Origin of the sequence: Serratia sp. M24T3 (genome assembly GCF_000257645.1) — a bacterium.
Classification (GTDB): domain Bacteria; phylum Pseudomonadota; class Gammaproteobacteria; order Enterobacterales; family Enterobacteriaceae; genus Rouxiella.
The window spans coordinates 170388-227834 of the sequence record NZ_AJHJ01000005.1; the positions used below are offsets into that span (position 1 = coordinate 170388).

At 49.6% G+C, this 57447-nt stretch carries 53 protein-coding genes, 1 tRNA gene and 3 pseudogenes (2 of these 57 running past the window's edge); 25 read left to right on the forward strand and 32 right to left on the reverse strand.

The window, feature by feature from the left end; genetic code table 11:
* The 3 genes from pdxH to pdxY form a co-directional block, all read left to right on the forward strand.
* On the forward strand, positions 1-239 hold the final stretch of the coding sequence (pdxH, locus tag SPM24T3_RS06565) for a pyridoxamine 5'-phosphate oxidase (RefSeq protein ID WP_009635940.1). The gene continues 439 nt to the left of window position 1, outside the view; 239 of the gene's 678 nt are visible here — the last part of the coding sequence; its start codon lies beyond the left edge, outside the window; the stop codon is at positions 237-239.
* A gap of 153 nt (positions 240-392) precedes the next feature.
* On the forward strand, positions 393-1667 hold the full coding sequence (gene tyrS, locus SPM24T3_RS06570; protein WP_009635941.1) for a tyrosine--tRNA ligase: 1275 nt from the start codon (positions 393-395) through the stop codon (positions 1665-1667).
* Between the two features lie 98 nt (positions 1668-1765).
* Positions 1766-2626 carry a pyridoxal kinase PdxY gene (pdxY, locus tag SPM24T3_RS06575; protein ID WP_009635942.1) on the forward strand — a complete coding sequence of 287 codons (861 nt, stop codon included), beginning with the start codon at positions 1766-1768 and terminating at the stop codon, positions 2624-2626.
* Positions 2627-2720: 94 nt separating this feature from the next.
* On the opposite strand, the gene gstA is transcribed toward pdxY, so the two are convergent.
* The 12 genes from gstA to pspF form a co-directional block, all read right to left on the reverse strand.
* Positions 2721-3326: a glutathione transferase GstA gene (gene gstA, locus SPM24T3_RS06580; RefSeq protein ID WP_009635943.1), complete on the reverse strand. Its 606-nt coding sequence runs from the start codon at positions 3324-3326 to the stop codon at positions 2721-2723.
* Between the two features lie 96 nt (positions 3327-3422).
* Entirely contained in the window at positions 3423-4289 is an 867-nt protein-coding gene (gene dapA / locus SPM24T3_RS06585) for a 4-hydroxy-tetrahydrodipicolinate synthase (RefSeq protein WP_009635944.1), read from the reverse strand.
* A 261-nt stretch (positions 4290-4550) separates the two neighbouring features.
* Positions 4551-4847, reverse strand: coding sequence for a hypothetical protein (locus SPM24T3_RS06590; protein ID WP_009635945.1), 297 nt, complete (start codon positions 4845-4847; stop codon positions 4551-4553).
* A gap of 331 nt (positions 4848-5178) precedes the next feature.
* The gene (fabV, locus tag SPM24T3_RS06595; protein ID WP_009635946.1) at positions 5179-6378 is read right to left on the reverse strand and encodes an enoyl-ACP reductase FabV; all 1200 of its coding nucleotides are present in this window, start codon (positions 6376-6378) and stop codon (positions 5179-5181) included.
* Positions 6379-6620: 242 nt separating this feature from the next.
* Positions 6621-8141 (reverse strand): dipeptide/tripeptide permease DtpA, encoded by a 1521-nt coding sequence (gene dtpA / locus SPM24T3_RS06600; protein ID WP_037377763.1) that lies wholly within the window; start codon positions 8139-8141, stop codon positions 6621-6623.
* A 560-nt stretch (positions 8142-8701) separates the two neighbouring features.
* On the reverse strand, positions 8702-9880 hold the full coding sequence (locus SPM24T3_RS06605) for a peroxidase-related enzyme (RefSeq protein ID WP_009635948.1): 1179 nt from the start codon (positions 9878-9880) through the stop codon (positions 8702-8704).
* Positions 9881-10073: 193 nt separating this feature from the next.
* Positions 10074-10886, reverse strand: coding sequence for a putrescine export ABC transporter ATP-binding protein SapF (sapF, locus tag SPM24T3_RS06610; RefSeq protein WP_009635949.1), 813 nt, complete (start codon positions 10884-10886; stop codon positions 10074-10076).
* Positions 10886-11878, reverse strand: coding sequence for a putrescine export ABC transporter ATP-binding protein SapD (gene sapD, locus SPM24T3_RS06615; RefSeq protein ID WP_009635950.1), 993 nt, complete (start codon positions 11876-11878; stop codon positions 10886-10888). The genes sapF and sapD overlap by 1 nt, the downstream gene beginning before the upstream one ends.
* Positions 11878-12768: a putrescine export ABC transporter permease SapC gene (gene sapC / locus SPM24T3_RS06620; protein ID WP_009635951.1), complete on the reverse strand. Its 891-nt coding sequence runs from the start codon at positions 12766-12768 to the stop codon at positions 11878-11880. The genes sapD and sapC overlap by 1 nt, the downstream gene beginning before the upstream one ends.
* Positions 12755-13720, reverse strand: a complete 966-nt coding sequence (sapB, locus tag SPM24T3_RS06625; RefSeq protein ID WP_009635952.1) for a putrescine export ABC transporter permease SapB — start codon at positions 13718-13720, stop codon at positions 12755-12757. The genes sapC and sapB overlap by 14 nt, the downstream gene beginning before the upstream one ends.
* Complete coding sequence (gene sapA, locus SPM24T3_RS06630; protein WP_009635953.1) at positions 13717-15453, reverse strand: ABC transporter substrate-binding protein SapA; 1737 nt, start codon at positions 15451-15453, stop codon at positions 13717-13719. The genes sapB and sapA overlap by 4 nt, the downstream gene beginning before the upstream one ends.
* A gap of 282 nt (positions 15454-15735) precedes the next feature.
* Complete coding sequence (pspF, locus tag SPM24T3_RS06635) at positions 15736-16758, reverse strand: phage shock protein operon transcriptional activator (RefSeq protein ID WP_009635954.1); 1023 nt, start codon at positions 16756-16758, stop codon at positions 15736-15738.
* Between the two features lie 223 nt (positions 16759-16981).
* On the opposite strand from pspF, the gene pspA reads away from it, so the two are divergent.
* The 6 genes from pspA to SPM24T3_RS06665 all read left to right on the forward strand — a co-directional run bounded on the left by pspA (position 16982) and on the right by SPM24T3_RS06665 (position 21139).
* A complete protein-coding gene (pspA, locus tag SPM24T3_RS06640; protein ID WP_009635955.1) occupies positions 16982-17653 on the forward strand; it encodes a phage shock protein PspA in 672 nt (223 codons plus the stop codon).
* A 73-nt stretch (positions 17654-17726) separates the two neighbouring features.
* A complete protein-coding gene (gene pspB, locus SPM24T3_RS06645) occupies positions 17727-17954 on the forward strand; it encodes an envelope stress response membrane protein PspB (protein WP_009635956.1) in 228 nt (75 codons plus the stop codon).
* Positions 17954-18313 carry an envelope stress response membrane protein PspC gene (gene pspC / locus SPM24T3_RS06650; protein ID WP_009635957.1) on the forward strand — a complete coding sequence of 120 codons (360 nt, stop codon included), beginning with the start codon at positions 17954-17956 and terminating at the stop codon, positions 18311-18313. The genes pspB and pspC overlap by 1 nt, the downstream gene beginning before the upstream one ends.
* Before the next feature lie 147 nt (positions 18314-18460).
* Positions 18461-18706 carry a phage shock protein PspD gene (locus SPM24T3_RS06655; RefSeq protein ID WP_009635958.1) on the forward strand — a complete coding sequence of 82 codons (246 nt, stop codon included), beginning with the start codon at positions 18461-18463 and terminating at the stop codon, positions 18704-18706.
* Complete coding sequence (locus SPM24T3_RS06660; RefSeq protein ID WP_009635959.1) at positions 18687-20084, forward strand: YcjX family protein; 1398 nt, start codon at positions 18687-18689, stop codon at positions 20082-20084. Before SPM24T3_RS06655 ends, SPM24T3_RS06660 begins: the two co-directional genes overlap by 20 nt.
* Positions 20081-21139 carry a YcjF family protein gene (locus tag SPM24T3_RS06665; protein ID WP_009635960.1) on the forward strand — a complete coding sequence of 353 codons (1059 nt, stop codon included), beginning with the start codon at positions 20081-20083 and terminating at the stop codon, positions 21137-21139. The genes SPM24T3_RS06660 and SPM24T3_RS06665 overlap by 4 nt, the downstream gene beginning before the upstream one ends.
* A 186-nt stretch (positions 21140-21325) precedes the next feature.
* Here the strand turns inward: SPM24T3_RS06665 and SPM24T3_RS06670 are convergent.
* The 3 genes from SPM24T3_RS06670 to SPM24T3_RS06680 all read right to left on the reverse strand — a co-directional run bounded on the left by SPM24T3_RS06670 (position 21326) and on the right by SPM24T3_RS06680 (position 23049).
* Positions 21326-21410 (reverse strand) — tRNA-Tyr (locus SPM24T3_RS06670).
* Positions 21411-21614: 204 nt separating this feature from the next.
* The gene (gene purU / locus SPM24T3_RS06675; protein WP_009635961.1) at positions 21615-22463 is read right to left on the reverse strand and encodes a formyltetrahydrofolate deformylase; all 849 of its coding nucleotides are present in this window, start codon (positions 22461-22463) and stop codon (positions 21615-21617) included.
* 121 nt (positions 22464-22584) lie between these two features.
* Entirely contained in the window at positions 22585-23049 is a 465-nt protein-coding gene (locus tag SPM24T3_RS06680; protein WP_009635962.1) for a YchJ family protein, read from the reverse strand.
* Positions 23050-23185: 136 nt separating this feature from the next.
* On the opposite strand from SPM24T3_RS06680, the gene rssA reads away from it, so the two are divergent.
* From rssA to SPM24T3_RS06700, 4 genes are all read left to right on the forward strand, one after another.
* A complete protein-coding gene (rssA, locus tag SPM24T3_RS06685; RefSeq protein WP_009635963.1) occupies positions 23186-24097 on the forward strand; it encodes a patatin-like phospholipase RssA in 912 nt (303 codons plus the stop codon).
* Positions 24098-24194: 97 nt separating this feature from the next.
* Positions 24195-25208, forward strand: a complete 1014-nt coding sequence (gene rssB / locus SPM24T3_RS06690; protein ID WP_009635964.1) for a two-component system response regulator RssB — start codon at positions 24195-24197, stop codon at positions 25206-25208.
* A 255-nt stretch (positions 25209-25463) separates the two neighbouring features.
* Positions 25464-26807, forward strand: coding sequence for a UDP-glucose/GDP-mannose dehydrogenase family protein (locus tag SPM24T3_RS06695; protein WP_009635965.1), 1344 nt, complete (start codon positions 25464-25466; stop codon positions 26805-26807).
* A gap of 9 nt (positions 26808-26816) precedes the next feature.
* Positions 26817-27824, forward strand: coding sequence for an NAD-dependent epimerase (locus SPM24T3_RS06700; RefSeq protein WP_009635966.1), 1008 nt, complete (start codon positions 26817-26819; stop codon positions 27822-27824).
* 210 nt (positions 27825-28034) lie between these two features.
* Here the strand turns inward: SPM24T3_RS06700 and hns are convergent, their stop codons facing one another.
* Positions 28035-28442 (reverse strand): histone-like nucleoid-structuring protein H-NS, encoded by a 408-nt coding sequence (hns, locus tag SPM24T3_RS06705; protein ID WP_009635967.1) that lies wholly within the window; start codon positions 28440-28442, stop codon positions 28035-28037.
* 648 nt (positions 28443-29090) lie between these two features.
* Here hns and SPM24T3_RS06710 point away from each other — a divergent pair.
* Entirely contained in the window at positions 29091-29669 is a 579-nt protein-coding gene (locus SPM24T3_RS06710) for a thymidine kinase (RefSeq protein ID WP_009635968.1), read from the forward strand.
* Between the two features lie 283 nt (positions 29670-29952).
* On the opposite strand, the pseudogene SPM24T3_RS06715 reads toward SPM24T3_RS06710, so the two are convergent.
* Positions 29953-30165 (reverse strand): annotated as a pseudogene (locus SPM24T3_RS06715) (IS4 family transposase); the annotation flags it as partial.
* 185 nt (positions 30166-30350) lie between these two features.
* Positions 30351-33053, reverse strand: a complete 2703-nt coding sequence (gene adhE / locus SPM24T3_RS06720) for a bifunctional acetaldehyde-CoA/alcohol dehydrogenase (protein WP_009635969.1) — start codon at positions 33051-33053, stop codon at positions 30351-30353.
* A gap of 542 nt (positions 33054-33595) precedes the next feature.
* Between adhE and SPM24T3_RS06725 the strand changes: the two genes are divergently transcribed.
* The 6 genes from SPM24T3_RS06725 (at position 33596) to oppF (ending at position 41008) form a co-directional block, all read left to right on the forward strand.
* Complete coding sequence (locus SPM24T3_RS06725) at positions 33596-34240, forward strand: YchE family NAAT transporter (RefSeq protein ID WP_037377771.1); 645 nt, start codon at positions 33596-33598, stop codon at positions 34238-34240.
* 1124 nt (positions 34241-35364) lie between these two features.
* Positions 35365-37011 carry an oligopeptide ABC transporter substrate-binding protein OppA gene (gene oppA / locus SPM24T3_RS06730; RefSeq protein WP_009635971.1) on the forward strand — a complete coding sequence of 549 codons (1647 nt, stop codon included), beginning with the start codon at positions 35365-35367 and terminating at the stop codon, positions 37009-37011.
* Between the two features lie 84 nt (positions 37012-37095).
* A complete protein-coding gene (gene oppB, locus SPM24T3_RS06735) occupies positions 37096-38016 on the forward strand; it encodes an oligopeptide ABC transporter permease OppB (RefSeq protein ID WP_009635972.1) in 921 nt (306 codons plus the stop codon).
* 18 nt (positions 38017-38034) lie between these two features.
* The gene (oppC, locus tag SPM24T3_RS06740; protein WP_009635973.1) at positions 38035-38943 is read left to right on the forward strand and encodes an oligopeptide ABC transporter permease OppC; all 909 of its coding nucleotides are present in this window, start codon (positions 38035-38037) and stop codon (positions 38941-38943) included.
* An 11-nt stretch (positions 38944-38954) separates the two neighbouring features.
* A complete protein-coding gene (locus SPM24T3_RS06745; protein ID WP_009635974.1) occupies positions 38955-39977 on the forward strand; it encodes an ABC transporter ATP-binding protein in 1023 nt (340 codons plus the stop codon).
* A complete protein-coding gene (oppF, locus tag SPM24T3_RS06750) occupies positions 39974-41008 on the forward strand; it encodes a murein tripeptide/oligopeptide ABC transporter ATP binding protein OppF (protein WP_009635975.1) in 1035 nt (344 codons plus the stop codon). The genes SPM24T3_RS06745 and oppF overlap by 4 nt, the downstream gene beginning before the upstream one ends.
* Positions 41009-41095: 87 nt before the next feature.
* Here the strand turns inward: oppF and SPM24T3_RS06755 are convergent, their stop codons facing one another.
* Together SPM24T3_RS06755 and cls are read right to left on the reverse strand one after the other, a co-directional pair.
* On the reverse strand, positions 41096-41419 hold the full coding sequence (locus SPM24T3_RS06755; protein ID WP_009635976.1) for an HI1450 family dsDNA-mimic protein: 324 nt from the start codon (positions 41417-41419) through the stop codon (positions 41096-41098).
* Between the two features lie 83 nt (positions 41420-41502).
* Positions 41503-42963, reverse strand: a complete 1461-nt coding sequence (gene cls / locus SPM24T3_RS06760; protein WP_009635977.1) for a cardiolipin synthase — start codon at positions 42961-42963, stop codon at positions 41503-41505.
* Positions 42964-43206: 243 nt separating this feature from the next.
* Between cls and SPM24T3_RS25290 the strand changes: the two genes are divergently transcribed.
* Positions 43207-43383 carry a YciY family protein gene (locus tag SPM24T3_RS25290; protein ID WP_086013218.1) on the forward strand — a complete coding sequence of 59 codons (177 nt, stop codon included), beginning with the start codon at positions 43207-43209 and terminating at the stop codon, positions 43381-43383.
* Between the two features lie 68 nt (positions 43384-43451).
* Here SPM24T3_RS25290 and SPM24T3_RS25850 read toward each other — a convergent pair whose 3' ends face one another.
* Together SPM24T3_RS25850 and SPM24T3_RS06765 are read right to left on the reverse strand one after the other, a co-directional pair.
* A complete protein-coding gene (locus SPM24T3_RS25850) occupies positions 43452-43616 on the reverse strand; it encodes a YnfU family zinc-binding protein (protein WP_009635978.1) in 165 nt (54 codons plus the stop codon).
* Between the two features lie 135 nt (positions 43617-43751).
* Positions 43752-44048, reverse strand: a complete 297-nt coding sequence (locus SPM24T3_RS06765; RefSeq protein WP_009635979.1) for a YciI family protein — start codon at positions 44046-44048, stop codon at positions 43752-43754.
* Between the two features lie 233 nt (positions 44049-44281).
* Here SPM24T3_RS06765 and SPM24T3_RS06770 point away from each other — a divergent pair, with 233 nt between their 5' ends.
* On the forward strand, positions 44282-45037 hold the full coding sequence (locus tag SPM24T3_RS06770) for an energy transducer TonB (RefSeq protein ID WP_037377821.1): 756 nt from the start codon (positions 44282-44284) through the stop codon (positions 45035-45037).
* 298 nt (positions 45038-45335) lie between these two features.
* Positions 45336-46361, forward strand: coding sequence for a hypothetical protein (locus SPM24T3_RS06775; RefSeq protein ID WP_009635981.1), 1026 nt, complete (start codon positions 45336-45338; stop codon positions 46359-46361).
* 135 nt (positions 46362-46496) lie between these two features.
* Here the strand turns inward: SPM24T3_RS06775 and yciA are convergent, their stop codons facing one another.
* The 3 genes and pseudogenes from yciA to SPM24T3_RS06790 form a co-directional block, all read right to left on the reverse strand.
* Positions 46497-46937: an acyl-CoA thioester hydrolase YciA gene (gene yciA, locus SPM24T3_RS06780; RefSeq protein WP_037377773.1), complete on the reverse strand. Its 441-nt coding sequence runs from the start codon at positions 46935-46937 to the stop codon at positions 46497-46499.
* A 138-nt stretch (positions 46938-47075) separates the two neighbouring features.
* Positions 47076-47623 (reverse strand): annotated as a pseudogene (locus SPM24T3_RS06785) (septation protein A).
* A 243-nt stretch (positions 47624-47866) separates the two neighbouring features.
* A complete protein-coding gene (locus SPM24T3_RS06790; protein WP_009635984.1) occupies positions 47867-48619 on the reverse strand; it encodes a YciC family protein in 753 nt (250 codons plus the stop codon).
* Between the two features lie 317 nt (positions 48620-48936).
* Here SPM24T3_RS06790 and SPM24T3_RS06795 point away from each other — a divergent pair, with 317 nt between their 5' ends.
* The gene (locus SPM24T3_RS06795) at positions 48937-49968 is read left to right on the forward strand and encodes a glycosyltransferase family 9 protein (RefSeq protein ID WP_009635985.1); all 1032 of its coding nucleotides are present in this window, start codon (positions 48937-48939) and stop codon (positions 49966-49968) included.
* A gap of 113 nt (positions 49969-50081) precedes the next feature.
* Here the strand turns inward: SPM24T3_RS06795 and SPM24T3_RS06800 are convergent, their stop codons facing one another.
* On the reverse strand, positions 50082-50447 hold the full coding sequence (locus SPM24T3_RS06800) for a YkgJ family cysteine cluster protein (protein WP_009635986.1): 366 nt from the start codon (positions 50445-50447) through the stop codon (positions 50082-50084).
* Positions 50448-50734: 287 nt separating this feature from the next.
* Between SPM24T3_RS06800 and ompW the strand changes: the two genes are divergently transcribed.
* Entirely contained in the window at positions 50735-51370 is a 636-nt protein-coding gene (gene ompW / locus SPM24T3_RS06805; protein ID WP_009635987.1) for an outer membrane protein OmpW, read from the forward strand.
* A gap of 83 nt (positions 51371-51453) precedes the next feature.
* On the opposite strand, the gene SPM24T3_RS06810 is transcribed toward ompW, so the two are convergent.
* From SPM24T3_RS06810 to SPM24T3_RS06840, 6 genes and pseudogenes are all read right to left on the reverse strand, one after another.
* The gene (locus tag SPM24T3_RS06810; protein WP_009635988.1) at positions 51454-51768 is read right to left on the reverse strand and encodes a BON domain-containing protein; all 315 of its coding nucleotides are present in this window, start codon (positions 51766-51768) and stop codon (positions 51454-51456) included.
* Positions 51769-52039: 271 nt separating this feature from the next.
* Positions 52040-52846 (reverse strand): tryptophan synthase subunit alpha, encoded by an 807-nt coding sequence (trpA, locus tag SPM24T3_RS06815; protein WP_009635989.1) that lies wholly within the window; start codon positions 52844-52846, stop codon positions 52040-52042.
* On the reverse strand, positions 52846-54036 hold the full coding sequence (trpB, locus tag SPM24T3_RS06820; RefSeq protein ID WP_009635990.1) for a tryptophan synthase subunit beta: 1191 nt from the start codon (positions 54034-54036) through the stop codon (positions 52846-52848). Before trpB ends, trpA begins: the two co-directional genes overlap by 1 nt.
* A 22-nt stretch (positions 54037-54058) precedes the next feature.
* Positions 54059-55423, reverse strand: coding sequence for a bifunctional indole-3-glycerol-phosphate synthase TrpC/phosphoribosylanthranilate isomerase TrpF (gene trpCF / locus SPM24T3_RS06825; protein ID WP_009635991.1), 1365 nt, complete (start codon positions 55421-55423; stop codon positions 54059-54061).
* Positions 55424-55426: 3 nt separating this feature from the next.
* Positions 55427-57030 (reverse strand): annotated as a pseudogene (gene trpD / locus SPM24T3_RS25855) (bifunctional anthranilate synthase glutamate amidotransferase component TrpG/anthranilate phosphoribosyltransferase TrpD).
* Between the two features lies 1 nt (position 57031).
* Positions 57032-57447: the end of an anthranilate synthase component 1 gene (locus tag SPM24T3_RS06840; protein ID WP_009635994.1), read on the reverse strand. Its footprint extends 1147 nt past the window's final position; the window shows 416 of its 1563 coding nt (coding positions 1148-1563); its start codon lies off the right edge, out of view; it ends in the stop codon at positions 57032-57034.

A 57447-nucleotide genomic window follows, 5' to 3' on the forward strand; every position in this document is an offset into this window, starting at 1 on the left:
CGCGTATTTCGGCGCGTGGCATACTTGAGAGCAAATTCCTCGAGCTAAAACAAAAATTCAGCCAGGGTGAAGTGCCGCTACCTAGTTTCTGGGGCGGTTTTCGCGTCAAATTTGATTCGGTCGAATTTTGGCAGGGCGGCGAGCATCGCCTGCACGACCGCTTTATCTACCAGCGTGAGACCTCTTCTGAAGACAATTCCACAACAACGGGTTGGAAAATCGACCGTCTGGCGCCGTAAGCCGCTAAAAGTTGTCTGAAAACCTAGCGCTTGCCTCGCGAGCGCTTTATTCTATGCAATCACCGATTTCGCAAGCGCGTTGACGAGGGTGTCGATGCGTTTTTTGCATGAACGATCCCGATAAACAATTTTCCAGAATTGATGGAGTTTTTGATGGCCAGCAGCAACTTGATTCAACAATTGCAGGAGCGGGGGCTAATTGCCCAGGTTACGGACGAAAAAGCGTTAGCAGAGCGACTGGCGCAAGGGCCAATTGCACTGTATTGCGGTTTCGATCCAACCGCCGATAGCCTGCACTTGGGCCATCTGGTGCCTTTGCTTTGCCTGAAACGCTTTCAATTGCACGGCCACAAGCCGGTTGCACTGGTGGGTGGCGCGACCGGTCTTATCGGCGATCCTAGCTTCAAGGCCGCAGAGCGCAAGCTGAACACCAGCGAAACTGTAAACGAGTGGGTCGAGAAAATCCGCACTCAGGTGTCTCCGTTCCTGGATTTCAACTGTGGCGAAAACAGCGCGATTACCGCCAACAACTACGACTGGTTTGGTGGCATGAATGTGCTGACTTTCCTGCGTGATATCGGCAAACACTTCTCTGTTAACCAGATGATTAACAAGGAAGCCGTCAAGCAGCGTCTGAATCGCGACGACAGCGGGATCTCTTTCACCGAGTTCTCTTATAACCTGCTGCAAGGTTACGATTTCTCTTCGCTGTACGACTTGCACAAGGTTGAACTGCAAATTGGTGGTTCTGACCAGTGGGGCAATATTACCTCGGGTATTGACCTGACCCGTCGTCTGCATCAGAAACAGGTGTTCGGTCTGACCGTGCCTCTGATCACCAAGGCAGACGGCACCAAGTTTGGAAAAACCGAAGGCGGCGCAGTGTGGCTGGATCCGAAAAAGACCAGTCCGTACAAGTTTTACCAGTTCTGGATCAACACCGCCGATGCTGACGTTTATCGCTTCCTGAAATTCTTCACCTTTATGAGCCTTGAAGATATCAACGCGCTGGAAGAAGAAGATAAAAACAGCGGTAAAGCTCCGCGCGCCCAATATGTGCTGGCCGAGCAAGTCACCGGCATGGTGCATGGCGAAGAAGGTTTGGCTGCTGCGCGTCGCATTACCGCCAGTCTGTTCTCGGGCGCACTCAGCGACATGACTGAAGCTGACTTCGCTCAACTGGCGCAAGACGGCATGCCAACCATCGAGTTAGAAGGCGAGGTTGACCTGCAACAGGCGCTGGTCAATGCTGAGTTAGAGCCCTCTCGCGGACGTGCGCGCACGGCTATCTCTTCCAACGCCGTGGTGGTAAACGGTGAAAAGCAGGCCGATCCTGAATACAAATTCAGCGATAGCGATCGCCTGTTTGGTCGCTACACGTTGCTGCGCCGTGGCAAGAAGAACTACTGCCTGGCAGTCTGGAAATAATCTCCCTTTGCCGGCCAGCGCTGTTTAGTGCAGCGCTCGCCGGTTTGATAACTTACCCGTTGCGCCATTTTGTTGATGACGTCGGCATCGGACCTCGCATGAAAAATATTCTCTCGATTCAATCCCACACCGTTTTTGGTCACGCAGGCAACAGCGCGGCAGAATTTCCGATGCGTCGTATGGGCGCAAACGTTTGGCCGCTGAATACTGTGCAGTTTTCCAACCACACGCAATACGGGCGCTGGACGGGTTGTGTAATGCCCGCCAGCCACTTGACTGATATTGCGCGCGGCATTGCTGAAATCGATCGTCTCAAGGATTGTGACGCGGTGCTAAGCGGCTATATTGGTTCGGCGGAGCAGGGCGAACATATTCTGCAAATCGTCAGTCAGGTGAAAGCTGCCAATCCCGATGCCTGGTATTTTTGCGATCCGGTAATGGGTCACCCTGAAAAAGGCTGTATCGTTGCACCGGGCGTGGCGGAGTTTCACTGCAAGCAGGCTTTGGTGAGCTGCGATATTATTGCACCTAACCTGCTGGAGCTTGAAATGCTGTCAGGCCGCACGGTGAGTAATGTTGAAGAGTCGGTAGCAGCGGCGCGCGAGCTCATTGCCAAAGGTCCAAAAGTGGTGCTGATTAAGCACTTGAGTCGCGCCGGTTATCAAAGCGATCGTTTTGAAATGCTGCTGGTGACTGCCCAGGATGCGTGGCACATTCATCGTCCGCTGGTGGATTTTGGCATACGTCAGCCAGTGGGCGTCGGGGATTTGACCAGCGGATTGCTGCTGGTGGATTTGCTGAAAGGCGAACAGCTGGATAAGGCGCTGGAGCACGTTACTGCGGCGGTTTACGAGGTGATGCTGGCGACTCATTCAATGGGTGAATATGAATTGCAGGTCGTGGCGGCACAGGATCAGATTGTTAAGCCTAATCATCATTTCCCGGCAGTTAAGCTGTAATCAAGCCTGATTTTACTGACTCCCCCGTAGCTCGGGGGAGTCAGTAATGTAGAACTTCGTTTGGCAGTGTGTTCTTTGTCCCGGCGACCAGAAACTATTTCAAACCTTCCGCAGTCAACGCCGCATCGACGGCCGGGCGCGCCGCAACTCGCTCAAAGTAACCGCTAAGCTCTTTATACTGACTCAAATCAAACTTCAGCACTTTTGCCCAGGTCAACATGGTAAATAGGTAAGCATCGGCGACACTGAATCGTTGACCGAGTAAAAATTGCTTATTTTTCAGAGAATCATCCAGATAAGAGAATTTTTTGCTCATCGCTTCACGTTGCAGGGCTTTGTATTCATCAGGGATTTTGGCGTTGAAAAGCGGACTCAATCCACGGTGCAGCTCGGTTGCAATATAGTTCAACCACTCCAGCGCCTCATAGCGCGCCAGCGAGCCCGGTTCAGGAAGCAGCTGGCGGTCAGGCTTTTGATCGGCGATGTACTGCACAATCACTGGGCCTTCTGTTAGCACTGTCCCATCGTCAAGCACCAGTGTCGGCACCTGTCCCTTGGGATTGAGCTGGTACAAACTCTCACCTTGTTCTGTTCTCTTGGTCACTAAATCGACTTTTGAGATGGTGAAATCCAGACCCGCTTCGCGCAAAACGATATGCGGGGAGAGTGAACAGGCTCCTGCTTTATAATAAAGTTTCATACAAACTCCAGCTAATACGTTGGCCCTTTCAGGCAATGGGCAGTGGGTTTTTAATGAAATTAACGTTAAAAAAGAGGCGACTGTTCACATTATAATCTATCTGCTGAATGTGTTGAGATAATCCTTAACAGCTTCTTCCACTTCAAGCGGTGCAGGCAGCAAGGGGGCGCGGACTTCATTTTTCATCATGCCATCGAGTGAAAGTGCATATTTAATCGCCGCCGGATTAGGTGCAGCAAACATCAGGCGAATGAGTGGCATCAACTGATAGAAATTTTTGCGCGCTGCGGCTAAATCCCCTTCTTCAACCTGTTTTACCAGCTCAACAAAACGATTAGGGAACAGATGGGCCGAGGCGGTGATTGCGCCGGTTCCACCCAGACATAGGGTAGTAAGAATTTGCCCGTCTTCGCCAGACATGACGTCAAGCTCTCCGTCGGCAATCAGCGCCAGACTCAGGTCGTTGCTGCCGCCGCAGTCTTTGACCGCAACAATACGCGGATGCTTGGCCAAACGGCGCAGGGTTTCCAATTCAAGATGAATTCCACTGCGGTAAGGCACGTTGTAAACCACGATAGGGACATTGGAATTATCAGCCAGCTCGGTAAACCAGACTTCAAGAGCGGCCTGGGAAGGGCGAATGTAGTAGGGTGCGGGCAGTAAAATACCGGCAATCGGCCGTTTGATGATGGCATTTTGCATCGCCAGCACGCTCGGCATATGGGTACCTGAAAGGCCCATCATCACTTTGTCGCCGGGAACCACTTTGAGCACGGCATCGAGCACCAGCAACTGTTCTTCTTTGCTCAGCATCGGTGCTTCACCCGTAGTGCCGCAAACGACGACGCCGCTAACGCCCTGTTTCATCACGTAATGACAGAGTTTAGAGAGGGCGGGGAAGTCAATTTCGCCCTGATTGAAAGGCGTGACAAGGGGAACCCAAATACCAGAAAATGTAGACATAATTAACACGCATGACCCAGTGGTCATCCAAAAAAAGTGTAGGGAGGCGTTAAAACCTGCTCATTATTAGCGTTGTTTCAGCTTGTAATCAGTCTGCTGTAAAAATCAGGCGGCGGCTAATGGAATGATTTAATAAGGCCGCGAGCATTATTGATGTGGCTAATGATGATGCTTTTAACGTCGTTTTTGGCGGCTTATTCTGGGTGTTGGCGGTTAGGGTGCAGATAAATGTTGTGCGCATTGCGTGTTGCGCAGCCAGGCTTAAGGCTGAGGCGGAGTAGGTGGTGTTGGCGGCGGTGAGGGTTTATCGTGCTTCTCGCGATATTCACGGCGATAGCCTCGCGATTTTCTCCGGCCATCAAGCCATAAATAGGTGCAAACGAGGCAAACAGCGCCGGAAAAAACCACGTTGCGCATGTCGCGGTCATAAAAATAAACCAGCACACAGTCTAACGCCGCAACAATGGCAAACCATTTATGCACGTGTGAAATTTTGCGCGTTTCCGCATTGAGGCGTTTTAACTGACGTCCTTCATCCAGGACTTTACGTTTTTCCATGCTGGCCTTCCTGGTGAACGAGAGTAATCAATTGAATATAACAAAACTGGCAAGCAAATACCGGGCCGCATTGAAAAACTTCCGCATTTTTTGTCAAAACCCCTTACAGAGAAGTTTCAAACAATTTCCGCTGGTCGATTAATCCGCTAGGTTATTGATGAGCCTTGCATTGTGCCAGTTGCTGACAGGGGGAAAATACCGATAGCCGTGAGCATAAGAAAGGCGGTAAAAACAGTGGGGGTTAATTGCAGTAAAGAATGAAAGGTAATAAAAAGGAGGAACATTGCGGTTCCCCCTTTTAAACATCAAACTTTTAGGCTAATTCAAACGATTAGACTAATTCGATCACGTCAAAGTTAGCTTCGGCGCTGACGTCGGCATCGTAATCAACGCCTTTCAGACCAAAACCAAACAGGCGCAGGAATTCGTCTTTGTAGCCCTGATAATCGGTCAGCTGATAGATGTTGTCATCAGTCAGCTGAGCCCAGATCACGCCGCAATTTTTCTGAACTTCGTCACGCAGTTCCCAGTCATCCAGGCGCAGACGGTTTTTGTCGTCAGTTTCTGGCACTGAGTCATTGTACAGTTTGGTAGCGAACAGACGTTGGATTTGCTCGATGGTGCCTTCGTGAATCCCTTGCTCTTTCATGATTTTAAAAGAGATAGCGATATAGAGCGGCATTACCGGAATAGCTGCAGAAGCCTGAGTCACCACAGATTTCAGAACGGCAACGTTGGCAGAACCGCCCTTGGCTTTAAGTTTCGCGTCGATAGCCTGAGCTGCGCGATCCAGGTCTTCTTTAGCTTTGCCCAGCGTGCCGTGCCAGTAGATTGGCCAGGTCAGCTCGGTACCAATGTAAGAGTAGGCAACAGACTTGGCGTTGTCGGCCAGCACGCCAGCGTCGGCGAGGGCGTTCATCCACAGTTCCCAGTCCTGGCCGCCCATGACTTGAATGGTATCGGCAATTTCTTGCTCATTGGCCGGCTCGACAACTGCGGTAACCAGCTTGTCTTTGTTGGTGTCCAATGCGGTGGATTCGTATGGGGCACCGATAGGTTTCAGCGCTGAACGTACCAGCTCACCTGATTCAGGCATTTTACGTACCGGCGAAGCCAGTGAATAAACTACCAGGTCGATTTGACCCAGGTCTTCTTTGATAAGTTTGATAACGGTATCGCGGCATTCATTGGAGAATGCATCACCGTTAATGCTTTTTGAATACAAGCCTTCTTCTTTTGCGGCTTTATCGAAAGCGGCAGAGTTGTACCAGCCGGCTGAACCTGTTTTGCTTTCGCTGCCCGGTTTTTCGAAGAATACCCCAATGGTGGCAGCATCTGCACCAAAAGCGGCATTAATTCTTGAGGCAAGCCCATAACCAGTGGAGGCACCAATGACCAGGACACGTTTTGGTCCGTCTTTCAGTTTGCCCTGCGCTTTCACGTATGCAATTTGCTCACGCACGTTGGCTTCGCAGCCGATTGGGTGAGTGGTCGTACAGATAAATCCACGAATTTTAGGTTTGATAATCATGACAAGGCTTATCTTGTTGGTTATTAATGGACGGTAATATTACCTTATTTTCTCGACAAGCTTAAGACTCTGGTTTTGTATCAGAGCAAAATGTCAGAATTTAATTGTAGCGGGGAGTGTGCGATGGGTAAGAACAGACTGAAAATTAAGCATTTACTAATAATAGTGCGGCCCTATGAGACCGCGCTATTCTGCCTTCCCGATAGCGTTTTTAGCGCAGCGGGAAGGCAGGCATTCGTCAATTACGACTGAGAAGACAGCACGCGTTCCGCAGGCTTTTTCTCATCGGTTGGGCGTTCCAGAGTCATGCGATTCAGTTTAGACGCGGTCAGCAGCATCAGAATGGCAATCACCCCGGTCGCGGCACCAATCTGCAAGAACACATGGCTATAGATAGCCAGAGAAGCGTGCGCATCGGTGATGTCGCCAGGCACGGCGGTCAGCACAGCCACTTTACCGGCAATGATCGCCGCCGCTGCCGTGGTCAGATACCATGAACCCATGATAAAGCCCATCAGGCGCTGTGGAACCAACTGTGCCACCATCGCCAGACCTAAGCCAGAAATCATCAGCTCGCCAATACTTTGCAGCGCATAGCTCAGCACCAGCCAGTTAACAGAAACGATACCCGCGTCGTTGGCGAAGCTTGCGCCCCACGGCAGAACCAGGAAAGCCAGTGAACACAGCACCATGCCAATCGCAAACTTGTGCGGCATCGGCATGCTTTTGCCCAACTTGGCATAGATAGCGGCCAGAATCGGGCTTGCCAGCATAATCCAGAACGGGTTCAGCGCCTGATACTGCTCAGGCTGGAAATCAATTCCCAGCAAGTGATTGTTAACGTTGTGAATGGCAAAGAAGTTCAGCGAGGTTGGCATCTGGCTGTACAGCACGAAAAAGACGATAGCTTCTAGCATCAGAATAAACGCGACGATCATTTTACGACGCGCCAGACCCTGCAACGAGAAAGTCTCTTTCGCGAAGATGCAGATAATACCGACAGAAACCACGGCCAGCGCCCAACGGGCGATCGACTGGTTATGCAGCAGGAAGCTGGAAATGGCCACCAGCGCGGCAACGCCGACCAGAACCATCAGCAGCTTGCCATAGTTCAGCGGTTTGAAGTCTGGCTTGGAACCGTGATTTTTAACCCAGCGGCGGCAGAAGATAAAGTTCACCAGAGTGATCAGCATGCCGACCACGCTCAGAGAGAACGCAACGCCCCAGCCGTATTTGGCGGCCAGATAAGGCGTAGCCAGCATTGAGAAGAACGAACCGATGTTTACAGACATGTAGTACATGGTAAACGCGCCATCGAGACGCGGGTCGTCTTTTTCATAGCAAGTTGAAAGCAAAGAGGATGGATTTGCCTTAAACAAGCCACTGCCGACGGCGATAGTCGCCATGCCCATGTAAACCCAGAAAATATCATGACCGGAATAGGCAACCTGAGCATAACCCAGCGCCAGTACGATAGCCCCAAGCACGATCACGCGTTTGGAACCCAGCACTTTATCGCCCAGCCAGCCGCCGATGGCGACAAAGCCATAGACCAGAGCACTAAAGGAAGAGAACAGGGTGATGGAGTCGGCTTCGCTCAGGCCAAGCATCTTGACCAGATAAACCGCCATGATCCCTTGCAGGCCGTAGTAACCAAATCGCTCCCATAATTCGATGGAGAAAATAAGGTAGAACGCGCGAGGCTGTTTGAAGGCGTTCATGCTGACGCTTTCATTGGTTGGTGTTGAGTTTGTTTTTGACACTAAGACCTCTGTTTAATTCTGCTTATCCAAGGACAAGTAGCACATAAGTCGCGCAATCGCGCTCTTTGCATAGTTATTAGGATGTATGACGGCAAGTAATGTTCACTATCTTTGAGTATCAGGCAAGCTTTTTGTCATATCCTGTTACAGTTATCCTTCGGTGCCTGATTAAACCTTAATCGAATTGTTATGCAGGATTAAAATTTATGTTTAATTAGATTGTTGAATTTATATCCTGATTAAATATCAATCGTTTATCGGTTGGTGATTCACCCTGTTATCTGCTTCATTATCGGAGTTATGAGGATGAATTATAGGAATCGGCTGAGGGTAAATACTGTTGAATTGGTTTTTTGCAGGATTTTATAAATGAGTAATCTAGATGATTTTGCAAGTGTTTTTTAGACGACGATTGTAATGTGATATTCGTCACTATTTAACACTAAATTTTAGATAGGAATTAACAATAGAACCAGAACAAGCGGTAAGAGTCAGCAGGGACGGTTGAAAAAGCGTCATCGCCAGCTGATTAGACCTGCGATGACCTTTTTGAGGGTGTCTTATGCCAGGCGAGAGTCACCAAGAGTTTGAATCAGGCGATTCAACCAGTTAAACAGCGCGGTACTCAATAAAATATCAACAATTTGCGGATGTTGGTAGTCGGCATCCAGCAAAAGTTGCAGCGCAGCGGCATCGAATTTTTCTGGCGATTGGGTCAGTGTCTGTACCACTTTGACTAATGGGTCTACCGTTTTTTCCGAAGACTTGTTGGCTTGGATATCGTCAAACAGTTGGTCGATATGACTCGACTCTCCACCGGTTTCGAGATAATAGCGACCGTGAATGCCAGCGCAGAATAAACAACCATTAATGCGCGAGGTCGCGGCGGCGGCCCACTCTTTGGGAGAAGATTTCTGGTCGCCGGGCTGTTGCATAATGTGTGTAGTGATGGCTGACAGGGCTTCCAGCGTTGCCACGTCGTGCGCCAGCAACTTATAGAAAGAAGATTCGTGTGCGTCCGGGGCACAGAAGTCCAGCACGTCTAACTGCTGCTGGCTGGCCTTTTTCAAATCTACCTCGGGCAAATACGCGTGCCAACGGCGCAGCTCCAGCGAAAATCCTCGTTGGCTGTTCTCCTCCGCGCGGGGAAACCCTGGTAAAACGGTGGCCGGACGTCCTGCCAATGCATTAATCACGGCCAGCAAACGAGCCTGAAAACTGACAAAGCCAATCAGCTGAGTGAACAGCACGATGTCTTGAGTGCTCAACCCCACATCGCTTAGCTGAGTCAGCATCGACGGGTTAATCAGCGTGGGTTGGGTGGCCAGTAAACGGGCATATTGCGCGAGATGAGTTTGCCGAATATTGCTTTCTCGGGAGGCGTCAGGGCAATTTAGCGGGGCAAGGCGGGCAGCATAATGGCTGCAAAGCGGCTGAATACCCGTAACCTGTGCCACAGTCAGCGCGCTGCTCAGGCGATCATACAACGATAACGTCTGATGTCGCGAAACTGAAATTTCTTGAGGAAACAGCTTGTTATAGCAAGTCTGTGCCGCGAACAGCAAGCCGTTGCGCTGGGTAAGCAAGCGGCGTAGCGAAGGCTCTATCTTTTGTTCAAGTCCAAGCAGAAAACTGTCTGTGTCGTGGGTTTGACAGGGATCCAATGGGGTATGCCGCTGCTGGCTGGTCTGGGTTTCGTGATACCAGCCATCAATCGCGGCCCGGCGCTGATGTTCCATGATCGAGTCCTTTGCGTAAGGCTATTTCAGACTCTATCCTTGCCGATTGCTCACGCCAGATAAAATACTGTTAAGTGATAATTAATAGCTAAAAGGAATAGTAAAATTTGAAAAAGGACTATAAAAGGATAAGGGAAACGGTGAGAGAGACGCAGCGGATCAGCTGTAAGCGCTAATCCGCCAAACCACGTCGTCAGATTGTAGTATCGCGATGCCAGTCATCGGCGGTCAAGGCTTCGCCAAAGTGGCTGGAAATCAGTCTTTTGGTCAGCTCATGTTGCGGGGTTGCCAGCACCTCGGCCGTTGTGCCGCGCTCAACCACCTCGCCGTTATGCATGACCAACACCTGATCGCTAATGTGCTTCATCAGGCCGAGATGCTGGGTGACATAAATATATGAAATTTCATGTTTATCTTGTAGTTCCAGCATCATATTGATGATCTGCGAACGCATCGACATATCCAGCGATGCCAGTGCCTCGTCGGCCACAATAACCTTGGGTTGCAGGATTAATGCCCGCGCAAGCGCCACGCGTTGCACCTGACCGGAAGCCAGCATGTGCGGATAATAATTGGCGTGATTGGGCAGTAAACCGACCTGACGCAGGGTCTGATTAATTCGAGTCTCGCGTTCTGGCGCTTCCATGGTGCTGGTCAAACGAAGAGGAGCCTCGAGGATTTGTCCGATGCGCTGTCGCGGGTTCAACGAGGTTGTCGGATCCTGAAAAATCATACGGATCATCTGGCTGCGGTGGCGATAATCGCCAAACCTCAGACTTTCTTCATCAATAAGAATTTCACCGCTGGTAGGCTCGATCATCCCGGCGAGCATTTTTGCCAGCGTCGATTTACCCGAGCCGTTTTCACCAATAATCGCCAGCGTCTGCTGCGATTTCAGGGTGAAGTTAACCGGCTTTACCGCCTGCAAATTCATCTTGCGAAACAGTCCAGTACGGTAGCGGAACGTTTTGCACAGGTCTCTGACTTCGAGCAACGTCTCGGCCATTATTGCTCCTCCATGTTCAGCGGGAAGTGGCAGGCATAGGCGTGAGTCTTGGCCAGACGCAGGCGCGGTGTTTCAATACATTTTTTCTGCGCATAAGGACAGCGAGGCCCTAATCGGCAGCCAATCGGCAAATGTTCCAGCGACGGAATCGCACCTGGCAGAGTGTTCAGCCGGCTTTTGTGTGGCAGTGAGCGCCCGAAATCAGGCATTGCACGGATCAGCGCCTGAGTATAAGGGTGATGCGGCGCGGCCAGCAGGTCTTCCACCACCGCGCTTTCCACCGTTTGGCCGCAGTACAGCACATTTACCCGATTGGCCCATTTGCTCATCATCTGCAAATCATGGCTGATCAATAAAATTGTGGTGCCATTATTTTGATTGAGGCGAGCCAGCAGGCGGAAAATCTGCGCCTGCGTAGTAGGTTCCATGGCATTGGTCGGCTCGTCGGCGATCAGCAGGCGCGGCTGATTGGCCAGCGCGATAGCGATCATGACCTTTTGGCATTCCCCTTCGGTCAGTTCATAGGGGAAACTCGCCATGATATCTTTGTGATCTTTGATGCCGACGCGATGCAGCAGCTCGATAGCACGGCGTTTACGCCATCTAAACCGCTGATACCACAATCCTTTGTAGGTCCAGCCGGGGATCGCCTGGATAAGCTGTTTACCAATGCTTTCCGAGGGGTCCAGACAGGATTGTGGTTCCTGAAAAATCATCGAAATATTGTGGCCTATCAGCTTGCGGCGCTCGCGGGGGCTGAGTTGCAGCAGGTCGATATCATCAAAGCGCATGCGGTCGGCGGTGATGCGCCAGTTGTCTTTAGTCACGCCGCAAATTGCCTTGGCAATCAGGCTTTTGCCCGACCCTGATTCGCCTACCAGTCCGCGAACCTCTCCGGCGGTCAGCGTCATACTGACCCGATCGACAGCCTTGACCGGTCCATCGGAGGTCATAAATTCAATGGTTAGATTGCGAATATCCAGTAAAGGCATTATTTCACCCCTGCAATAATCGCGCGACGCACACCATCGCCGAGAAGATTGATCAGCAAGACGCTAATCAGAATGGCAGCACCGGGTAACATTACGGTCCACGGCGCGGCGTAAACGAGCTCCAGCGAATCGCCGAGCATCGCTCCCCATTCTGGCGACGGCAGCTGTGCGCCTAAATCAAGGAAACCAAGCGCGGCAATATCCATAATTGCCATCGACAAACCGCGAGTAAATTCGGTGACCAGTACAACAATAATGTTCGGGAATACTGCGTAACGCAGGATTTGCAGCGTAGTCGCGCCGTCAAGTCTTACCGCAACCACATACTCTTTTTCCATTTCATCGTGCACGGCCACGTAAAGCGTGCGCGCCATGCGAGGGATAAGTGCCATCCACACCGCCAAATAAGCGTGCTCAAGTTTTGGACCGACAAATGCCACCACCACGATAGCCAGCAGCAGTGACGGAATCGACAGCAGCGTATCGAGAATATGGTTTAGCGCTGCTGAACGAAGGCCACGTGTACAGCCAGCCAATACGCCGATGATTAATGCACAAAACGCCGCGGCAATGGTGACCACAATCGCGCCACCAATGGTTGGAGCCGCACCGCTAAGAATGCGACTTAATAGATCGCGACCCAAATCATCGGTGCCAAGGAAGAATGACACATCGCCATAGCGTGACCACGAAGGTGGCAACAGTTGAAAACCCAAAAATTGTTGATCAAGCTGATAGGGCGCCAGCAGGCCGCCAAACAGGCAAAGGAAAGCCAGCCCAATCACGCCGTAGAAGCCAATCATCGACAGGCTGTCACGGTAGAAAATACGCCAGGTGTAACGCAGCGGACTGGGCACCTGTTTTTCGCGATAGATGTTATCGAAGGGCATACCATTCCTTATGTTTCAATGGATTCAACAATGCGCCCAAAATATCTGATAGCACGTTCACCAGAATAACCAGCGAACCGACTACCATCACTCCCGCTGAAATGGCGGCGTAATCCTGCTGGCGAACGGCGTTAACCATCCAGCGTCCCAGACCCGGCCAGTTAAATACTACCTCGGTTATCATCGCCAGCGTCAGCATGGTTGAAAACTGTAAACCGAGCTGCGGGATGATTGGCGGCAACGCATTATGCAATACGTGGCGGCGAATAATCGAGAAACGCGACAGCCCACGAGTCGCGGCGGCCTTGACATAATTTTTCGATAACACGTCGTCGGTGCTGATCCGCATTAGGCGGATAACCTCGGTAGTCGGTGCGACCGCCAGTGCAGCAATAGGCAGAATCATATGTTTGACTGCACTGACGATCATTTCGTGTCGATAGGGCGAATGTGACAGCCAGGCATCGATCAGCGTAAATCCGGTCACTGGCTTGAGCTGATAAAGTAAGTCTATACGCCCCGATACCGGCAGCCAGCCTAATTGCAGAGAGAAAAATAGCATCATAAGCAGCGCCAGCCAGAAGACCGGAATAGAGAAGCCCAGTAGCGCCAGCGTGCTGATGGCCAGGTCCGGCCATTTGCCGCGCATCGCACCCGCAGTGAGCCCCAGAGGGATCCCGACCAGCAAGGCAAGGAAGAATGCGAAAATACACAGTTCCATCGTAGCTGGAAAAACGCTGACAAGCTGAGCGCTGATCGGCTCACCGTTGATACTGGATACGCCAAAATCCAGCTGACACAGGCCGCTAAAGAAGAAACGATAGGCGTCCCACAGCGAAGCACCCTGCAATGGAGCATGGGGCGTGAAATAACTCAGGCTGAACGCCACCAGACTCAATAGAAACAGGGTGATGATAAACAGCAGCAGGCGGCGCAAAATAAAGATAATCACGGCGTTTTGTCTCCTGCCTGAACGGGAATATTGGCATCATTATCTCTGCCGGTAGAGGCGTCGCGGAACACCCCTGCAAACGATGAGTTACCGAACGGACTAAGAACCAACCCTTTGATATCATAGCGATAAGCCTGCAAGCGTAGCGATGAGGCAAGCGGCAATACCGGTAGCTGTTTTTCAAGAATGGCCTGGGCCTGCTGGTAGTAGTCAATTCGCTGCGACAATTGCTGTGAAAGCAGTGCCTGATGCAGCAGCCCGTCAAACTCCGGACTACACCAGTGAGCATAGTTGGTCTGCGAATGAATTGCTGCGCAGCTCAGCACCGGTCGGAAGAAGCTGTCGGGATCGTTACTGTCGGTGGACCAACCTGATAGCGTCAGGTCATGGTTCATCTCCATCAAACGCGCTTCCTGGAAACGACCTTCTACCGGCACAATAATCACTTTGATGCCGATCTGCCCCAAATCGGCCTGAATCAGCTCGGCAGTTTTTAGTGGGCTAGGATTATAAGATTGCGAGACAATCGGCACCCAAAGATGCAGCGTCATATTCTTTTTGCCAAGGCTTTCAAGGATCTGCCGCGCTTTTTCAGGATTGTATTCTGTGACTTTGGCATTGCTGTCATAGGCCCACGACGCGCGTGGTAATACCGACGCCGCCGTTTCTGCCGTGCCGTAATAAATAGACTGCATCAAACGCTGATTGTTAATTGCCAGCGCAACCGCTTCACGCACGCGGACATCATCCAACGGCGGTTTACTGGTATTAAATGCCAGATACGCCACGTTCATTCCCGGGCGCAGTGTCAGTCGTAAACGCGGATCATCACGTAAAATTGACAGCTGGCTAGCTGCAGGATAGGCCAACACGTCGCATTCTCCGGTAAGCAGCTTTGAAAGACGACCGGTGCCGCCAACGCCCATGTCGATCACTACCTGCTGCATGCGCGGCACGCCTTTCCAGTACTGGCCGTTGCGCGCTAGCCTCACGTATTGCCCGGCGCGAAAATCGGCGAGCTGGAACGGGCCAGTGCCCACCGGCTGGCGATCGATCTGCTCTTCATTACCGCTTTTTTGCAGCTTGTCGGCATATTCGTCGGAGAGTATCGGGGCGTAATGAGTTGCCAGATGCCAAAGGAAGGAGGCATCGGGATTATTTAATTTAAATTCAACAGTATAGTCGTCAATCTTTTTAACGCTTTTTACGGTTTTTGAAAATTGTAAACTGTCGAAATAAGGATAATCGCTGCCGTTAACACTGTGATAATGATTATTTTCGTCGATCACGCGTTCGGTGCTAAACACTACGTCGTCGGCATTCATCATCCGGGTAGGAGTAAACCACGGCGTAGTTTGAAAGGGGACGTCTTTACGCAGATGAAAACGGTAGGTTGCGCCGTTATCAAGCACTTCCCAGCTTTGCGCCAGTTCGGGGATCAGGCGATAGGTATACGGGTCTACGTCGAGCAGGCGATCGTAAAGTTGTGCGGCGAGGGTATCGACAACCAGCCCGCTGCTGGCTTTTTGCGGATTAAAGGTATTAACCATACCGTTGACACAATAAACAAAGCCGCTGCGGCGGATATCACTCTTTGGGGCAGGATTGGTAGCTGGAGGCGTTTTTTCGCTGGCTGAATGTGCAACAGGCAGGACTTCAGCCAGCGTTGTGGCAGCAAAACAGGACGACACGAGGCCGGCGAAAATTAGCATCCAATGGGTTAAACGACGCATAAGGGCTTCAAATGTAAGTAAGCAATCTGCTAAGTGTACCGCACTCTGTCAGCCACCCAAACCATTGCGTAAAACTATCCCGAAGAGTAGCCGTAAACTTGGTGTGGTAATGAGAAAAATTCTCAACAAAGTGCTTTACAAATGGTACTGATAACTATTATCATCTTTTTATCGACTGCGGAGCGACTCGCCCTGGGACGTAAAACAGTCGATACGACATTGCTCACATTGCTTCCAGATTTACTTGGCCAGCTCGGGTGCTGGCTTTTTTTTGCCTGCGATTTACGTCTTTTCTTCACTATTTTCCTGCGCATTGACCTGCATTCCAAGCTTCTTCAGTATTCCTCTAAGTTGATGATAAGTCAGACCCAAAAGGTCTGCCGCGCGACGCTGATTAAATTTTGCCTGAGTTAATGCGTGCTCTATCAATGTTTTTTCAACCGTGCCTAGCCAGCTTTTACTGTCTACCGGCAGGGTGGGCAAGATCACAGGATGTTCATCGGACGTCGATGTCGGCTGGAAAACGGGCTTTTGCCGGCTAAAAGGATTGAGCACAATATTATCCAACGGCGCATCGCTGGTGCCGTGGCGATACATAGAGCGCTCGACCACGTTTTTTAACTCCCTGACATTGCCCGGCCAGCCGTAATCCAGCAAGGTCTGCCGCGCAGTGGGGGTAAACCCGGGAAACAGCGGCAGTGAAAGTTCACGGCACATCTGAATGGCAAAATGCTCGGCCAGTAACATGATGTCCTGCTGGCGTTCGCGCAGTGGCGGAAGCTGGATGACGTCAAACGCCAGGCGGTCTAGCAGATCAGCGCGAAACTTTCCGGCGGCAGCGAGCGCGGGGAGGTCGTCATTGGTGGCACACACCAGACGCACGTCAACCTGTAAGGGCTGGCTGCCGCCGACCCGCTCAAGATGCCCGTATTCAATGACTCGCAGCAGCTTTTCTTGTACCAGCATCGGGGCAGTGGCCAGCTCGTCAAGAAATAGCGTGCCGCCATCCGCGCGCTCGAAGCGTCCGAGATGGCGCTTTTGCGCACCGGTAAATGCCCCCGCTTCATGGCCGAACAACTCGGAGTCAAGCAGGTTTTCATTCAACGCTGCACAGTTAAGCGAGATAAACGGCCCCTGCCAACGCTCGGATAGGTAATGCAGCCGGTGGGCTATGAGTTCTTTCCCCGTTCCGCGCTCGCCAGTCACCAGCACCGGTTTGTTCAAGCGGGCAAGTTGCGAGACCTGTTCCAAAACTTCAATAAATGAATTGGCTTCGCCGAGCAGATTGTCGATAGTGGCTGTCATGGTGAAATTTACCAACCCTTAGTTAAATTAATCACGATAGAAATAAGCCTAGCAGAAGCTCAAAGAAAAAAATTGTTTTTATTCAGATGGATAAAAAAGATTCCAAGTTGGCACGACTCTTGTAATAGCCATAGCAGGAATGATGACGCCAACACCGAATCATCTGCATTTTTTACCATCGACCCTATTGGGTCAAAAAATAAGTCTAAGAGGAATGTTAACTATGGGTATTTTTTCTCGTTTTGCCGATATCGTAAACGCCAACATCAACAACCTGCTGGATAAAGCTGAAGATCCTCAGAAGCTGGTGCGTTTAATGATTCAGGAGATGGAAGACACGCTGGTTGAAGTCCGTTCGACTTCAGCGCGTGCGCTGGCCGAGAAGAAACAGCTTAATCGCCGCATTGAACAGGGTGAAGCACAACAAGCCGAATGGCAGGAAAAAGCCGAGCTGGCTCTGCGTAAAGACAAAGACGATCTGGCACGCGCCGCTTTGATTGAAAAACAAAAACTGGCCGAGCTGGTGGCGACGCTGAAAAATGAAGTGATCACCGTTCAGGAAACGCTGGACCGCATGAAGTCTGAAATCGGCGAGCTTGAAAGCAAACTCACTGAAACGCGCGCCCGCCAGCAGGCTTTAACGTTGCGCCATCAGGCTGCTTCATCTTCACGTGATGTTCGTCGTCAGCTCGACAGTGGTAAAATTGACGAAGCGATGGCGCGTTTCGAGCATTTTGAGCGCCGCATCGACAGCATGGAGGCCGAGGCCGAATCTATGAGCATCGGTAAAAAGAAAACCCTGGACCAACAGTTTGCCGAATTAAAAGCTGATGATGAAATCAGCGCGCAGATTGAAGCACTGAGAGCGAAAATGCAGGCCAACAAGGACGCCTGATTGCCTGTATATCGCTTTTCGCAATTAAGTGGTTCGCCACAATACTGTTCGCCACAATACTAAAGGAGTAGACATGAGCGTTCTTTTTTTAGCCATTCCATTGACAATATTTGTGTTGTTTGTCGCGCCGATTTGGCTATGGCTACATTACAGCAGCCGTTCACAAAACGGCGGCCAGCTAAGCCAAAATGAATTTCAGAACTTGCAGCAGTTAACCGGTGAAGCGCAACGCATGCGCGAGAGGATCCAGGCGCTGGAAGAAATCCTTGATGCCGAGCATCCGAACTGGAGGCAATCATAATGAACACAACGCTGTCAGAACGAAAACTGTATCGTGTGCCGGAAGAGGGGGTGTTCAAAGGCGTGTGTGCCGGGCTCTCGCATTATCTGGGCGTACCGGTCAAATTGCTGCGAGTGATTGTTGTCTTATCGATGTTTTTTGGCCTGTTCATGTTTACCGTCGTGGCTTATTTCTTGCTGGCCTGGTTGCTTGAGCCAGCCCCGTCCAAGAGTTTTGACGGTGAGCAGGCGTTGTCGTCACATGAACTTCTGGCGCAGGCCGACCGCGAACTGCATGCCAGTGAACAGAGGCTGAGGCAGCTTGAGCGCTACGTGACCTCGGAAACCTTTGGCGTTCGCAGCCGATTTCGGGAGCTTTAAGCTCGACTTAAGAAGTTAATGGCACAGTAATTTATACAATATTTTTAATAGTTTCCTACAAGCGCCTTCGGGCGCTTATTCAATTTCCAGTCAACTCGCTCGTAATCGAAAGCATAGTTTTGATGGAATATTCAGGAGGGCAGTTTTATGCGCTATGCGGCAGCCGTAACATCATCGGCAAAAAGTGGCCTGTTGAAGAAGGCCTTCAAATTTATCATTATGCTAGTACTGACTTTTGCACCGGCAGGAGTTGCCGCCAAAGTTCTTGGCATACTGGGCAGAGGCCCGCTGCGCTATGTGCTGGCGTTGGTGCTGGAGCCTTTGGTTAGAAGGGTATTAACTGCGCTGTTTGGGCGCTATGCCAGGGAGAGCAATGAAAAGATTCCAAAATGAATTCAACTCAATGGTCAACCGTGGATTAGACCGTCATTTACGTCTTGCCGTTACCGGGCTTAGTCGCAGTGGCAAAACGGCTTTTATTACCTCGTTGGTCAATCAATTATTGCACGTTCACAGCGGTGCTCGCCTGCCGCTGTTTTCAGCAGCCCGCGAAGAGAGGCTATTGGGGATTAAACGTGTTCCCCAGCGCGATCTCGGGGTTTCTCGGTTCACCTATGACGAGGGTGTTGCCCAGCTCTTTGGTACGCCACCGGCCTGGCCGACGCCAACCCGTGGTGTAAGCGAGATCCGGCTGGCGCTGCGTTTTCGCTCTAATGATTCTCTTCTGCGGCATTTCAAAGACACCTCCACCCTATACCTGGAAATTGTCGATTATCCGGGAGAATGGCTGCTGGATTTACCCATGTTGGAGCAGGATTACCTAAGCTGGTCACGGCAGATGGCCGGTCTATTGCAAGGGCAGCGTTTAGATTGGGCGCAGCCGTGGTTAACTCTTTGCCGGCAGTGTGATCCATTGGCACCGGCCGATGAAAACCAGCTGGCGGCTATCGCGCAGGCTTACACCGACTATCTGGTGCGTTGCAAAGATGAGGGGCTGCACTTTATTCAACCCGGGCGCTTTGTGTTGCCGGGCGATCTGGCCGGCGCACCGGCGCTGCAATTTTTCCCCTGGCCGGAACTGCATCAGTACAGTGATGCTCAACTGGCACAGGCTGACAAGCACAGTAACTTAGGCATGCTTCGCCAGCGTTTTGACTACTATTGCAACAGTATTGTTAAAGGCTTCTATAAAGAGCATTTTGTTCGCTTCGACCGGCAAATTGTTTTGGTTGACTGCCTTCAGCCGCTAAACAGCGGGCCACAGGCCTTCAATGACATGCGCCTGGCGCTGACCCAGCTAATGCAAAGTTTTCACTACGGTAAACGCACGCTATTGCGCCGTCTCTTTGCTCCCTGCATCGACAAACTGATGTTTGCCGCAACTAAAGCCGACCATATTACCGGCGATCAGCACGCGAACATGGTGTCTCTGCTCCAGCAGCTGGTGCAGGAAGCCTGGCAAAACGCCGCCTTTGAAGGTATCAGTATGGATTGCGCCGGGCTTGCCTCGGTCCAGGCGACCGAAAGCGGCGTTGTGGATTATCAGGGGCAGCCAGTTCCGGCAGTGAAAGGTCATCGGCTTGACGACGGTCAGCCGTTGACGGTATTTCCCGGCGAAGTGCCTTCCCGCCTGCCGGGCAATGCCTTCTGGGAGCAGCAGGGATTCCATTTTGACGCCTTTCGTCCGCGCCAAATGAACATCGACGTGCCGATGCCGCATATTCGCATGGACGCCGTGATGGAATTTTTATTGGGAGATAAAATGCGATGAGTGAGCCATTAAAACCGCGCATCAATTTTGATCAACAGATCATTGAGCAAGAAGAGCCGGTTCTTCGTGCGGCGCAAAACTTTGAAGGCGCTCAGGCTGAAAAATTTCTAGCCGTTGCCGAAGCCGATCCTTTGTTACCCTCCGAGGGCCAGGCAGAGGCGGTGATCAGCCGCGCACTGAAACCACGTCGCAGTCTGTGGAGTAAAATGCTCCGACTGGGCGCAGTAGTATTTGCCGCAAGCGTGGTGGGTCAGGGCGTGCAATGGGTTCATCAGGCTTGGGTCCAGCAGGATTGGGTCGAGCTAGGCGCCTGCACTGCTGGCGGCTTAATCGTGGTGGCCGGCGTAGGATCGATTTTGACCGAGTGGCGACGTTTGTACCGCCTGCGCCAGCGGGCCGATGAGCGTGAAACCGCTACCGATTTGCTGCACAGCCACGCGTTGGGTCAGGGGCGCGCTTTTTGTGAGAAGCTGGCGCGACAGGCAGGGCTTGACCAAAGTCATCCGGCATTGCAACGCTGGCAGGCGTTGTTACATGAAACCCACAGCGATCGTGAAGTGGTCGAACTTTATGCCCGTTTGGTGCAGCCAGTGCTTGACGGTCAGGCTCGACGCGAGATAAGCCAGTCAGCTGCCGAATCTGCGCTGATGATTGCCGTCAGTCCGCTGGCGCTGGTGGATATGGCATTTATCGCCTGGCGTAACCTGCGTCTGGTTAATCGTATTGCTAATTTGTACGGCATTGAGCTTGGCTATTACAGCCGAATTCGTCTGTTCCGCCTGGTATTGCTGAATATTGCCTTTGCAGGCGCAACTGAACTGGTGCGAGAGATAGGTATGGACTGGATTTCTCAGGATCTTGCTGCCCGGCTTTCTGCCCGCGCTGCGCAGGGGATTGGCGCCGGACTACTGACCGCTCGTTTAGGAATTAAGACTATGGAGCTCTGTCGCCCGTTGCCGTGGTTAGAGGGGGATAAACCGCGTCTGGGGGATTTCCGCAGTGAACTGATCGGCAAACTTAAGGCTACGATGAATAAAGGTGCAAAACAGAATTAATCTATTACCGCCCGGTGTGAATATTCATGTCGGGTAATTTTTTTATTGAAATAGTTACGAAAACGACCGGAAGATTTAATGGCTGAGGTTGGCTGTATAGGTGAAAATTAGTCTAATGCTTTGGATTGGCTTAAGATTATTGAGAAGATTAATTTCAGGAATAACTATTCACAGAATGTAGCGCGATGGTGGTGGGGGAAGGATTCGAACCTTCGAAGTCGATGACGGCAGATTTACAGTCTGCTCCCTTTGGCCGCTCGGGAACCCCACCACGAAATTCGTGGATTTACTATTTTTACTACTTATTTATTGCGGCAAACTTTTTTAATTCTCTCGCCGCGTGGCTTGTCGCGGTAAGCGGGGCGCATCATATCAAATGAATCGCTGCTGTAAAGTCTTGAAAGAAAGAAAATAGTTTGAGTGCCGTTTTTTTGCACGTGCGGGCGTTTTCGTGAACAAAAACGCCCGCTAATGCTTACAAAATAACCGTGCGATTACCGTAAACAAATACGCGCTGTTGCAGCACTTTATAAATCGCGCGACTGAGAACATTTTTCTCAACGTCGCGACCGGCGCGCATCATATCATCGGCAGTATAAGTATGGTCGACGTTGATAACGTCCTGCATGATGATCGGACCTTCGTCCAGGTTATCATTAACATAATGCGCTGTTGCGCCGATAATCTTCACGCCGCGTTCGTAGGCCTGATGATAAGGACGGGCACCAATAAACGCAGGCAAGAACGAGTGGTGAATGTTGATCACCTGGTTTGGGTAATGCTGAACGAAGCCTGGCGTAAGAACACGCATATATTTAGCCAACACCACGTAATCAGGCTGGTATTGGTCAATCTGTTCCATCATTGCGCTGTCGTGCTGCTCGCGGGTCAGGCCTTCATGGCTGACCAGATGGAATGGAATATCAAAGCGCTCAACCAAAGTTTGCAGCGTTTCATGGTTGCCAATGACCGCGGCAATTTCTACGTCCAATCCGCCATACACCGACTTCATCAGCAGATCACCCAGACAGTGGGCCTCTTTGGTCACCAGGATCACAATGCGGCGGCGATCGGTGCTTTGCAGTTCACGAATAGAGCCTTTTGGCAGCGCGCTGTCTAAATCGGCTAATAATGTTGAATCGTTGAAAATACCTTCCAGCTCAGTGCGCATAAAGAAGCGCCCGGTGCGGTGATCGACGTATTCATTGTTCTGCACGATATTTAATTCATGCTTGTAACAAATATTGGTGATTTTCGCGATTAGCCCTTTTGCATCGGGGCAAATAGTACGCAGAACTTTGGTTTGAACATTGTGATGTGACATCTTGATCCTGTCTCCCCGTCCTGTCTCTATAGCAGATATGTTGACTTGCTATCTGCTACAGGGAATTTTTCAGGGTGAATATATAAGTGTTTGTTAAATTTATTAGGCGCATTATGCCGCGTTATTGTCCGCAGCACTTCTTGTATTTTTTGCCGGAACCACAAAAGCAAAGATCGTTTCTGCCAAGCTGAGGTTTGATTCCATCGATATAATACCAGCGTTCGTTTAAACGAAGAAAGCGCGAACGTTCATGAATGATGACCGTCTGCTGACTGTCACCGTCCTGATAACGGGCTGAGAACTCGACAAACCCCTCATTGGCATTTTTTCCTGGCTGAGTGGCGATAACCTGCAGCCCCAACCATTGAGTAGAGGCGAAACCTTCTTTAAGTGCATCGCGAAACATGCTCGCTCCGCAGTCAGGATGCCAGCTGGCAATCAAATAATCGGCATTTTGAGTTACGTAAGCGCTGTAGCGAGAACGCATCAGCGCTTCAGGGGTAGCCGCAGGTTGCTCGCCGGAAATCGCCGGATGGCAACATTTTTCAAACTCTGACTCGCTGCCGCAGGGGCATAAAATGGTCACATTAACTCCGAAAGCTGGCAACGCGCAGAGTGCGCGCTTGAATGCATAGGGGCGTTATGTTACCTAACAAAGTCACTGGCTGACAACGCGCAAACGACAGCAAACATTCCGTCATCAGGTATAGATAGGAAAAATAATGGCACGACAGTTGAAGATTGGTCTGGCTTTGGGGTCAGGAGCCGCAAAAGGTTGGGCCCATATTGGTGTTATCAATGCATTGCATGAAATGGGAATTGAAGTTGATATTGTGGCCGGTTGCTCTGTGGGATCACTGGTTGGCGCGGCTTATGTGAGCGGTCGTCTTCCGGCGATGGAAGGATGGGTGAGGTCTTTCAGCTATTGGGACGTCCTGCGACTGATGGATTTCTCCTGGCGTCGCGGCGGGCTGTTGCGCGGAGAGCGGGTGTTTAACGCAGTATCTCAGCTATTACGCATTGACGACTTTGAGCAATGTAACCGCAAATTTGGTGCCGTTGCCACCAATCTCAGCACCGGCAGAGAGTTATGGTTAACCAAGGGAGATTTGCATCAGGCAGTTCGTGCCTCTTGCAGTATGCCAGGCCTGTTGGCTCCGGTATGGTTTAACGGATATTGGCTAGTGGACGGTGCAGTGGTCAATCCGGTGCCGGTTTCGCTAACGCGTGCAATGGGCGCGGATATTGTTATTGCCGTTGACTTGCAGCACGACGCGCATTTAATGCAGCAAGATTTGCTGTCAGTTCAGGCCAATCCAGAAAGTATCAGCGACGAGCAGGAACTTAACTGGCGAGACAAAATACGTCAAAAATTGGCGCGCCCGGTATTTCGCCAAAACAATCAGACGCCGACTGCGATGGAAATTATGTCCACCTCGATTCAGGTACTTGAGAATCGTTTGAAACGATATCGCATGGCAGGCGATCCTCCCGACGTTATTATTCAGCCTTACTGTCCGCAAATATCGACTCTGGATTTCCATCGTGCAGAAGAGGCTATAGAGGCAGGAAGGTTGGCGGTTGAAAAACAGACTGATCTGCTGCTGCCATTGATTAAAAACAATCATTTCTGAACGGCTTAGCAACATTTAGGCGTTATCTGATAATTCCGACGCGCAAAAGTGCGCGTTATAGGCCACTATTAGGAGTAAGAAATTCTGGGAGACCCTGATGGACAAGCCACTTACAAGCAAGCACATTCTGATCGTCGAAGACGAAGCCGTTTTCAGATCGGTACTCGCCAGCTATGTGAGTTCGCTCGGGGCGACGTTCAGTGAAGCCGTTAACGGGCTGGAAGCTTTATCACTGGTTGAAGAGATCCCTCCTGATTTAATCCTTTGCGATTTAGCAATGCCTGAAATGGGCGGTATCGAATTTGTCGAAAATTTACGGTTACAGGGGAATAAAATCCCCGTGCTGGTAATTTCCGCCACCGATAAAATGACCGATGTGGCGACAATGCTGCGATTGGGCGTCGAAGACGTGCTGTTGAAACCGGTAAACGATCTTAATCGGCTTAAAGATGCGCTATTAACTACCCTTTATCCGAAACTGTTTTCCTCGCAGGCGATGGAAAAAAGCGATTTGATTCAGGACTGGGAAGCGCTTTGCCGCAATCCGCACGAGGCCGCCAGGCTGTTGCAAGAGTTGCAGCCTCCTGTTCAACAAACACTGGCCCACTGCCGCATCAATTATCGTCAACTGACAATGGCGCAACAGTCTGGTCTAGTGCTTGATATTGCCGCGCTGTCATCGAAAGATCTGGGTTTCTACTGTCTCGACGTCACTCGCGCCAATGAGAATAGCGTGCTGGCAGCCTTACTGTTGCGAGCGATCTTCAACGGTTTGCTGCGCGAGCATCTGAGTAATCAGAACCAACGATTGCCGCAAATGTCAGCTCTTCTCAAAGAAGTGAATCATTTATTTAAACAGGCACATCTGCAAGGGCAGTTCCCACTGTTGATGGGGTATTACAACGCCGAGCAGAAAAATCTTATTTTGGTATCTGCTGGCCTTCACGCCAATATCAATACCGGAACAAATCAAATCCAGTTGAGCAATGGGGTGCCGCTCGGTACGTTGGGTTCCTCATATTCGAATCAGGTCAGTCAGCGTTGCGAAGCCTGGCAATGTCAGGTTTGGGGAGCCGGTGGCCGCCTCAGACTGATGCTTTCCGCTGAATAAATGTGCAGTTATTCTCGAATTTTACATCTCTCCTGCCTTAGTTAATCGATGTTAACCCCCAGTTTATACAGAATATTCTATAAGAGTATTATTAGAACTCACTCTAGCTGGAGTGCATGTTCTACGTCGCGTAGGCTTCTTAAGCTGTTATACTGCCGCGCAATAATATTCACGTCTCTTGTCCTCTAACCGGGAAATAGTGACGCTGACGTATACTTAATTGTCTTACCCGTTTTCAATTTTGGGGAGTTGCTTATGAAAGTAACCGTTTTTGGCATTGGCTATGTTGGCCTGGTTCAAGCGGCAGTATTGGCAGAAGTTGGGCATGAAGTTTTGTGCATTGATGTCGATGCCAACAAGGTTGAAAACTTGAAGAAAGGCCAAATACCCATTTTTGAACCTGGCTTGACCCCCCTTGTTCAGCAGAATTTCGAGTCGGGGCGTCTGCAGTTTAGCACTGACGCAGAGCAGGGCGTTGCGCATGCCGAAGTTCAGTTTATTGCTGTAGGTACTCCTCCAGATGAAGACGGCTCGGCTGATTTAAAATATGTCACCGCTGTGGCGCGCACTATTGCTCAATATATGACTGCGCCCAAAATCGTTATCGATAAATCTACCGTTCCGGTTGGGACTGCCGATAAAGTTCGCCAGGTAATGAGTGAAGCTTTAGCACAACGCGGGCTGGAAATTGCGTTTAATGTGATTTCCAATCCGGAGTTCCTGAAAGAAGGTGCTGCCGTTGCAGACTGTATGCGCCCTGAACGTATTGTCATTGGTACCGACAATCCGCTGGCCATTGAGCCAGTGCGCGAGCTTTATGAACCTTTTAATCGTAATCACGATCGCATGATTGTCATGGACATTCGCAGTGCCGAGCTGACTAAATATGCCGCTAACTGTATGCTGGCAACGAAAATTAGCTTTATGAATGAAATGTCTAATTTGGCAGAAATGCTGGGAGCTGATATCGAGAAAGTTCGACAAGGTATTGGTTCCGATTCTCGCATCGGTTATCACTTTATTTATCCAGGCTGTGGATACGGCGGTTCCTGTTTCCCGAAAGACGTGCAGGCGTTGATTCGCACTTCCGAGCAAATTGGTTATCAGCCAAAAATCCTCCAGGCGGTGGAGCAAGTTAATGCCCAGCAGAAATATAAACTGCCCGCGTTTGTCACCCGCCATTTTGGTCAAAATCTGAGTGGTAAAACTTTTGCACTTTGGGGTTTGTCATTTAAACCCAATACCGATGATATGCGTGAAGCCTCCAGCCGAGTGTTAATGGAACAGCTCTGGGCAGCCGGGGCAAAAATTAAAGCTTACGATCCTGAAGCAATGAATGAAGCACAGCGTATTTATGGTTATCGCGACGATTTAGAACTCATGGGTACTAAAGAGGCGGCTTTACAGGGGGCCGATGCGCTGATTATTTGTACTGAGTGGCAAAATTTCCGTGCTCCAGATTTTGATTTGATGAAAAGCTCTCTTAAGAGCCCTGTTATTTTCGATGGACGTAATTTGTATGATCCGGAGCGGCTCGAAAAACGCGGCTTTACCTATTATGGTATTGGCCGTGGCGCTTCAGTGGTTCCGGTATTGTAAGGAGAGGGCATGAATTATTTAGTAACAGGTGCTGCGGGTTTCATTGGTTATTTCGTTTGTCAGCGTTTACTCGCTGAGGGACATCAGGTAACGGGTCTTGATAACCTAAATGATTACTATGACGTCAATTTGAAATTAGCGCGCCTGAAACAGATGGAGGATAAACCTGGATTCACGTTTATAAAACTGGATCTTGCCGATCGTTCAGGAATGGCTGCGCTTTTTGCAGAAAATAAATTTGATCGCGTAATACATTTAGCGGCACAGGCAGGGGTGCGCTATTCAATTGATAATCCATTAGCTTATGTTGACGCAAATTTAGTCGGTTTCGTTAACGTGTTGGAAGGCTGCCGCCATAATAAGATTCAGCACCTGCTTTATGCTTCTTCAAGTTCGGTCTATGGAATGAACCGCAAGCAGCCTTTCGATACGCAGGATAATGTGGATCATCCAATTTCGCTTTATGCGGCCACCAAAAAGGCCAATGAATTGATGGCTCACACTTATTCACATCTTTATGGATTACCGACTACCGGAATGCGTTTCTTTACGGTTTATGGACCTTGGGGTCGCCCGGATATGGCTCTGTTTAAATTCACCAAGGCTATTCTCGCCGATCAAAGTATCGACGTTTATAACCATGGCGAAATGCGCCGCGATTTTACTTATATTGATGACGTGACTGAATCAATCATTCGCCTGCAGGGTATTATCCCAAAACCTCAGCCTCACTGGACCGTGGAGAGTGGTAACGGTTCGCAAAGCTCTGCGCCTTATGTGCTTTATAATATTGGAAATAATAACCCAATTAAGCTGATGACATACATAGAGGCTCTTGAGAGCGCCCTGGGCGTAGTGGCGAAGAAGAATATGATGCCGATGCAGCCTGGCGATGTTCACGAGACCAGTTCTGACAGCATGCCTTTATATGAGGCCACAGGTTTTAAGCCTAAAACGCAGGTGTTGGAAGGCGTGAAGAATTTTGTAGATTGGTATAAAGATTATTATCATTGTTAACTTGTTACGCTAGGCCATGAGCCGGACGCAAATTAACAATTGAGGCTGCTGATGCAGCCTTTTTTATGCCTGAGCCAAGTCGATATTACGGCATTGTTTAATGGCGGTTTATTATTGTTCGTCAAAACGTTTAGGCAATAAAAAAACCACCGCATTAACGGTGGTTTTTAGAATCATTATCTTGAGACTGGGTTTACAGCCGAAAAAAACTTACAGCAGGAAATCGTCCAGCTGTTTGCCTTCATCTTCGATAGCTTTCTTGATTACCGCAGGAGTACGACCCTGGCCGGTCCAAGTTTTGCTTTCGCCATTCTCATCAATGTATTTATATTTAGCAGGACGAGCAGCACGCTTGGTTTTACCCGTTGCTTTGGTAGCAGCCATAGTCTGCAGCAATTCATTTGGATCAATACCGTCAGCAATCAGCATTTCACGGTATTGTTGCAGTTTACGAGTGCGCTCTTCAATTTCAGCAGCAGCCTGAGTATCTTCTTCACGGCGCTCATTAACAACAACTTCTAATTTCTCTAGCATTTCTTCAAGAGTTTCCAGAGTACATTCACGAGCCTGTGCGCGCAGAGTACGGATGTTGTTCAGAATTTTTAATGCTTCGCTCATTATACTAGTCTCAATTTAAATTGGTGGGGGGCGTTTCGGTAATAATAGAATGCTCTTCTGTATTCTGCAATAGCCAATTTGTTATATTGACGGGAATTTACCATTTATAAGCAATAATATTTGCAGCACTTGGAAATATAAGGATGATTCCCGGTCTATTAAACTTAGAGCAGTAAGGCAAATTGATTAGCGGTTTGTGCGGTGTATCGCCCTTTTTTAATCAACCCGCTTTTTATAACCTTGCTAAAGTCATAACAAATATCCCCAGCCTTAACGTATAACTTACCTCACGTTGTCACGGATATGTTTGCACTGTTTTAGCTATATGTGCCCGGCTTGTTCAAGATTATCATCCGTACTACGGGGGAAGGTGTTTATAAGATACCGTTATTACCTGATTGTTTAATAATTGATTTATAGAGGCTGATTAACTGCTACTTATGCTGAGTTTAACGGTTGCGTAAACTAATTAGGACGAACAGTAATCACAATAGCTGATTGTAAGTTTCTGTAATTTTCGCATTTGTTTAATGTTGTGATACTCAGCACAGGAGACAGGCCGCAGATGTCATTAGATGTCCACCGTGTGTTACAATTGAAAGTAAGAGGTGTTACCGGGTTTCTTTATACTTTTGGAGTTACGGGCTCATGGCTCAGCTTTATTTTTATTACTCTGCGATGAATGCAGGAAAATCTACATCTTTGTTACAATCTTCATATAACTATCAAGAACGCGGGATGCGCACACTAGTGCTGACTGCCGCAATTGATAATCGTTTTGGCGTTGGTATCGTCAGCTCGCGGATAGGATTATCTTCATCAGCCGAACTTTATAATCAAGATACCAACTTACTTAAGCTCATTGCCGATGAACATAACAGTCAAACTTTGCATTGTGTGTTAATCGATGAGAGCCAATTTTTAACTCGCCAGCAGGTTGAACAATTAACCGATGTCGTTGACAGGCTAGATATACCCGTTTTGTGCTACGGCCTGCGCACAGACTTTCAGGGCGAGTTATTTAGCGGGAGTCAGTATCTTCTGGCGTGGGCCGATAAATTGGTTGAGCTTAAAACTATCTGCCACTGCGGCCGCAAGGCCAATCAGACCCTCAGGCTGGACGAGCACGGTAAAGCGCTCCACGACGGCGCGCAGGTGGTTATAGGCGGTAATGAGCGGTATGTATCGGTGTGTCGTAAACATTATAAAGAGGCGATGGGTGAGTAAAGAGCGGTAATTGCTGCAGAAACATTTTTCTTTACTTAATACTTACATCGTCGTTTATTTATTTAGAGTGATAATAAAGAAGAATCATTAATAGTATTAATGATTAAGCCATAAAAAAACCACCAAAAGGTTAATACCGTTCACTTAAGATGTTTTGAGTGAACGGTGTACTGGTTTTTTAAGATTCGAGCATCCTTTTTTTTGCGCCGTTTTTTTCTCTGACTATCTGGCTCATTTCAATACTCATCAGGTTATAAGCGGTCGGCAGGCCCTAAATTATCCTGGATAGCTGCTTCGTATCACTGACTTCCCCCGTATTGGCAGGGCCGAACCTGACACGTAGATTAACCGGCTGTGCAGTGACATCTACGCGCATAATCGGACTGTTGGGTATTTGCCTGTCCGGGCGATGCTTTATATATTCAAAATGCTCTGCCAGCTCTGCCAGCTCTGCCAGCTCTGGTGTCTCGGGCGTGCGAAAAAGTGTGCCGTCCAGCCAAGGTTTGTGTTTCTTCAAGCCAGGTCAAAAGCATAAAAAAAGCCCCATCAAAAAATGATGAGGCTTATTGTGATACACCTGCCGGATCGTTCAACTGATTATTTAGCTTAACCGATCAGTGTTATACCTATGACAGGCTTTGTTTTTTCACATCAGTAGCCGTATACGAATAGTCTTATCTACTATTTTTTAGACTTTTTGATGGCCGAAGCTGGAGCTGCTGCTGCAACGCGGGTGACAGGTTCCTCTCTTTCAGAGATGGCAGTCAGCGGCAATTCTTCGCTAAATTTATTACCATAATAGGTATCCATCAATATCTGTTTTAACTCAGAAATTAACGGATAACGAGGGTTGGCACCCGTACACTGGTCATCAAATGCGTCTTCAGAAAGTTTATCAACTTTCGCCAGGAAATCGGCTTCCTGCACACCCGCTTCACGAATCGAAACAGGAATACCCAGTTCTGCTTTGATTTCATCTAACCAACTAAGTAGATTTTCAATTTTCTGCGCTGTGCGGTCTCCAGGAACACTCAGACCCAGATGATCGGCAATTTCTGCGTAGCGACGACGAGCCTGAGGGCGATCGTACTGGCTGAAAGCGGTTTGCTTGGTTGGGTTATCGTTCGCATTATAGCGAATGACGTTCGAAATCAGCATGGCGTTGGCAAGCCCGTGCGGAATATGGAACTCAGAACCTAACTTATGCGCCATTGAGTGACAAACCCCGAGGAAGGCGTTGGCAAATGCGATGCCTGCGATAGTGGCCGCATTGTGCACTCGTTCGCGCGCTACCGGGTTTTTTGCACCTTCTTTATAGCTTGCTGGCAGGAACTCTTTAAGCAGTTTCAATGCTTGTAATGCCTGACCGTCGGAGAACTCATTTGCCAGCACGGAGACATAGGCTTCAAGTGCATGAGTCACGGCATCAAGGCCGCCAAAGGCGCACAAAGATTTTGGCATGTTCATAACCAGGTTGGCATCTACGATTGCCATGTCTGGAGTCAGTGCATAGTCTGCCAAAGGATATTTCTGGCCAGTAGCGTCGTCGGTAACCACCGCGAATGGCGTGACTTCCGAACCCGTACCCGAGGTAGTAGTGATGGCGATCATTTTCGCTTTCACACCCATTTTCGGGAACTTGTAGATACGTTTACGGATATCCATAAAGCGCAGCGCCAGATCTTCGAAGTGAGTTTCAGGATGCTCATATAGAACCCACATGATTTTCGCAGCATCCATCGGTGAACCACCACCCAACGCGATAATCACGTCTGGTTTAAAGGAGTTCATCTGTTCTGCCCCTTTGCGTACGATACTTAACGTTGGGTCGGCTTCAACTTCGAAGAACACTTCCGTTTCGATACCGTGGCTTTTCAGCACTCGAGTTACCTGGTCGGCATAGCCATTATTAAACAGGTAGCGGTCAGTGACGATAAAGGCGCGTTTCGCTCCGTCAGTGGCCACTTCCTCAAGGGCAATCGGCAATGAGCCACGGCGGAAGTAGATAGATTTTGGAAGTTTATGCCACAACATGTTTTCAGCTCTCTTCGCCACCGTTTTCTTGTTGATTAGATGTTTTGGCCCAACGTTTTCTGAAATGGAGTTACCACCCCATGAGCCGCAACCCAGCGTCAATGAAGGGGCCAGTTTGAAGTTGTACAGGTCACCGATCCCCCCTTGCGAAGCGGGAGTGTTGATCAGAATACGTGCTGTTTTCATCTTGTCGCCAAAATAGCGAACGCGTTCTGGCTGGTTATCCTGGTCGGTATACAAACAAGAGGTATGGCCGATACCGCCCATGGTGACCAGTTTTTCGGCCTTATCTACAGCATCTTCAAAGTCTTTGGCGCGATACATGGCCAGCGTCGGTGAAAGTTTTTCGTGAGCAAAAGGCTCGGATTCATCGACTTTTGTCACTTCACCGATTAATACTTTAGTGTTGGCAGGAACGATGATACCCGCCATGGCCGCTATTTTAGTTGCAGATTGACCGACGATATCAGCGTTTAAACCGCCATTTTTAAGAATGATTTCCTGTACGGCTTTCAGTTCTTTACCAGCAAGAATGTAGCCGCCGTGGGTTTTAAAGCGATCTCTAACCGTTTCATAGGCGGAATCAACCACAATTACTGATTGTTCAGAAGCGCAGATAACACCGTTATCGAAAGTTTTTGACATCAATATCGAAGCAACAACGCGTTTGATATCTGCTGTTTCATCAACAACAACCGGGGTATTACCGGCACCAACGCCGATAGCCGGTTTGCCAGAGCTATATGCAGCTTTGACCATACCTGGCCCGCCGGTTGCAAGGATCAGGTTCAGGTCCGGGTGATGCATCAGTTCGTTGGACAGTGGCACGCTGGGTGCATCAATCCAGCCAATAATATCTTTCGGCGCGCCTGCTTTAACCGCAGCCTGCAAAACAATGTTTGCAGCGGCGATAGTCGCCTTGGCTGCACGGGGGTGTGGCGAAAAGATAATGGCGTTACGCGTTTTCAAACTGATAAGTGCTTTGAAAATCGCGGTAGAGGTTGGGTTGGTAGTGGGGACGATCCCGCAAATGATGCCGATAGGTTCTGCAATGGTAAGAGTGCCGTAAGTTTCGTCTTCTGCAACGACACCGCAGGTTTTCTCATCTTTATAGGCATTGTAAATGTATTCAGACGCAAAATGGTTTTTGATCACTTTGTCTTCAATGATCCCCATGCCTGACTCTTCTACGGCCAGCTTGGCAAGGGGAATACGTGCGTCTGCGGCGGCAAGAGCGGCGGCCCGGAAGATCTTATCGACTTGTTCTTGTGTGAACTCTGCATATTCACGTTGTGCTTTTTTTACCCGAGCAACAAGCTCGTTCAGTTCAGCGACGTTTGTGACAGCCATGGTGTTCTCCTGAGAATGTTAAATTTTTTTAGAAAATAGCCAAGTCAGGTTCAAAGTATAGTCACGGTCAATAATGCTGCAGATTACATTCAAAGTGGCTATTTATTAATTACTTATGTGTCCTGTTTCTCTATTTTCTCAAAAAATTCAGAAGACTTTCCTTTTATGCAGGATATAAGTTGTTAAATCCGAAGATGATCCAACGTTTGTCCTGTTGTTTTTTGTCTCTTAATTCGTGGGAATAGAGATAGCTTACTCACTATTGAAACGTTGAAATATGATCCAGATCAACGAAATTACACTAGCTGACACCTTTCAGCTAACTCATTGTTAATACAAAGTCTTAAAAAATGCGGTTTTGTGACGATTATGTGGGAGGTTTTTATTTGGAAAATTGTGGTGGCAATTTAATCGTTAAATTGACTATTTTTTCCGTTAAATCTAGTCAAATATTCTGATTTTCTCCGTGGCGTTAAAGCGGCAATTCCAGTACATTAGCGCCCATAAATAACTTCTTTCTTTATCCTGATGCGGGGCGATGCGTGGGCCAGACAATTTTGGATTTCTCAGGTTATATCAAGTTCTTTGTGGGTCTGTTTGCGTTGGTCAATCCGATAGGGATCTTGCCGGTGTTTATCAGTATGACCAGCTATCAGGCAGCGGCCGGGCGCAACAAAACCAACACAGCGGCCAACTTTTCGGTAGCTATTATTCTGTGCGTTTCATTATTCCTGGGTGACGGTATTTTGCACCTGTTCGGCATCTCGATTGATTCTTTCCGTATCGCTGGTGGCATTCTGGTTGTGACGATAGCGATGTCGATGATTAGCGGCAAGTTAGGGGAAGATAAACAGAACAAGCAGGAAAAATCAGAAACTGCAATCCGTGAAAATGTTGGGGTTGTCCCCTTGGCTTTGCCCTTAATGGCCGGGCCGGGTGCGATCAGTTCTACCATTGTCTGGAGTTCCCGTTACCATAGTTGGGAAAACCTTTTTGGCTTCACCGTGGCAATTGCCTTGTTCTGTTTCTGTTGCTGGCTGCTGTTTCGGGCTGCGCCAATAGTAATGAAATTACTTGGCCAGACAGGGATTAACGTGATTACCCGTATTATGGGCTTGCTACTAATGGCGCTGGGAATCGAGTTTATTGTTAACGGGGTGAAAACAATTTTCCCCGGCCTGGTGTAAATTTTTATCTGGAGCGGCATAAAATTTAATTAAGCAGGAGAGATCACACTTCTGCTTATTATTACTAATACTAATATTTCCTCGCCTTATAATAGTGCATCTAATGTACCTAAAATGTGCTATTGCACCCAAATGTGGCATAAAATTGCATTCTAAAGCCTATTGCCAATCAACTCCCTATTTATACTACTTTTCTTTGTCGTTTCAGGACTTTTTTTCGACTTTTATTGCCCGTTTCGCCGTTTAATTAATCACATCATTCTGTAGCTCTTGTACATGCCGTTTCGAGATGTTATTAGTGTTTACCGCGCAGATAACAGGGGTTTATTCTTAAAAGTAACGTTATGTTAACGGAATCTGTTTGAATCGTTTTTAAGCAACTAAAACACTTAATTTTTGATTTGAATTTATAAAAATAACCATAAAAACAATAGCTTGTGTTTTTTTCTTGTTGATAATCTCACTGGTCCGTCTACTTGTTGCCGGTGATAAAAGAGAATCAGTTAACATTTCCGTAAAATTTATTCGCGCAGATTTTCTGCATCTGATAATTTTCGGCAACTTTTTAAATGGAAAATATTTCGGCGTTGTGCCGAATTGAGAACGAATCTTGCAAAGCTTTCTCAGCTAAGTTCTAAAGAATGGCCTATTTATTTTTTTTCAGGAGAAAAACGGTTGAAAACGACAAATACCTCTTCCATAACCGAGCTCTTCTCCTGGCGCTGTTCCTTTCAGCTTCGCTGCATATTATCGGCAATCCTAAGTGAATTTAATTATTGTGATACTGATCTCTTCGGGATATGAGTACTCGTTTTCCTGAATAAATTCCGGCGACTTATCAGAAATAATATGCACCTCAAGCTCAAAAAACTTTTCTGGCAATAAAAGAAATTTCGCAACGGATTTGCCGGCAGGTTTTTAGCAAAAATTCATTAAGCGGCAACAGATTCAGTAAAAGGCAGTAAAAGTGACATCAGAGGTAATGCAATAAGGGGAGTCTATCCAACAGGAAAGACTGACAACTTGACGTTTCGAGGTGAGCAATTCGTTCCTGTTCACCAAGAGATTTAACCCGGTAGGGGTTGGCCTTAACAGGCAAATAATAACAATCGGAGTTGATAGTAATGACCAACATCACAAAAAAACACCTTCTCGCCGCCGGTATTCTGGCCGCAGTCGGTGCCGTTTCATCCTTCAGCACTTTTGCTGCAGTTGTAACCGCTGGCGTTCAGCTTGCTGATAAACAAGAGCTGGTACGTAACAACGGCGCTGAAGTTCAGTCACTTGACCCACACAAAGTTGAAGGTGTCCCGGAATCCAACGTGATCCGTGACCTGCTGGAAGGATTGACCGATACCTCGCCGAAAGACGGTAGTGTCATTCCTGGCGTTGCCGAAAGCTGGGAAAATAAAGACTTTACGGTTTGGACCTTCCACCTGCGTAAAGATGCAAAATGGTCAAACGGCCAGCCGGTTACCGCCGCTGATTTCGTTTACAGCTGGGAGCGCCTGGCAGACCCGAAAACTGCCTCTCCATATGAAAGCTACCTGCAATACGGCCACGTGGTGAATATCGACGATATTATCGCCGGTAAAAAAAGCCCGGACACGCTGGGGGTCAAAGCCCTTGATGACCACACTCTGCAGGTAACGCTGAGCGAGCCGGTGCCTTATTTCGTTAAAATGCTGTCGCACACCGCGTTGAAGCCGGTTTACAAGCCAGCGGTAGAGAAGTTTGGCGACAAATGGACACAGCCTGAAAACTACGTCAGCAATGGCGCATTCAAGCTGAAAACCTGGACTGTTAACGAACGTATCGTTCTGGTACGTAACCCGGATTACTGGGACAATGCTAAAACCGTTCTGAATCAAGTCACATTCCTGCCAATCTCTTCTGAAGTTTCTGACGTTAACCGCTATCGCAGTGGCGAAATCGACATGACTTACAACAACATGCCGATCGAACTGTTCTCAAAACTTAAAAAAGATATTCCTAAAGAACTGCACGCCGACCCGTACCTGTGTACTTATTACTATGAAATCAATAATCAGAAAGCGCCGTTCACCGATAACCGCGTGCGTACCGCGCTGAAACTGGGTCTGGATCGCGACATCATCGTGAATAAGGTCAAGGCACAGGGCGACCTGCCAGCCTACGGCATTACGCCGCCTTACACCGATGGAACTTATGGCAAGCTGACTCCTCCGGCCTGGTTCAAAGAAACTCAGGAACAGCGTAACGCCGAAGGCAGAAAACTGCTGGCCGAAGCCGGTTATACCGCCGACAAGCCGCTGACCTTTAACCTGCTTTATAACTCTTCTGACCTGCACAAGAAGCTGGCTATCGCCGCCGCGGCTATCTGGAAGAAAAACCTGGGTGTAAATGTCAAGCTTGAAAACCAGGAGTGGAAGACCTTCCTTGAAAGCCGTCATGACGGCAACTACGACGTGGCGCGTGCGGGCTGGTGCTCTGATTACAATGAACCAACCTCGTTCCTGAACATCATGCTTTCTGACAGCAGCAACAACTCTGCTCACTATAAGAGCCCGGCGTTTGACAGCATTATTGCTCAGGCTCTGAAGGCTAAAACCGATGAAGAGCGTGCTGATTACTATGAGAAAGCAGCGCAGCAGTTGGATAAAGACTCGGTGATCGTGCCTCTTTATTACTATGTAAATGCCCGTCTGGTTAAACAATACGTCGGCGGTTACAGCGGTAAAGACCCGCAGGATAACGTTTACGATAAAGATCTCTACATCATCAAACACTAGTAAGTGAAGGAACAGGGCGGTTACCCGAGCCGTCCTGTTCTGTTTGAGCAGGTAGTAACACGCTGAGCAAAGCAGGTACGAGCAATGTTAAAGTTTATTTTCCGTCGTTGTCTGGAAGCGATCCCAACGCTGTTTATTCTGATTACGATTTCATTTTTTATGATGCGTCTCGCGCCGGGAAGTCCGTTTACCGGAGAGCGCAATCTTCCGCCGGAAGTCATGGCCAACATTGAGGCGAAATATCACCTCAATGACCCAATGTACAAGCAATATTTCCATTATCTGGACCAGCTGGCGCACGGTGATTTTGGCCCGTCGTTCAAATATAAAGACTATAGCGTCAATGATTTGGTGGCGACCTCCTTCCCGGTATCGGCGAAGCTGGGTTTGGCTGCCTTTATATTGGCTATAGTGCTTGGTGTTTCTGCCGGGGTAATCGCCGCCCTTAACCAGAACACCAAATGGGACTACACAGTGATGGGCTTTGCCATGACCGGGGTAGTTATTCCGAGCTTCGTGGTTGCTCCCTTGCTGGTACTGATTTTCTCTATCCTGTTGAAATGGCTGCCCGGAGGCGGCTGGCACAACGGTGGCTTCAAATATATGGTTCTGCCAATGGTGGCGCTGTCACTGGCTTATATTGCCAGCATCGCGCGTATCACTCGCGGCTCGATGATTGAAGTGTTGCATTCCAACTTTATCCGTACCGCGCGGGCCAAAGGCCTGCCGCTGAGTCGGATTATTTTCCGTCACGCGCTGAAACCGGCAATGTTACCGGTGATTTCCTATATGGGTCCGGCCTTTGTCGGCATTATCACCGGTTCTATGGTGGTCGAAAGCATTTACGGATTACCGGGTATCGGTCAGCTTTTTGTCAACGGTGCCTTAAACCGTGACTACTCGCTGGTATTAAGCCTGACCATTCTGGTTGGTGCGTTAACGATTCTGTTTAACGCGATCGTTGACGTGCTGTACGCCGTTATCGATCCGAAAATCCGTTATTAAGGCTGGAGCACGCTCATGATGTTAACCAAAAAGAAAAGCAGCGAAGCTCTGGAGAATTTCACAGAGAAGCTCGAGGTAGAAGGGCGCAGCCTATGGCAGGACGCCCGTCGCCGTTTTATTCATAACCGCGCGGCAATTGTCAGCCTGATAGTGTTATTTTTTATCGCGCTGTTTGTGACTTTCGTTCCGATGATTTCGCATTTTCGCTATGACGATACCGACTGGAATATGATGTCGGCCGCGCCTGATTTCGCTTCAGGACACTATTTCGGTACTGACTCCTCGGGTCGTGACCTGTTGGTGCGCGTTGCGATTGGTGGGCGTATCTCGCTGATGGTCGGGGTTTCTGCTGCGCTGGTGGCCGTCGTTCTCGGCACACTTTACGGTTCGATTTCCGGGTATCTCGGCGGCAAAACCGACTCGGCAATGATGCGCCTGCTGGAAATCCTCAACTCCTTCCCATTCATGTTCTTTGTTATCCTGCTGGTCACTTTCTTCGGGCAAAACATTTTCCTGATTTTTGTCGCCATCGGCATGGTGTCCTGGCTTGATATGGCGCGTATCGTTCGCGGTCAGACTCTTAGCCTGAAACGTAAAGAGTTTATCGAAGCGGCGCTGGTCAGCGGGGTTTCAACGCGCAATATTGTGCTGCGCCACATTGTTCCCAACGTGCTGGGCGTCGTTGTCGTTTACGCCTCGCTGTTGGTGCCAAGCATGATCCTGTTTGAATCTTTCCTGAGCTTCCTCGGATTAGGCACCCAGGAGCCGCTGAGCAGCTGGGGCGCATTGCTGAGTGACGGCGCCAACTCAATGGAAGTTTCTCCATGGCTGCTGTTCTTCCCGGCTGGTTTTCTGGTGATAACGCTGTTTTGTTTCAACTTTATCGGCGACGGGCTGCGTGATGCGCTCGATCCGAAAGATCGTTAAGGAGTGTGAAGATGAGCACCATTGAATTTAGCAGTAGCACTCCGCAGGCGGTTGATGCAGCAAAAACGCCGATTCTGCTGGATGTAAAAGATTTGCGTGTCACTTTTGGCACACCGGACGGGGATGTTACCGCCGTCAACGATTTGAATTTTGACCTGCGTGCTGGTGAAACGCTGGGCATTGTCGGCGAATCCGGGTCTGGTAAATCGCAAACCGCATTTGCACTGATGGGGCTGCTTGCCAGCAACGGGCGCATCGACGGTTCTGCGAAATTTAACGGCAAAGAGATCCTTAACCTGCCGCCAAAACAGCTTAACAAGCTGCGTGCAGAACAGATTTCGATGATTTTCCAAGACCCGATGACCTCGTTGAACCCGTATATGAAAGTCGGCGAACAGCTGATGGAAGTGCTGATGCTGCATAAGAACATGAGCCGTGCAGAGGCGTTCGAAGGTTCGATTCGCATGCTCGATGCAGTAAAAATGCCGGAAGCGCGCAAGCGAATGAAAATGTATCCGCACGAATTCTCCGGCGGGATGCGTCAGCGCGTAATGATTGCCATGGCGCTGTTGTGCAGTCCTAAACTGCTGATTGCCGATGAACCGACTACCGCGCTGGATGTGACTGTTCAGGCACAGATTATGACGCTGCTAAACGATCTAAAACGTGAATTTAACACGGCAATTATCATGATCACTCACGATCTCGGGGTAGTTGCGGGTATTTGCGACAAAGTGCTGGTGATGTACGCCGGGCGGACCATGGAATATGGTCAGGCACGCGACGTGTTTTACCAGCCAAGTCATCCGTACTCTATCGGCCTGCTCAATGCGGTACCGCGTCTGGATGCCGAAGGCGAGTCGCTGTTGACTATCCCCGGTAATCCGCCGAACCTGTTGCGTTTACCTAAAGGGTGTCCATTCCAGCCACGCTGTCCTTACGCGATGGAAGTTTGTGCCAGCGCGCCGCCGCTGGAACGTTTTGGTGATGGCCGCTTGCGCGCCTGCTTCAAGCCTGTGGGGGAGTTAGTATGAGTGAAGTAACCGGTATTTATCCTCCAAAAGCTCAGCCAGAAAGTGACAGAAAAGTGTTGCTGGAAGTCGCCGATCTCAAGGTTCATTTTGACATTAAAGACGGCAAGCAGTGGTTCTGGCAGCCTTCGAAAACCCTGAAAGCAGTAGACGGCGTAACCTTGCGTCTGTACGAAGGCGAAACGCTGGGCGTAGTGGGTGAGTCGGGCTGTGGTAAATCGACTTTTGCCCGTGCGCTGATAGGTTTGGTCAAAGCTACCGACGGACACGTTGCCTGGCTGGGTAAAGATCTGCTGAATATGTCTGATGCCGAATGGCGCAACACCCGCAGCGATATCCAGATGATCTTCCAGGATCCACTCGCCTCGCTGAACCCGCGTATGAACATCGGCGAGATCATTGCCGAACCGCTGCGTACCTATAATCCTAAAATGCCTAAACAGCAGGTCAGGGAGAAGGTCAAGGCGATGATGCTGAAGGTGGGCCTGCTGCCTAACCTGGTTAACCGCTATCCGCATGAGTTCTCGGGTGGCCAGTGTCAGCGTATCGGCATTGCGCGTGCGCTGATACTCGAACCCAAGCTGGTGATTTGTGACGAGCCGGTTTCGGCGCTGGACGTATCAATTCAGGCACAGGTCGTTAACCTGTTGCAGCAGTTGCAGCGTGAGATGGGCCTGTCACTAATCTTTATCGCCCACGACCTGGCGGTGGTGAAGCATATTTCCGATCGTGTGCTGGTGATGTATCTGGGACACGCAGTGGAGCTTGGGACTTATGACGAGGTTTATCATAATCCGCAGCATCCATACACTCGGGCGCTGATGTCTGCGGTGCCGGTGCCGGACCCTGACAAAGAGCGCAACAAGAAGATCCAGCTGTTGGAAGGGGAGTTACCTTCGCCGATCAATCCGCCATCAGGCTGTGTGTTCCGCACCCGCTGCCCGATTGCCGGACCAGAATGCGCCAAAACGCGACCCCTGCTGGAAGGCAGCTTCCGCCATGCGGTGTCGTGCCTGAAGGTCGATCCGCTTTAATCACGTTTCGGCTTATTACAGATAATAAAAAACCCCGCCATTGTTAAGCTGAAAACATGGCGGGGTTTTTTTATGCGTGAAAGAGAATTACTCTTTCCACAGAATATGGCAAAGCTTGTGGTCTTTTTCACGGCACAGCAGCACGCGGGCAAAGACATCGTTGATCGGGTCGCCGTCGGCATCAGCCAGGCCAATGACTACTTCGGCAAAGAAGTCAGGATTGAGGTCATAATCGACGTGCTCGACCCAGTCTTCGGCCGGATCGTATAACTCAGCGCCGCCGCGTTCTTCAAATTGCAGGTTAAATATCAGGATGTCCGCAGGATCCAGGTTATCTCCAGCCAGTTCGAGAAAGATATCATAGGCTTGCTCAAGGGTTTCATCTTCGGTCAGGCGATTGTTCAGATCCATATTCTTCTCTTTCAATAGTTTGTGGTGCGAGTAGCGGCAGACCGCCCGTCACAGGGTCTATTAGAACATTGCCGCCGCCGCTATTACAATAACGGACTGAAAAAGTAGAACAGCCGTTCGACGATTCGGTGCCAGAAAGGCCTTTTTAGCCACTCTTTCGGGTCGAGCAAGCGCGAACGCGCGAGATAATCTTCCTGTACTACGGCCAGATCGGCACCAAAACCGGCATCGTCTATTACCAGTGTAATCTCGAAATTTAACCACAAACTGCGCATGTCGAGATTCACCGTGCCGACCAGGCTTAGCTGCCCGTCGACCAAAATGCTCTTGGTGTGCAGCAATCCGCCCTCGAACTGATAGACCTTCACGCCAGCTTCCAGTAATTCATTAAAGAATGCCCGACTGGCCCAATCGACCATCATGGAATCATTTTTCTTTGGCACAATAATACTGACATCAACACCGCGCTGTGCGGCAGTGCAAATTGCGTGCAATAAATCATCGCTGGGTACGAAATACGGCGTAGTCATCACCAGCTGTTCACGCGCCGAATAGGAAGCAGTCAGCAGCGCCTGATGGATCATGTCTTCCGGGAAGCCTGGCCCGGAGGCGATCACCTGAATTGTATGGCCGCTCTCCTGTTCGAACGGCATCTGATTAACTTCTGGCTCTGGCGGCAGAATGCGTTTTCCGGTTTCGATTTCCCAGTCGCAGGAGTAAACAATACCCATGGTCGTGGCCACCGGGCCTTCCATACGCGCCATTAAATCGACCCACTGACCGACACCCGCATCCTGCTTGAACAGCAGCGGATCAACCATATTCATGCTGCCCGTATAGGCAACGTAATTGTCAATCAGTACTACTTTGCGATGCTGGCGCAGGTCCATGCGGCGCAAAAATACGCGGAAGAGGTTAACTTTCAAAGCTTCTACTACTTCGATACCGGCATTGCGCATCATTGCCGGATACGGACTGCGGAAAAATTGCAGGCTACCTGCCGAGTCGAGCATCAGGCGGCAGTGAACGCCGCGCCGGGAAGCGGCCATCAAAGATTCTGCGACCTGATCGACTAATCCGCCCGGCTGCCAGATATAAAACACCATTTCGATATTATGGCGTGCCAGCTCGATATCACGCATGATCGCTTTCAATGTGTCATCGCTGGTGGTTAGCAGCTGCAACTGGTTGCCTTTTACCCCGGCGATACCCTGGCGACGTTCACACAGTTGGAACAGTGATTTAGCCACGTCACTGTTTTCACTTGCGAAAATACGATGGCAACCCTTGAGGTCGTTTAGCCAGCGGGCGGTTGAAGGCCACATCGCTTTGGCTCGTTCTGCGCGACGTTTCCCCAAATGCAGTTCGCCAAACGACAGATAGGCAATAATCCCCACCAGTGGAATGATAAATATAATCAGCAGCCATGCCATGGCCGAGGGCACCGCGCGGCGCTTCATTAAAATGCGTAACGTGACGCCGGCAATCAATAACCAGTAACCGAAGACCATAAGCCAACTGATTACTGCATAAAATGTTGTCATAAGGGCGAAAAATCCTGTTCGCGAGCAATTTGGTGAGTTTACGCAGAGTGAATCAAAGGTTAAACCTTTTATATAATTTTATCTGCCGCTTCAATCAGCTAGCTCTGATTGAGTTGTAAAAAGGTGAGTAAATTTACGTAGCCTGTAATTAAGCGTAGCTAAAACTATCAATGGCATGAGCGGGATGATCTATAATGTCCGCATTATTTGAAAAGCGGCCCTTATTAAAGGAATAATTGTTGAATGAAACGCAGTAGGAACGAAGTGGCACGATGGCGCATGCTGCGTCAGACTCAAAGAAGGAAGAGCCGTTGGTTGGAGGGGCAGTCGCGACGTTACCGACATATTTATCGAATCCGCGCGATACATTCACTGCAACAACAACGTCTCAGTTTATACACTGTAATTTATGAGTGGTAATCTGCAATCGGCGCAATCAGTGCCTTTTATTAGCACGTTTGGTGATTGAGTTTCGTGCCAAAAATCTCTCAGCCATTATCTTTCATACGAAACAAGGCGCCACATTTTGGGCAAACCAGCGTGGCGTTTTTACGCACTTTCTCGCTAATCTGTTCCGTGGATGCGTGACATTCAGGGCAATTGACCTTAGTTGTTTTACTGGTCAGAAACTTCAATCCGTCGAAGAATGACATAATTGGCTAGCCTCACAGGTAGGGGTACTTAGTCTACCACGTAAGCAGGAGGTTAGCTTGGCAGTTGAGAGTAAAGAAGCAGGACTGTCCTGCTTCTTAGAGTCATGCTCTTGAGTAGGGCTAATTAACTAAAAATTAGATAGTTTTCTTGAACGGCTTAACGGTGACTTTCTGGTATACACCCGCCAGCATATAGGGGTCAACTTCGGCCCAGCTTTGCGCTGCTTCAAGACTTTCAAACTCGGCAATGACCAGCGAACCGGTCATACCTGCATCACCAGGTTCTTCGCTATCAATTGCGGGGAGTGGGCCGCCAACCAATACGCGGCCCATATCTTTAAGCTTTTGCAGGCGTTCGATATGCGCCGGACGCGCAATACGCCTTTTTTCCAGAGAGTCGTGGACATCTTCAGAATAAATCATGTAAAGCATAGGGTCACCTTGTTGTCTTGTGTAAAAAAAACCTGGCGCAGTACGCCAGTGAAGGTGTTTACAATATCGAAACCCCGCGCTGCTGAAAAGGGCGCCGAGTGAATCAAAATCGCAGTATTTGAGAATAGTTTTCATCTCCTTATTGAATATGATTGCTATTTGCATTTAAACTTGCGGATTCACGGGGAAACTGAATTACTATGCAGCCAAGAGCGATGTCTTTAATCAATGCTATGCCATTAAAAAAACAGTCAATCATTCGCAGAGTCACTTTGCCGGCCCTGTTGTCAATCGGGATACATGGTGCAGTCATCGCGGCTTTGCTTTATGTCACCATCAAAGATTCCGTCAAGATGCCGAAACAGGAAGAGCACGTCATGAGCGTGACGATGGTTAATCCGGCAACTTTTGCTCCGCCACCGCCTCCACAGCCCGTGGTTCAACCACAGCCAGAGCCGGAACCGGAACCTGAGGTAAGGCCCGATCCCGTGGTAACGCAACCGGTAGCAATCCCATTACCGGAGCCAAAACCTGAGCCGAAGCCCAAACCTAAACCAAAGCCGGTTAAAAAAGTCATCGAGAAGCCGAGGCCTCATCCACAGCCCAAGCCGGTCGAGAAAACCCATGAGACTGCAAAAACCGAAACCTCGCCGTTGACTTCGCAAAAGGCACCGGTAGCACCTGCGCCTAAACCAGCAGCAGCAACTCAGGGCAGCAGCAGTGGTCCACGTCCGCTCGACAGGACCAAGCCACAGTACCCGGCGCGCGCTTTTGCGCTGCGAATCGAGGGGCGCGTAAAAGTACAGTTCGACGTAGAAAGCGACGGTAGGGTAGACAACATTCGCATTCTCTCTGCCGAGCCGCGCAATATGTTTGAGCGCGAGGTCAAGATGGCGGTAAGTAAATGGCGCTACGAACCTAAAGAGGCTAAAAATCTGACCGTCACGTTGGTGTTTAAAATGAACGGTGGCGGTGGCGTAGAGGATTAAAACTCACTGCCCGTCAGGCCTTAATAAAAAGAGATAAAGCTGCGGTTTTATCTCTTTTTTTATTTGAATTATTCGACGAATTTCCAAACAGATTTCCGCTTTATTGTCTATCCTCTTAATTACCGATGGCTATTTATTCTTTTGATATCACTTAAATAAGAATAAGCGATCTGTAATACCCTTGTTTTTTATATGAATGATTATTGGCAGCCGCGTTTTTTGTCTGGCCCGGACGGGCATTCAAGCTGGCTGTAGTGCCACGATCGTTTCATGTCATTAATTTATAGAGGAAATAATTATGACGCATAATGATCCGACTGTTTATCCGACGCATGATGAGCTAACAACCAGCGCCTACCGTATTAATATCAGACGTATTTCATGGGGCGCTGTGCTCGCAGGTGTCATATTGTCGATTGTGACTTATATGCTGCTTTCGATGCTCGGCACGGCTATCGGTGCATCAACTATAGACCCTCTGCATGAATCAAATCCGGTTAATGGATTAGGAACCGGGGCATTAATCTGGATGCTTGCCAACGTGCTGATTTCCTATGCCGTCGGTGGCTATGTGGCCGGGCATCTGGCAAGAAGAGAAGGGGGATTGCACGGAGTATTGTCCTGGGGCGTAGTGACTCTGATTTCGGCCTATATTGTTGCCACGATCGTGAGTAGCGCGGTGGGCGGAGCCATGAATGTTGCCGGTGAAGGGCTGAAAGCGGTGGGCAGCGGTATTGCCAGCGCAGTGCCACAGGCAGGGAGTATGGTTAAGGACAGGTTGCAGGAGGCCAATATCAATCTTGACGACCTGCAAAATGAATTAACAACCACGCTACGTCAGACCGGTAAGCCGGAGTTGCAGCCTGAGAATCTGCAACGTCAGGCTCAAGCCGCAGGCAATCAGGCGATGCAGCAAACTAATAGCTCTCAGGCTCCTGATCAGGATTTAAAACAGTGGCTTAGCGGCGTCATGCAACGTGGAGACAGCACGCTGCAAGCGGCCGATCGTGATGCGTTGAAAAACATTATCAAGGCTAGAACCGGTAAATCCGACCAGGAAGCCGATCAAATAGTCGATAAAGCCCAGCAGGCCTACACTCAGGCTTATCAGAAATACCAGCAACTGAAGGCCGACGCGGAGCAAAAAGCGCGTGAAGTTGCCGACAAAGCTGCGGCTCAGTTGTCAAAAGCCAGCTGGTTTGCTTTCGTACTGCTGGTGATTGGTGGTGTGATCGCCGGATTCACAGGGCAATTAGGCTATCGTAAACAACCTGATCATCTGGTGTATGGTGAAACTAACACCACGACCCATCTCAAACGTTAATCAGCACGTTAAAAATGGTCAGCATCTACAGGACATGAATTAAAAAGCAACCGTGGGTATGAGGGTTTTGATGACAACCGTGATTCGCGGCCAGGCGATTGGCCGCGAATCACGCATTTAGAGGCAAATATTCACTTAATGTTCTAAGGTGTCACCCGAATCTACGCTGAAGTGACTGCGTCCGTCAGGCAAAGTACGGGACTTGCCCTCATCGTCTACTGCAACATAAGTAAAGACCGCTTCGGTGGCAATATATCGCTGACCGATCGGCTCTGAGGACACTTTTTTGACCCACACTTCAACATTGATAGTAATTGAACTATTGCCGGTTTTAATGCAGCGCGCATAAACGCAAACCACATCACCAACGGCTACAGGTTTAAGAAAGGTCATGCCGTCAACGCGAACGGTAACAACGCGACCTTTGGCAATTTCTTTCGCCTGGATAGCACCGCCCATGTCCATCTGCGCCATTAACCAACCGCCAAAAATATCGCCGTTTGCATTGGTGTCTGCAGGCATCGCCAATGTGCGTAACACCATCTCGCCATTGGGTAATTTATGTTTATCGTTCATATAGGCTTCACATTGAAAGAATTGAGAATGCATCCCCAATCTTTCAACCTGCAGAAGCGTTGGCTTGTAGCATAATGCCGCCTCCCTGCAAGTTGAAAGCAAGTGGGGACCTTCAACTAGCTGACGTCGTAATGACGACTATTTTTTTTCTTCTTTTTCTTCTTCAGGCATATGTCTGAAGATGTAAATGCCACTTAACAGCGTGAATAGCAAGGTCAGAACGGTGAGTCCAAATACCTTGAAGTTTACCCAAACGTTTTCAGGCAACCAGAACGCCACATAAATGTTTGCCAGGCCACAAATCAGGAAGAAAATTGCCCAGGCGATGTTCAGTTTGCCCCAAACCGCATCCGGTAAGGTCAGCTCTTTACCTAGCATCCGTTGAATCAACGGTTTTTTTAAAATCAACTGACTCACCAACAGTGCGCCCGAGAACAGCACGTAGATCACTGTGACTTTCCATTTGATAAACAAATCGTCATGGAAGACCAGGGTCAAGGTGCCAAATACGGCGACCATAATGAAAGTAATCAGCGTCATTTTTTCCACTTTACGGTATTTGATCCAGGTAAAGATCAAAGCTAGCGCAGTGGCGGCGATTAACGCGCCGGATGCAACGTAAATGTCGTAGAGCTTATAAAAAACAAAAAAACAATCAGGGGAAGAAAATCAAGGAGCTGCTTCATACTTCATTCCATATTATAGGTAAGCCCTGACTATACCTGATCCTTTTGTGCCTTCAAAATAGACACCGTTTTTCAGCCAGTACAGTACAGCATTACCGAATCTGACAACTTTGCCAGCGTTATTAGTCAATTGAGGCGCTTGTTTGCAGTTGGTTACATTATCCCCGTCAACGACGTAAATTAATGACCTCAGCGCAAAACAAAGGGGCGTCACAGCGCCCCTGATTCAAAAGCAAAACGCATTTAAACGCGCAGTTTGCTGTACAGCCGGAACAAGTAGATTAGCAAAAAGGCTGAAATCAAATTGCTCACCGCACTAAATACAACGGCAACGACCTGCGGCTCGAGGAATTTAAGATGACTCACGGCCAGCAGCACCAGCATTTTAGCCGCTAACCACAGCATGATGGCTGGAACAATCAGGCGAGTGTTGGCAAAGGCCAGTTTGGCGCTGAGTTTGATGGATTTGAAGATGCCGATTTTTTCAGTGGAAACGATCACCGGAGCAAAAGATACAGCAACGGCGATGATCAGGCCCGGCACAATAAACAACGTCAAGCCAAGCTGAACGATCAGGGTACACAAGAACATCAGCAGCAAAATACGCGGTAAAGTTGGAGCGGATGCGCCAATCGAGCGCAGTGCGCTGGTGCGCGTTCCGGCAGAAACCTGCTGGATAAGCGTCATCATGCCACCCACCAGCAGCACATTTCCGACCAGAGCAGAAAACGTTGCCGCTGCCGAAACCTTAAGCAGCACCATTTGCTGCTCGGGGCTCATTGACTGAATAATCTCCTGGATACTCATGCCTGCGGTATCGGAAAGTGAACCACTGCCGCTGGTAAGCATGCTGAGCTGATCGCTATCCGGGGTGAAAGCGTGATTTAAAATGACGGTAATAAATGCGGTCAACAGCGCCAGCAGCAAAATACTGCCAAGTTGATTACGCAAAAAATTGAAACTGTCACGGTACAACGTACTGGCCGTGATAGGCATGAAGGCTCCTAAGGGTATCTATAATATTTTCCGAACCCGGATTGTACCCTGTAATTGCTGCTCTGGCATCCTGACAATCCGAGTAATCCTGCTTCTTACGTAGTCTTACCTTTGGCGTTTTTTTGAGCAGCGCTTATGGCGGGAAATTTAGCGTTAATAACAGGATTTTAAAGCAATAAATAAGCGGACAATCAAATTTTAAAATAATTCATGCATCGGATAAATAAATGAAAATTCGCACCTTTTGCGTAAAGAGGCTTGCTTGTTTCATTTTGTAAAACTAGGATGCAGGGAGTTTATTCACCATAGCTGCGAATATGAAAATTTTATTAATAAGACGCGATAATATCGGGGATCTCATCCTCACGACCCCTCTTATTGCTACGCTTGCAGGGCAGGAAAACACCAGACTTGATTTGTTGGTGAATACTTATAATAAAGATGTTCTGGAAGGTAATCCGCATATTGGCAAAGTGCATCTTTATTGCAAATCACATCACCGCAAGCCGGGGCAGACCCTGTTAGGTGTTTACTGGCAGCGTCTTAAAACAATTTTCGAAATCCGCATGGCGGGTTATGACGTTGCAATTGTGGGCAGCAGCGACAAACGTCCTTTACAGTGGGCGAAAATGTCCGGTGCAAAACGTATTATTGCCGTTGGCGGCGAGGGGCAAGGGCCTGATTGTGTCACTGACAAGATAGCCAAAGTTCAAGGCCAGCATATTGTTGAAGAGCTAAATTCGCTGGCGACTCCACTGGGGATCGACCAGCCGCCAGGCCCGCTTGAACTTTACGTATCATCGATTGAAGTCGCTAAAATGGCGGAAAAGTTCTCGATAAATCGTGACAAGCCGGTTTATGGCGTGCAAATCAGTTCACGCAAGCCACAGCAGCGCTGGCAGATAGAAAAATTCATTGAGTTGATTCAACGGCTGAGCACGAAAGAAAATTGCCAGATTATTCTTTTCTGGTCTCCGGGTGCCGATGATAACCCAGAGCATCCTGGCGACGACCAAAAAGCGCAGCAAATAGTTGATGCCTGTAAAAACACGCAGTTGATCCCCTTACCAACCAGCAGTATTCGCGAACTGATGGCCGCGATGTCGCTGTGTGATCAGATTATTACCAGCGATGGCGGAGCGTTACACATTGCTGTGGGTGTTCAAAAGCCGGTTGTCGCACTGTTCGGCAACAGCGATGCTGAATATTGGGCACCGTGGAAGGTTCCTTGCGCAATAATCAAAGGGCCGGATGAAAACGTCGGCAAGTTGAGTGTTGACCAAGTCTTTGAGCAGTTTATTGCCTTGCGAGTCAAAGTATTGGCGGCAAAGCCTGTTAATCACGGCTGATGCCCAATCCTTAAGTCGTGCATCGTTATAACTATTCTCTCTAGATAAACGCCGGAGCTTTCCGGCGTTTTACTTTGTGTGCAATCCCAAACAACTATTCATTTCACATCACTTCACATCACGATATCCAGCAGCGGTATTGCCGCGACCAGCGGTGGTAAACCGTAGCGTGCACGGGCACGATCGCAGGCTTCATTAGTTACTCCGTTTAATCCCGATTGATCAAACTCCCGACAGGGCGTGGGGCGATTCAAATAGATAGAGCAGGAAACTGCCTCACCGATTTCCCCCTCCAGCGCGACGCAGCGGGGCGAACGAGCATTGGTGCCCTGCATACAGCTGAGAAAAGGAGTGACTTGTTCTGTCAATGCTTGCGGAACAACGCCGCCAGCTTCTTCAGATTCAGCCCAATAAAATGAAACGCGGAAATAGGCGCAACATGCGCCACAGGTAATACATGGGTTATCAATATCGCTCATCTTGGAAGCTACCGTAAACGGAAACATAAAACCAAAACCAACAGTGAGCGTAAAAATTACTCACTCCACATTTTTTCCGCAACTGATATTTGATTACCAGTCGTAAGGAGTAAAAAGGCCTTTTATTGATCTAGATCAATTCCTTTGTTTTTAATGATTTAGAATCAATTTAACGAAGTGCATTTACATCAGTTTTCATATAAAAATCTGAACTTGATACGGTAAATGATTTGCGGAGTGTGGCTAAATACCCGCGGACACAGATAACCATAACGAGGGAAAGGATAATGAAAGCAGCATATTGGGCACTGCTCGCAGCAGCCGCTTTGCCAACGGTAGCCAGTGCCAATCAGGCAGGTGATGTCATCGTTCGCGTCGGTACCGCAACGGTAGTGCCTTCGGCAAATTCGCCGAGCGTATTGGGATCGCTGGGGTCATTTCACGCCAGTAACAATACCCAAATGGGCCTGACGCTAGGGTATATGTGGACAGACAACATAGGTATGGAACTGCTGGCCGCCACGCCGTTCAAGCATAAAATCGGCCTGCGCAGCACGGGTACTATAGCCTCGGTGCGCCAGTTGCCACCCACGCTGATGGCGCAATATTATTTCGGCAGCAAAGAAGACAAGCTGCGACCTTATCTCGGCGCGGGTGTTAACTACACCAACTTCTACGGTGCACATTTCAACCAAACGGGGAAAGACGCCGGGCTAAGCGACCTCAGCATGTCTAACTCCTGGGGTTTCGCAGGGCAGGCGGGTGTTGACTACAACATTGATAAAAATTGGTTGGTCAATGCTTCAGTGTGGTGGATGGACATTAATTCCAAAGCCAAATTCAAAGCGGGCGAAGACCAACAATCGGTACACACGCAGCTTAACCCATGGGTATTTATGTTCGCGGTAGGTTACAGGTTCTAATTATTGGCATGGCGTAAGAAACGAAAAAGGCGTCATCGCGACGCCTTTGAGCTAATGCTTGAACACTACTCTACACTAATCGGTTATTTGATTTGTGTATCATTTTCTACTGAACGAACACCGGCTACGCCACGGGTAACAGCGACGGCTTTTTGTGCTTCAGCGGCTGAAGATACAAAGCCACTCAGTTGAACACGGCCTTTGAAAGTTTCTACACTGATTTCACGTGACTTGATATTGTCGTCCGCGAGCAGGGCAGATTTAACTTTGGTGGTCACCACGGTGTCATCAAGATAACCACCGGTTCCTTCCTGCTTAGGTGTTGGGGCACAGGCAGCAAGGGTTGTAACCACTACCGCTGCCATACAAATAGCCGAAAGACTTTTTAATAGCTTCATTTTTAACTCTCCATGCGATGTGTTATCACAAACTATCCAATTCACCCAATAAACTTATTCGGCACTTTATCTCTTAAAAGACCCTTTACAAGTATGGCAATACTTTAGGAGACAAGTACATGATTAAGAATAATAAACTATCTGCCCAGTAAGTGTGGTTCAAAAGTGCGGGAAGTACAGTGTCAGGCGGTAAAAAAGTTAAACAGGTTGAAAAAAATAAAGCCCCGCTCACAGTAATGGCGGGGCTTTGCAGACTGTCTGGCTAAAAAACTTAGCGGCGAGTGGCGGCTTTCATTTCAGTAACAAAACGCGACAGCTGAGCCAGCATCTCTGCCGGATCATGCTGATTATTCTCGATGATACGAACAATCGCCGAACCTGAAATGGCTCCGGCAGCGCCTGCCGCCAGCGATTCTTTGACCTGAGAAGGTTCGGAGATACCAAAGCCCTGCAGCGGCGGCGCGGCGTTATACTCGCGCAGTTTGTCAATCAGATGGTTCAGTGGAGTAACCGCACGCTTTTCTGTGCCGGTAACGCCCGCACGAGACAGCAGATAGGTGTATCCGCGGCCATGAGAGGCGATTTCACGCAGCAGGTCGTCGCTGGCATTCGGCGGACAAATAAAGATAGGAGCGATGCCGTGACGCAAAGCCGCAGCGCGATAAGGTGCCGACTCTTCCAACGGTACATCAGCGACCAATACCGAATCGACGCCGACCTGAGCGCAGCGCTCGTAGAAGGTATCGATACCTTTGTGGAACACCAGATTGGCATACATCAGCAGGCCGATCGGAATATCCGGATGCTTTTCACGAATTTTTTCCAGCAGCACAAAACACTGAGTTGGCGTTACGCCAGCAGCGAAGGCGCGCAGGTTGGCATTCTGAATCGTCGGGCCGTCTGCCAGCGGATCAGAGAACGGAATGCCCAACTCCAACGCATCGGCACCCGCCTCAATCAACGTATCGATGATTGCGAGTGAAAGCTCTGGATTTGGGTCACCGAGGGTGACGAAAGGAACGAAAGCGCCTTCTTTTTGACTTTCAAGACGCTTGAATAGTTGTTGATAGCGCTCCATCAGATCTCTCCCCGGGCAGTCAAAATATCGTGTACGGTAAATATGTCTTTGTCGCCGCGCCCAGAAAGGTTGACTACCAAAATCTGTTCTTTCTGCGGATCCTGTTTGATCATTTTCAGGGCATAGGCCAGCGCATGCGATGACTCAAGTGCAGGGATGATCCCTTCATTGCGTGACAGTGATTTAAACGCTTCCAGCGCTTCGTCATCGGTAATCGACACGTATTCCGCGCGGCCAATACTGTTCAGATGCGCATGTTGCGGGCCCACTGACGGGAAGTCGAGACCGGCAGAGATGGAGTAAGACTCTTCAATCTGGCCTTCTGAGGTCTGCATCATTGGCGCTTTCATGCCGAAATAAATACCCACCGGAGCATGTTTCAACGGTGCGCCGTGCTGGCCGGTTTCAATCCCCAGGCCAGCAGGCTCAACGCCAATCAGCCTGACGCTGGTGTCGTCGATAAAGTCGGCAAACATGCCGATTGCATTGGAACCGCCGCCTACGCAGGCAATTACCGCGTCTGGCAGGCAGCCTTCACGCTCTTGCATCTGCGCCTTGGTTTCTTCACCGATCATGCGCTGGAATTCACGCACGATTGTAGGGTAAGGATGCGGACCCGCTGCGGTTCCCAGCATGTAGTGCGCCGTCTCGTAGCTGCCAGACCAGTCGCGCAGCGCCTCGTTACAGGCATCTTTCAGCGTGGCGGAACCGCTGTGGACTGGAATGACTTCGGCCCCCATCAAGCGCATACGAAATACGTTAGGTGATTGACGTTCAACGTCTTTTGCGCCCATATAAATACGACATTTCAGGCCGAGCAGAGCACAGGCCAGCGCCGACGCCACGCCGTGCTGTCCGGCACCGGTCTCGGCGATGATTTCGGTTTTACCCATGCGTTTGGCCAGCAATGCCTGACCCAGCACCTGGTTAGTCTTGTGCGCGCCGCCGTGCAGCAAGTCTTCGCGTTTAAGATAAAGCTTGGTGTGAGTCCCGGCAGTCAGGTTTTTACACAGCGTCAGCGCAGTAGGGCGGCCAGCGTAGTTTTTCAGCAGGTCGATAAACTCGGCCTGGAACTCCGGATCGCGCTGGGCGTTAACGAAAGCTTCTTCCAGCTGGATAAGCGCGGGCATTAGAATTTGTGGCACATACATGCCACCAAATTCGCCGAAGTACGGATTAAGTAAAGTCATTTTCTGTTCCTTTAACACTCAATTAGTAAGCGCGCAGCGTCTGGAATACGGCGGTAATCTTGTCCGCATCTTTAATTCCAGGTTCGCGTTCGACACCTGAGTTGAAATCCAGTCCAGCGCAGCCAAGCTGTGCGGCCTGCACGCAGTTATCTGCACCCAGTCCACCGGCCAGCAGCACGTTATCAAGCTTTTCGCCAGCCAGTTTGCTCCAGTCAAAACGCTGACCCGTGCCGCCTTTGCCGTTATCCAGCACATAGCGTTCAACATGTTGCAGGTCGCGGGCCGGGACCGAATCTTTCACGCTCAGCGCTTTCCAGACCTGGCATCCCTGCGGCAAGATTTCGCGCAGATGATTGATATAAGTCTGGTCTTCATCACCGTGCAGCTGTACCGCAAACAGGTTCAATGCCTTGGCTTTTTCTGCAACTTCGGCGATATCGGCATCGCGGAACACGCCAACATACTTCAGTGGCGCACCGCTTTGAACCTGGCGCGCCTGAGTGCTGTCGATAAAGCGTGGCGAACCTGCAACGAAAATCAATCCGCCATAGATAGCACCCGCCTGATAGGCCACGTTGGCATCCTGTGGTCGAGTGAGTCCGCAGACCTTGTTTTCGCCAAGCAGTACGCGGCGAACCGCGCTGGTCAAATCTTTTTCCGACATCAGAGCACTGCCGATCAAAAAGCCGTTGGCAAAGCGGCACAGTTCGCGAATATGTGCATAATCGTTGATGCCTGACTCGCTAATGACTGTTACGCCGTGCGCCACGCGCGGAGCCAGTTCGCGGGTGCGGTTGAGATCGATCGACAAATCGCGCAGGTCGCGGTTATTAATGCCGACCACTTTGGCGTTAAGTTCATTCGCTCGCTCAAGCTCTTCAGCATTGCTGGCTTCGGTCAGCACGCCCATGTTCAGGCTGTGTGCCACGGCAGCAAGCTGGACATATTGCTCATCATTCAAGACTGAAAGCATCAGCAGGATGGCATCGGCCTGATAAAAACGCGCCAGGTGAATCTGATAAGGGTCAATAATAAAATCTTTGCACAGCACTGGCTGAGTGACCGCTGCGCTGACCAGCGGCAGAAAATCGAAGCTGCCCTGGAAGTATTTTTCATCAGTCAGAACCGAAATAGCTGAGGCGAAGTCTTTATAAACGCCTGCGATTTCAACCGGGTCAAAGTTTTCGCGAATAGTGCCTTTTGACGGCGAGGCCTTCTTGCATTCGAGAATGAAAGCGGTTCTGGCCCCTTTCAGCGCATGATAAAAGTTGCGTTCGCTGGGTTTGATATCGTTCTGAAAACTGGCCAGCGGTTGCTGTTCTTTGCGTGCCGCGACCCAAACTTCTTTATCGCGGACAATCTTGTGGAGCACGGTTTCCTGCTGCATCACTTATCCTCTTGCTGCCAATGCGGTAACACGCTGGAAAGGTTCTCCGCTGCGCATTACTGCCAAAGCTTTTTGTGCGTTTTGTTTTAAATCTTCCTGGCCAAACAGGCGCAGTAACATGGCGACATTTACAGCTACTGCGGCCTCGTGCGCCGGTTCGCCATTACCTTGTAACAAGCGTGCCAGAATGTCACGGTTTTCTTCAGGTTCGCCGCCGAGCAGGGCAGAGATAGGATAATTATCCAATCCAAAGTCCTGTGGCGTCAGTTCATAAGTCTCAATTTCGCCATTTTTCAGTTCGGCAACCTGGGTAGGCGCGTGGATAGCGACTTCATCCATGCCGCCACCGTGAACTACCGCGGCGCGCTCATAGCCAAGCGTGCGCAGGGTTTCGGCGATCGGGCGAACCAGCTCGGGGCTGTAAACGCCAATCAGCGCCAGCGGCGGTCGTGCCGGGTTAATCAGCGGACCCAAAACGTTAAACAGCGTGCGCGTTTTCAGCGCTTTACGTACCGGCATTGCATGGCGAAAACCGGTGTGATATTGCGGTGCAAACAGAAAGCAGACACCCAAGTCATCCAGCGCGGAGCGCGACTGTTCTGCCGGCATGTTCAGATTGATGCCAAAGGCGGCCAGCAAATCCGAAGAGCCTGAACGACTCGACACACTGCGGTTACCGTGTTTGGCAATTCTTATGCCACAGCAGGCAGCGACAAAAGCACTGGCAGTCGAGATATTAATGCTGTTGGTGCCGTCACCGCCGGTCCCGACGATATCGGCAAACGGGTAATCAGGACGCGGGAAAGGCAGGGCATCAGCCAGCAAGGCCTGCGCGGCTCCGGCAATCTCTGCCGGCTGTTCGCCGCGCACTTTCATACTGATTAGCGCGGCCGCCAACTGTGCTGGCTCAAGCTCGCCGTTAACAATCGCAGTGAACAGCGCATGGCTCTCTTCCTGCGTCATCGTTTTTGCCTGGTAAAGGTTTTCCAAAATACCTGGGATAGTTTGCGTTTCCATGACAAATCTCCTTACGCCAAAGCCCAGGCCAATGTCTGTTCTAACAGACGGGCACCCTGAGAAGTTAAAATAGATTCCGGGTGGAACTGGAAACCGCAGACTCGGTCTTTATCATGACGAACCGCCATCACCATATCTCCAAAGCGGGCATTGACTGTCAGCCCCTCGGGAATATTGCTGCCGACCAGTGAGTGATAACGTGCGACCGGCAGCGGATTATTCATGCCGGCGAACATGCCCTGATTGTCGTGAGTAATAGATGAGGCTTTACCGTGCAGGATTTCCCCTGCCTGCCCGACGTGGCCACCATAGGTCTCAACAATCGCCTGATGGCCAAGACAGATGCCGATAATCGGTAGATTACCGCGCAGACGGCGCAGCAATTCAGGCATGCATCCGGCCTCTGAAGGCGTTCCCGGACCTGGCGACAGCAGCAACACCGGTTTTTCCATCTGACTCAGTTTGTCGATAATCACGTCGGCAGGGATCTGATTACGATAAATCACCACGTTGTGTCCGCTGGAACGCAGCTGATCTACCAGGTTGTAGGTAAATGAGTCTACATTGTCGATCAGTAAAATGTCGGCCATCTTAAAACACCTCTTTAACATGATGGGCAGTGGCGATGGCGCGCAGCACGGCACGGGCTTTATTACGGGTTTCGTCGGCTTCGGCTTGTGGAACGGAGTCGAGCACCACACCGCCACCGGCCTGCACTGTTGCAATGCCGTCTTCTACATAAGCGGAGCGGATAACGATGCAGGTATCAAGGTCGCCGTGGGCTGTAAAGTAACCCACCGCGCCGCCGTAGCTGCCGCGGCGCGATTGTTCCGATTCGGCAATAAGCTGCATGGCGCGCACTTTCGGCGCTCCGGTCAGCGTGCCCATATTCATGACAGCCTGATAGGCGTGCAGCACGTCGAGATCGGCGCGCAACGTGCCGACGACGCGAGAGACAAGATGCATTACCACAGAATAGCGGTCAACTTTGGTCAGGTCGGCGACAT

Coding starts and splice junctions, on each gene's coding strand:
- gstA (WP_009635943.1), bottom strand. CDS start 3,326: ATGAAACTTTATTATAAAGCAGGAGCCTGTTCACTCTCCCCGCATATC.
- sapC (WP_009635951.1), bottom strand. CDS start 12,768: ATGCCCTTCGATAACATCTATCGCGAAAAACAGGTGCCCAGTCCGCTG.
- SPM24T3_RS06755 (WP_009635976.1), bottom strand. CDS start 41,419: ATGGATCTGAACAATCGCCTGACCGAAGATGAAACCCTTGAGCAAGCC.
- SPM24T3_RS06770 (WP_037377821.1), top strand. CDS start 44,282: ATGCCATTAAAAAAACAGTCAATCATTCGCAGAGTCACTTTGCCGGCC.
- pdxY (WP_009635942.1), top strand. CDS start 1,766: ATGAAAAATATTCTCTCGATTCAATCCCACACCGTTTTTGGTCACGCA.
- SPM24T3_RS06660 (WP_009635959.1), top strand. CDS start 18,687: ATGAAAAGATTCCAAAATGAATTCAACTCAATGGTCAACCGTGGATTA.
- pspC (WP_009635957.1), top strand. CDS start 17,954: ATGAACACAACGCTGTCAGAACGAAAACTGTATCGTGTGCCGGAAGAG.
- SPM24T3_RS06700 (WP_009635966.1), top strand. CDS start 26,817: ATGAATTATTTAGTAACAGGTGCTGCGGGTTTCATTGGTTATTTCGTT.
- cls (WP_009635977.1), bottom strand. CDS start 42,963: ATGACAACATTTTATGCAGTAATCAGTTGGCTTATGGTCTTCGGTTAC.
- SPM24T3_RS06795 (WP_009635985.1), top strand. CDS start 48,937: ATGAAAATTTTATTAATAAGACGCGATAATATCGGGGATCTCATCCTC.
- sapA (WP_009635953.1), bottom strand. CDS start 15,453: ATGCGTCGTTTAACCCATTGGATGCTAATTTTCGCCGGCCTCGTGTCG.
- sapF (WP_009635949.1), bottom strand. CDS start 10,886: ATGGCCGAGACGTTGCTCGAAGTCAGAGACCTGTGCAAAACGTTCCGC.
- tyrS (WP_009635941.1), top strand. CDS start 393: ATGGCCAGCAGCAACTTGATTCAACAATTGCAGGAGCGGGGGCTAATT.
- dapA (WP_009635944.1), bottom strand. CDS start 4,289: ATGTCTACATTTTCTGGTATTTGGGTTCCCCTTGTCACGCCTTTCAAT.
- SPM24T3_RS06800 (WP_009635986.1), bottom strand. CDS start 50,447: ATGAGCGATATTGATAACCCATGTATTACCTGTGGCGCATGTTGCGCC.
- purU (WP_009635961.1), bottom strand. CDS start 22,463: ATGTCACATCACAATGTTCAAACCAAAGTTCTGCGTACTATTTGCCCC.
- oppA (WP_009635971.1), top strand. CDS start 35,365: ATGACCAACATCACAAAAAAACACCTTCTCGCCGCCGGTATTCTGGCC.
- pspB (WP_009635956.1), top strand. CDS start 17,727: ATGAGCGTTCTTTTTTTAGCCATTCCATTGACAATATTTGTGTTGTTT.
- oppF (WP_009635975.1), top strand. CDS start 39,974: ATGAGTGAAGTAACCGGTATTTATCCTCCAAAAGCTCAGCCAGAAAGT.
- SPM24T3_RS25290 (WP_086013218.1), top strand. CDS start 43,207: ATGAAACGCAGTAGGAACGAAGTGGCACGATGGCGCATGCTGCGTCAG.
- SPM24T3_RS06765 (WP_009635979.1), bottom strand. CDS start 44,048: ATGCTTTACATGATTTATTCTGAAGATGTCCACGACTCTCTGGAAAAA.
- SPM24T3_RS06665 (WP_009635960.1), top strand. CDS start 20,081: ATGAGTGAGCCATTAAAACCGCGCATCAATTTTGATCAACAGATCATT.
- rssA (WP_009635963.1), top strand. CDS start 23,186: ATGGCACGACAGTTGAAGATTGGTCTGGCTTTGGGGTCAGGAGCCGCA.
- oppC (WP_009635973.1), top strand. CDS start 38,035: ATGTTAACCAAAAAGAAAAGCAGCGAAGCTCTGGAGAATTTCACAGAG.
- SPM24T3_RS06695 (WP_009635965.1), top strand. CDS start 25,464: ATGAAAGTAACCGTTTTTGGCATTGGCTATGTTGGCCTGGTTCAAGCG.
- SPM24T3_RS06590 (WP_009635945.1), bottom strand. CDS start 4,847: ATGGAAAAACGTAAAGTCCTGGATGAAGGACGTCAGTTAAAACGCCTC.
- fabV (WP_009635946.1), bottom strand. CDS start 6,378: ATGATTATCAAACCTAAAATTCGTGGATTTATCTGTACGACCACTCAC.
- adhE (WP_009635969.1), bottom strand. CDS start 33,053: ATGGCTGTCACAAACGTCGCTGAACTGAACGAGCTTGTTGCTCGGGTA.
- SPM24T3_RS06790 (WP_009635984.1), bottom strand. CDS start 48,619: ATGCCTATCACGGCCAGTACGTTGTACCGTGACAGTTTCAATTTTTTG.
- trpCF (WP_009635991.1), bottom strand. CDS start 55,423: ATGCAGCAGGAAACCGTGCTCCACAAGATTGTCCGCGATAAAGAAGTT.
- SPM24T3_RS06710 (WP_009635968.1), top strand. CDS start 29,091: ATGGCTCAGCTTTATTTTTATTACTCTGCGATGAATGCAGGAAAATCT.
- pspF (WP_009635954.1), bottom strand. CDS start 16,758: ATGACAGCCACTATCGACAATCTGCTCGGCGAAGCCAATTCATTTATT.
- pspA (WP_009635955.1), top strand. CDS start 16,982: ATGGGTATTTTTTCTCGTTTTGCCGATATCGTAAACGCCAACATCAAC.
- SPM24T3_RS06810 (WP_009635988.1), bottom strand. CDS start 51,768: ATGAAGCTATTAAAAAGTCTTTCGGCTATTTGTATGGCAGCGGTAGTG.
- yciA (WP_037377773.1), bottom strand. CDS start 46,937: ATGAACGATAAACATAAATTACCCAATGGCGAGATGGTGTTACGCACA.
- SPM24T3_RS06655 (WP_009635958.1), top strand. CDS start 18,461: ATGCGCTATGCGGCAGCCGTAACATCATCGGCAAAAAGTGGCCTGTTG.
- rssB (WP_009635964.1), top strand. CDS start 24,195: ATGGACAAGCCACTTACAAGCAAGCACATTCTGATCGTCGAAGACGAA.
- trpA (WP_009635989.1), bottom strand. CDS start 52,846: ATGGAGCGCTATCAACAACTATTCAAGCGTCTTGAAAGTCAAAAAGAA.
- trpB (WP_009635990.1), bottom strand. CDS start 54,036: ATGACTTTACTTAATCCGTACTTCGGCGAATTTGGTGGCATGTATGTG.
- SPM24T3_RS06775 (WP_009635981.1), top strand. CDS start 45,336: ATGACGCATAATGATCCGACTGTTTATCCGACGCATGATGAGCTAACA.
- ompW (WP_009635987.1), top strand. CDS start 50,735: ATGAAAGCAGCATATTGGGCACTGCTCGCAGCAGCCGCTTTGCCAACG.
- hns (WP_009635967.1), bottom strand. CDS start 28,442: ATGAGCGAAGCATTAAAAATTCTGAACAACATCCGTACTCTGCGCGCA.
- sapD (WP_009635950.1), bottom strand. CDS start 11,878: ATGCCTTTACTGGATATTCGCAATCTAACCATTGAATTTATGACCTCC.
- SPM24T3_RS06745 (WP_009635974.1), top strand. CDS start 38,955: ATGAGCACCATTGAATTTAGCAGTAGCACTCCGCAGGCGGTTGATGCA.
- SPM24T3_RS25850 (WP_009635978.1), bottom strand. CDS start 43,616: ATGTCATTCTTCGACGGATTGAAGTTTCTGACCAGTAAAACAACTAAG.
- oppB (WP_009635972.1), top strand. CDS start 37,096: ATGTTAAAGTTTATTTTCCGTCGTTGTCTGGAAGCGATCCCAACGCTG.
- SPM24T3_RS06605 (WP_009635948.1), bottom strand. CDS start 9,880: ATGGAACATCAGCGCCGGGCCGCGATTGATGGCTGGTATCACGAAACC.